Genomic DNA, 56,069 nt, shown 5'->3' on the forward strand with positions numbered 1-56,069 from the left:
CCTCGCGGATCGCCGGGGCCGCGTCGGTGGCCGTACGCGCCGAGGCGACGCCCGAGACGGTCGTGGCCGTCGTCGGCGGCCTGCTCGCCGGGGTGCCCGTGGTGCCGCTGCCGCCGGACGCGGGGCCCGCCGAGCGCGACCACATCCTGCGCGACTCCGGCGCCGAGCTGGTCCTGGGCGAGGACGTGCCGGTGGACACGGCCGAGCGGGGCTCGTGGTCGGGCCCCGAGGCGGACCCGGAGGCGACCGCCTTCGTGCTCTACACCTCCGGCACGACCGGGGCGCCCAAGGGCGCGCTCATCCCGCGCGGCGCCGTCGCGGCGGGCCTGGACGGGCTCGCCGAGGCGTGGCGGTGGACGGCCGAGGACACCCTCGTGCACGGTCTGCCGCTCTTCCATGTCCACGGCCTGGTGCTGGGCGTGCTGGGCGCGCTGCGCACCGGCTGCCGCCTGGTGCACACCGGCCGGCCGACCCCCGAGGCGTACGCGGCGGCGGGCGGCAGCCTGTACTTCGGCGTGCCGACCGTGTGGTCGCGCGTCGTCCGGGACCACGCCGCCGCACGGGCGCTCGCCGGCGCCCGGCTGCTGGTGTCGGGCAGCGCCGCCCTGCCCGCGCCGGTCTTCCGGGACCTCGAGGCGCTCACCGGGCAGCGGCCCGTCGAGCGCTACGGCATGACCGAGACCCTGATCACCGTCTCGACGCGGGCGGACGGCGAGCGCCGCCAGGGCTCGGTCGGGGTGCCGATCCGGGGCGTACGGACCCGGGTGGTGGCCACGGGCGAGGAGGGCGGCATCGGGGAGCTGGAGGTGGCCGGGCCGACGCTGTTCTCCGGCTACCTCGGCCGGCCGGAGGCGACGGCGGCGTCGTACACCGCCGACGGCTTCTTCCGCACGGGCGACATCGCCGCCCTCGACGAGGACGGCTCCCACCGCATCGTGGGGCGCGCCTCCACCGACCTGATCAAGTCCGGCGGCTACCGCGTCGGCGCGGGCGAGGTCGAGAACGCCCTGCTGGACCACCCGGCGGTCAGCGAGGCGGCGGTCGTCGGGCTGCCGCACGAGGACCTGGGGCAGGAGATCGTGGCGTACGTGGTGGCCGACGGGGTGAGCGAGCGGGCGCTGATCGACTTCGTGGCGGGGCACCTCTCCGTCCACAAACGCCCGCGCCGCATCCGTTTCCTGGACGCGCTGCCGCGCAACGCGATGGGCAAGCCGCAGAAGAAGTTGCTGCCGCCCCTGTGAGCGGCGGACGGCCTCCCGTACCCTGCATACTTTCATGCAGGGTACGGGTGGATTGAATGGCCAAGGAGGGTCATGAGCGAGACCGGGAGCGAACCGGAAGCCATCGCACGGCTGCAGAAGCTCTTCGAGGGGCACCGGCTGACGCCCACCCAGCGCCGCATCGCCCACTGCATGGTGCGCCGCGCCGCCGACGCGCCGTTCCTCTCCAGCGTGGAGCTGGCCGACCTCGCCGGCGTCAGCCAGCCGTCCGTGACCCGCTTCGCGGTCGCCCTCGGCTTCGACGGCTACCCGGCGCTGCGCCGGCACCTGCGGGACGTGGTCCCCGCCGTCGAGGCGCCGGCCGACAGCTCGTTCAACGAGTACCAGCAGGCGGTCCACGCCGAGATCGACAACCTCCGCCACCTCGCCTCCCTGCTCGCCGACCCGGCCCCGGTCTCGCGCGCCGGCCGGCTGCTGGCCGCCTCCCGCCCGCTGCCCGTCCTCGGACTGCGCGCGGCCGGCGCCCAGGCGGCCGGCTTCGCCTACTTCGCCCGCAAGGTCCACCCCGACGTGCGGCTCCTCGACGAGGGCGGCACGCTGCTCGTCGACCGCGTCGACGCCGCCGTACGGGCGGGCGCCACCGCACTGCTGTGCTTCGCGCTGCCCCGCCACCCGCGCGAGGTCGTCGACGCCCTGGAGTACGCGCGAAGCGCCGGCCTGACCGTCGTCACGGTCGCCGACTCCACGTTCGCCCCCGTCGCCCGGCACAGCGACCTCCTGCTGCCGGCCGCCGTCGGCACCGGCCTCGCCTTCGACACCGCCTGCGCCCCCATGCTGCTGGGCAGGGTGCTGCTGGAGGCCATGTGCGACGCGCTGCCGGAGGCCCAGGCGCGCCTGGAGGAGTTCGACGCCAAGGCGGCGACCCGGGGGCTGTTCGTCGAGTGAGGGCCGCCCGGCCGCCTCAGCGGGCGTACCGCATCTCCGGGAAGCGGGCGGACGGCCCGTCCAGCAGGTGGTCGTCCGTGCCGCGCAGGAAGCGGTCCAGGAACGACGCCACATAGGCCCGCGTGGCGGCGGTCGCCCGCTCCGGAGGGACCGTCCCGATGTCCTTGCGCACCGTCTCCCACGGCACCGCCCCCTGCCGCGCGAGCCGCGGCAGCAGCGCCGAGGCATCGGTGTACGAGCCGTGCTGAGAGCCCGTCAGCGTGACGTCGCCGCGCCAGCCGCGCGCGTGCTGCCACAGCGCCTTCCACGAGGGCTGCCGGTCGTACTCGCCGGAGTCCTCGGCGTCCGTCCCCATGAGCAGGAACGGCCGGTCCACGCCGTCGCGCGCCGCGGCGCCCAGCCGGTCGGCGACGTCACCCTCCCCGGGGTACTCCATCGTGCCGTCCATGTTGACGGCGGCCGAGATGCGCCGATCGTCGTGGAGGGCCTCCAGGGCGGTGAAGCCGCCCGCCGAGTGACCCACCATGCCCACGTGACGCAGGTCCATCGCGTCCGCCAGACCGCGCGGCAGCACCGGCCGGTGCGCCCGGCCGTCCAGGGTGTCCAGCACGAAGCGGGTGTCGTCCACCCGCGCCTTCATCGCCGTGCGCAGCACCGCCGCGGCGTCGGTACCGGGCCGCTCCGCGAGCTCCGGCAGGACCGACGTCGCGAGCCGCCCGCCGGGCAGGGCCACCTCGGAGGAGTCGTGGGTGTGGTCCACCGTGACGACCACGTAGCCCCGCGAGGCCAGGTCCTCCACCAGGGAGGTGTTCCAGGTGCGCGGGTCGCCCAGGCCGGCCGAGTACAGCACGACCGGGTGCGACCCGCCGCCCCGCACGGCGGGAGCGTCCACGCGCGCGTGCGTGCGCGTTCCGGCCCAGTCGGCCGCCCCGGCCGGCACGCCGTACCCCCGGTGGCCCGCGCCGTCCGAGGAGCCGAAGTGGGTGGCCGCCCGTTCCTCCATGTGGGGTGCGGTGGGCCGTCCGGCGTGCGCTTCCGCACGGTCGGCCGGGTACCAGAAGCTCACCATCACCTCGCGGTGGCCGCGCTCCGGGCGCCAGGGGTCCTTGCGCGCGGTGTCGACCAGGTGCCGGGTCGTGGTGCCCACGGCGTACGGCCCGGTGGGGGCCGGCAGCCGGGCGAGGGCGCCCTCGGCGCCGGCGGCGTCGGCCCGGGGCACGAAGGCGCTCATCAGGCCCGTCAGCGCCAGCGCCCCCGCCGCCAGCAGCGCCCGTCGCCTCAGTCCCCGATCGTCGACCCGCATTCCGGCTCCTCCCGTCGCCCCGCCGATGGTGCGATGACCTTAGGGGCCACTCATGCGCGGATACGACATACGCAGGGGCCAACTCGCGCCTGATACCGGGGTATGACACCGAGGGCGGGTGACGGCCGGACGGTTCTCAGGCCGCACTCAGATTCGTTGGCTAGCGTGCCGGGCGAGACGCGAAACGAGGAGGTCCGACGTGGGGCGCGGAGCATATGCGGTGGCGCGGGTGGCCGTGATCGTACGAGCCCCCGCTCGCAGGCTGTGGGCGCTGGGCGTGCTGGGCGCGGGCGTGGGGGCGCTGGTGCCGGGGCTGACCGGACGCCGGATCGGCTTGACGGCGGGCGCGGTGCTGTTCGTCGCCGCGGCGGCCGCCGCCTTCCTGGCGCGGCGCGGGCGCTACGCCGAGCTGGCGGGCGGCGCGTCGCGGGCCGGCCGATCGGTCTTCCTGCAGGACCGCGCCGTGACCGTGCGCAACTGGAGCCGGGCCCGCCGCTGGTGGCTGGCGGCCGGCTTCCTCGCCGCCGTCGGCTCCTCCTTCGCGGTGCCCGCCGCGGCCGGCCTGGCGCTGGCGGGCGCGGGTACGGGCCTGTGGGCCAAGGCCCTGTGGCTGGGCGGCCTGGAGCGCCGGGCGGACGCCCTGCTGTGGGTGCGCACCGACTGGGTGCGGGGCGGTCCCGCGGGCAAGGGCGTGCCCGGCTACCTCACCACCGGCATCGGCGCGGGCGACGCCCTGCCGGGCGGCGCACGCCGCCGGGGCAGGGTGGCGCCGGGCGGGGCCGCGGTCAGCGCAGCGCGCTGAGGTCCCCGGCGTGGGCGGCGCCGCCCTCGGCCACGAGCTCGTCGAGGGTCTGGGGCGGCCGGACGGTCGCGAAGCGCACGCCCGGTGAGCCGTCCGCCTGTCGGTCGTCGACGCAGCCGTAAACCCCCGGGCGGGGGAGCGTGTTGTACGCGTAGTGGTTCGAGAAGTAGTACGCGCCGGTGTCGAGCAGCGCCACATGGTCCCCCGCCTCGACGCGGGGCAGCATCCGGTCCACGGCGACCAGGTCGCCCGCGAAGCAGCACGGCCCCGCCACGTCCTGCGGCACCGGCTCCGCGCTCTTCGGCAGCCCCCGCGCGTCGTACACCGCCACGCGCAGCGGCCAGGAAGCGGGCGCGAAGACGGTGCGCACGGCCACCTGGGCGCCGGCGTGCGCGATCGCGATCCGCCGGCCGCCGGCCGACTTGGTGTACTCCACCCGGGCCAGGATCAGCCCGCTCTTGGCCAGCAGCGACCGGCCGAACTCGGTCACCAGGCGGTAGCGGCCGTCGAACAGACCCGGCGCCCGGGCGGCCAGCAGCCGCGCGTAGTCGTGGTGGGTGGGTGTGACGTCGTCGGACGCGAAGTTCACCGGCAGGCCGCCGCCGATGTCGACCGTGCGGATCCGCCGGCGGCCCACGGCGCGGTTGACCTCCTCGGCCAGCTCGTAGGTGTCCCGCACGCCCGCCGCCATCAGCTCCAACGGGCAGCCCTGCGAGCCGACGTGGGCATGGATCCGGGTGAGCCACGGCCGCTCGGCGTAGGCACGCACGAGCCAGCGCCGTGCGCCCTCGTCGCGCAGCGGCACACCGAACTTCGACGTCTCGGTGGCGGTGCTGAGCGCCCCGATGCTGCCGCCGCCGACCTGCGGGTTGACGCGGATGCCGACGGCCGGGGCCTTCGGCGCCCCGGGGGCGGCGAGCAGGGCGTCCAGCCGTGCCAGCTCTTCGCGGCTGTCGGCGTTGACGGCGAGGCCGAGGGCGAGGGCCTCGCGCAGCTCGGCGGCGGTCTTGGCGGGGGAGTCCAGCACGATCCGCTCGGTCGGCACGCCCGCCGCCCGGGCCAGCGCCAGCTCGCCGGGGCTGGCGACCTCGGCGCCGAGCCCCTCGTCGGCCAGCAGCCGCAGCACCGGCACCAGCGGGGCGGCCTTCACGGCGAAGGCGTGCAGCACCTCGCCGCCGCCGAACGCCGCCCGCAGCCCGGCCGCCGCCGCGCGGACGCCGCGCACGTCCAGCAGCCCCGCGACGGGCCGTTCCGCCGTGACCAGGCCCTGCCGCACCGCCTCCCGCACCGCCGCGTCCCGCCAGGCACCGTTCGCGCTCTCACCGAGGCCCATGGGCCCACTCCACCACCGCGGGGCGGCCCGTGCCATGCCCCGGACGTGTCCGGTTCGCCTGTTGACTAGCGCTATTCAGAGACACACACTGTGCAGTGTTCTATTCAGAACGCGCCAGAGAGCCAGGGAGGCAGCGCCCATGTCAGGACCGCGACCCGTGCGAGCAGCGCGAGGCATCGAGCTCAGCACCCGGGGATGGCAGCAGGAAGCCGCACTGCGGATGCTGCAGAACAACCTCGACCCCGAGGTCGCCGAGCACCCCGACAAGCTCGTCGTCTACGGCGGCACGGGCAAGGCCGCCCGCGACTGGCGCTCGTACGACGCCATGGTGCGCACCCTGCAGACGCTCAAGCAGGACGAGACGATGCTCGTCCAGTCCGGCCGCCCCGTCGGCGTCATGCAGACCCACGAGTGGGCCCCGCGCGTCCTGATCGCCAACTCCAACCTCGTCGGCGACTGGGCCAACTGGGAGGAGTTCCGCCGCCTCGAGGCCCTCGGCCTGACCATGTACGGCCAGATGACGGCCGGCTCCTGGATCTACATCGGCACCCAGGGCATCCTCCAGGGCACCTACGAGACCTTCGCCGCCGTCGCCGCGAAGAAGTTCGGCGGCACCCTCGCCGGCACGATCACCCTGACCGCCGGCCTCGGCGGCATGGGTGGCGCCCAGCCGCTCGCCGTCACCATGAACGACGGCGTCGCCCTCTGCATCGACTGCGACCCCCGCGCCATCGACCGGCGCATCGAGCACCGCTACCTGGACGTGAAGGCCGACTCGCTCGACCACGCCCTGCAGCTGGCCGTCGAGGCGCGCGACGCCCGCCGCCCGCTGTCCATCGGCGTCCTCGGCAACGCCGCCGAGCTCGTGCCGCAGCTGCTCGCCATGAACGCGCCCATCGACATCGTGACGGACCAGACCTCCGCCCACGACCCCCTGGCCTACCTCCCGGTCGGCATCGACTTCGACGACATGGCCGCCTACGCCGCCGAGAAGCCCGCCGACTTCACCACCCGTGCCCGGGAGTCCATGGCCCGCCACGTCGAGGCCATGGTCGGCTTCCAGGACGCGGGCGCCGAGGTCTTCGACTACGGCAACTCCATCCGCGGCGAGGCCCAGCTCGCGGGCTACACCCGCGCCTTCGACTTCCCCGGCTTCGTGCCCGCCTACATCCGCCCCCTCTTCTGCGAGGGCAAGGGCCCCTTCCGCTGGGCGGCCCTCTCCGGTGACCCCAAGGACATCGCGGCCACCGACAAGGCCATGCTCGACCTCTTCCCCGAGAACGAGTCGCTGGCCCGCTGGATCAAGATGGCCGGCGAGCGCGTCCACTTCCAGGGCCTGCCCGCGCGCATCTGCTGGCTCGGCTACGGCGAGCGGGACAAGGCCGGCGAGCGCTTCAACGAGATGGTCGCCGACGGCACCCTGCAGGCCCCGCTCGCCATCGGCCGCGACCACCTCGACTGCGGCTCCGTCGCCTCTCCGTACCGCGAGACCGAGGCCATGCTCGACGGCTCCGACGCGATCGCCGACTGGCCGCTGCTCAACGCCATGGTCAACGTCGCCTCCGGCGCCTCCTGGGTCTCCCTCCACCACGGCGGCGGCGTCGGCATGGGCCGCTCCATCCACGCCGGCCAGGTCACCGTCGCCGACGGCACCGCCCTGGCGGGCGAGAAGATCCGCCGCGTCCTGACCAACGACCCCGGCATGGGCGTCATCCGCCACGTCGACGCCGGCTACGACATCGCCGAGTCCGTAGCGGAGGACCGCGGGGTTCGCGTCCCGATGCGGGAGGACTCGTGAGCGAGGCCGCGGGCAATCGTCCCGCCCCGGCGGAACGACTGCCCTCGACCTCCTCGTTCCATGAAATGTGGGCCGACCTGAGGCCCATAGGCCGGAACTCCGAAAGCGGCGGATACCGCCGCTTCGCCTGGACCGGCGCCGACACCGACTGCCGTGAATGGTTCAAGGCACAGGCCGAGACCCGCGGGCTCACCTACGAGCTCGATCGCAACGGCAACCAGTGGGCCTGGCTCGGCGACCCCACCGCCGGTGACGCCGTCGTCACCGGCTCCCACCTGGACTCCGTCCCGGACGGCGGCGCCTTCGACGGGCCGCTCGGCGTCGTGTCGTCCTTCGCCGCGCTGGACGAGCTGCGCTCGCGCGGCGCGAAGCCGGGCCGCCCCCTCGCCATCGTCAACTTCGGCGACGAGGAAGGCGCCCGCTTCGGCCTTGCCTGCGTCGGCTCCCGGCTGACCGCCGGGCAGCTGACCGTGGACAAGGCCCACGCCCTCCGCGACGCCGAGGGGATCTCCCTCGCCCAGGCCATGGAGCGCGCCGGATACGACCCGGAGGCCATCGGGCCCGACCCCGAACGCCTGGCCCGCATCGGCGCCTTCGTGGAGCTCCACGTCGAGCAGGGCCGCGCCCTGGCGGAGACCCCGCACGCCGTCGGTGTGGCCTCCGCGATCTGGCCGCACGGCCGCTGGCGGTTCGACTTCCACGGCGAGGCCAACCACGCCGGCACCACCCGCATCGAGGACCGCCGCGACCCGATGCTGACCTACGCCAACACCGTGCTGGCCGCCCGCAAGAAGGCCCGCATGGCGGGGGCCCTGGCCACCTTCGGGAAGGTCGGCGTCGAGCCGAACGGCGTCAACGCCATCGCCTCCCTCGTGCGCGGCTGGCTGGACTCCCGCGCCGCCGACGAGGAGACCCTCGCCGACGTCGTGGCCGAGATCGAGCGGGCCGCCGTCGAGCGCGGCACCCGCGACGGGGTGGACGTCCGGGTGACCCGGGAGTCCTTCACCCCTGTCGTGGAGTTCGCCCACGACCTGCGCGACGAGCTCGCCAAGCTGCTGGGCGGCGTGCCCGTGCTGCCCACGGGCGCGGGGCACGACGCGGGTATTTTGTCCGGCGTGATCCCCACCGCCATGCTGTTCGTACGCAACCCCACCGGCGTCTCCCACTCCCCGGCCGAGACGGCGGCGGAGGACGACTGTGTGGCCGGCGTGACCGCACTCGCCGATGTTCTGGAGGGCCTCGCGTGCAGGTGACCTACTGGGCCGAGCACGCCTGGCTCGGCACCCATGTCGAGCCCGGCGTGGCCATCGAGACGACGGACGGCCGGATCACGGCCGTCCGCACCGAGGTCCCCTCCCCGCCGCCGGGGGCGGTGGCCCTGCGCGGGCTGACCCTGCCGGGAATGGCGAACAGCCACTCCCACGCGTTCCACCGTGCCCTGCGCGGCCGCACCCAGGTGGGCAGCGGCACGTTCTGGACCTGGCGCGACGTGATGTACGGCGTCGCCGACCGGCTCACCCCCGACAGCTACTTCGCGCTCGCCCGGGCCACGTACGCCGAGATGGCCCTCGCCGGCATCAGCTGCGTCGGGGAGTTCCACTACGTCCACCACGCCCCCGGCGGCACTCCTTACGCCGACCCCAACGCCATGGGCGAGGCCCTGATCGCGGCCGCCGCCGAGGCCGGCATCCGCATCACCCTCCTCGACACCGCCTACCTCTCCGCCGGCTTCGGCCAGGCCCCCAACCACCACCAGCTCCGCTTCTCCGACGGCACGGCCGACGCGTGGGCCGAGCGCGCGGCCGCCCTGAAGCCCGCCGGTCACGCCCGGATCGGCGCGGCCGTCCACTCCGTGCGCGCCGTGCCCGCCGACCAGCTGGCGACCGTCGCCGGCTGGGCGAAGGACCGCGAGGCCCCCCTCCACGTCCACCTCTCCGAGCAGACGGCCGAGAACGACGCCTGCCACGCGGCCCACGGCCGCACGCCCACGCAGCTGCTCGCCGACCACGGCGTGCTGGGGCCGCGCACCTCCGCCGTGCACGCCACGCACCTCACCGACGAGGACATCAGCCTCCTCGGCGGCGCGGGCTCGACCATCTGCATGTGCCCCACGACCGAACGCGACCTCGCCGACGGCATCGGCCCGGCCGTCAGCCTTCAGCGAGCCGGCAGCCCGCTGTCCCTGGGCAGCGACAGCCACGCCGTGATCGACCTGCTGGAGGAGGCGCGCGCCATGGAGCTCGACGAGCGGCTGCGCAGCCGCACGCGGGGCCACTGGACCGCCGCCGCGCTGCTGCGCGCGGCCACCGAGGACGGCCACGCCTCCCTCGGCTGGGGCGACGCGGGCCGTATCGAGCCGGGCGCCCTCGCCGACCTCACCACGGTCGCGCTGGACTCCGTCCGGACCGCGGGGCCGTCCCCCCGGCACGGGGCCGAGACGGCCGTATTCGCCGCGACGGGCGCGGACGTCCGCCATACGGTCGTGGGTGGCCGGCACGTCGTACGCGACGGGGTCCACCAGCTCGTACCGGACGTGCCGCGGGCACTGGCCGACTCCATCGCCGCCCTGAGCGGCTGACGCCGAGGACCGGAGCAAGCATGAGCACGGCAATCATCAACATCAGCAGTCTGGTCACCAACGACCCCTCCCTCGGCGAAGGCCCCCTCGGTCTGCTCCAGGACGCGGCCGTCGTCATCGACGGCGACCGCGTCGCCTGGATCGGTGAGACCAGCAAAGCACCCGCCACTGACAACGCCGTCGACGCCGCCGGACGGGCGGTCGTTCCCGGCTTCGTCGACTCCCACTCGCACCTGGTCTTCGCGGGCGACCGGACGGCCGAGTTCAACGCGCGGATGTCCGGCCGGAGTTACAGCGCGGGCGGCATCCGCACCACGGTGGCGGCGACCCGTGCGGCCACCGACGCCGAGCTCGAGGCCAACCTCACCCGCTATCTCGGCGAGGCCCTGCGCCAGGGCACCACGACCTTCGAGACCAAGTCCGGCTACGGCCTGACCACGCACGACGAGGCCCGCGCCCTGCGCATCGCCGCCGCCCACACCGACGAGGTCACCTACCTCGGCGCGCACGTGGTCGCCCCGGAGTTCGCCGACGACCCCGCGGCCTACGTCGAGCTCGTCACCGGCGAGATGCTCGAGGCCTGTGCCCCGCACGCCCGCTGGGTCGACGTGTTCTGCGAGCGGGGCGCCTTCGACGGCGACCAGGCGCGGGCGGTCCTCGAGGCCGGCATGCGGCACGGCCTGGTCCCCCGCGTGCACGCCAACCAGCTGGGCCACGGGCCCGGAGTCCAGCTGGCCGTCGAGGTCGGCGCCGCCTCGGCCGACCACTGCACCCACCTGAGCGACGCGGACGTGGCCGCCCTGGCCGACGGCGACACCGTCGCCACGCTGCTGCCCGGCGCCGAGTTCTCCACCCGGGCCCAGTGGCCCGACGCCCGCCGGCTGCTGGACGCCGGCGTCACCGTCGCGCTGTCCACGGACTGCAACCCCGGTTCGTCCTTCACCAGTTCGATGCCGTTCTGCGTCGCCCTGGCCGTCCGCGACATGGGGATGACCCCCGACGAGGCCCTCTGGGCCGCCACGGCGGGCGGCGCGGCCGCCCTGCGCCGCACCGACGTCGGCCGTCTGACCCCGGGCGCCCGGGCGGACCTCGCCCTGCTGGACGCGCCCAGCCACGTCCACCTCGCCTACCGCCCCGGCGTCCCGCTCGTCTCGGCGGTCTGGCGGCGCGGGGTGCGCGAGGTCTGAGACCCGGCGGACATGCCGCGCGCGCCGTACGGGATTCCGTGCGGCGCGCGCGGCATAGGCATAGGGGGAGGGGCCACCCGGCCCGGGCCCGCTACTCCTCGCTCAGCAGGCCCCTGCGCAGCCGCACGAGGGTGCGGGAGAGCAGGCGGGAGACGTGCATCTGGGAGATGCCCAGCTCGTCGCCGATCTCGGACTGGGTCATGTTGGCGACGAAGCGCAGCGAGAGGATGCGGCGGTCGCGCGGCCCCAGTTCGGCGATCAGCGGCTTGAGGGACTCGACGTACTCGACGCCCTCGAGGCTGTGGTCCTCGTAGCCGATCCGGTCCGACAGCGCGCCCTCGGTCTCGTCCTCCTCCGCCTGGGCGTCCAGCGAGCTCGCGGTGTACGCGTTGCTCGCGGCCATGCCCTCCAGGACCTCGTCCTCCGTCAGCCCCAGGGCTTCGGCGAGTTCGCCGACGGTGGGGGAGCGGTCCAGGCGCTGGGAGAGCTCGTCGCCGGCCTTGGCCAGGTCGAGCCGCAGCTCCTGCAGGCGGCGCGGCACGCGCACGGACCAGCTGGTGTCGCGGAAGAAGCGCTTGATCTCGCCGATGATCGTCGGCATGGCGAAGGTGGGGAACTCGACCCCGCGGCTCAGCTCGAAGCGGTCGATGGCCTTGATCAGGCCGATCGTGCCCACCTGGATGATGTCCTCCATCGGCTCGCTGCGGGAGCGGAACCGCGAGGCGGCGAACTTCACCAGTGCCAGGTTCAGTTCGACCAGGGTGTTGCGGACGTAGGCGTACTCGTGGGTGCCCTCCTCGAGCGACGTGAGGCGCGCGAAGAGAGTCTTGGACAGAGCACGCGCGTCGACCGCTCCCACCTCGTCGTACGGGGGGATCTCCGGAAGGCCGGGCAGGCCGGGATCGGTGTGCTCGGGCGGGATTGCCGACGAGGCGGTCTCGTGGGCCTCGAGAGAGGTGCGGGAACGCTTTTCGTCGAGCCGGGGTGACATGGTCTCCTCCATCATTCTCGGCGCATGGCCGCCGATGCCGTGACCCTTTGCTGCGGTTTGCGGCGCCTCCAAAGCCGTCCGTGGCGGATGTGTCCCTACTAGCCCTACCCGGCTTTGCCGTATCAAGGCAAGTCCAATTTGTCCCTATACATCCTTGATTGGCGGAGGTTCGGCTTCCAGGCGGCCGTAAGGAAGGCGTAGGGTTTCGCGTGCGCCACGTGGGCACAACTACGAAGGGCACGAAGGGAAGCGCATGGATCGCGGGATGGTCGGCAACGCGAGTACGGGCCGGCTGCAGGTGGAGGTCCGGCGCCACGGTGTGAGTTCCGTCGTATCGCCGGCGGGTGAGCTCGATCACCACACGGCGGAATTGCTGCGCGAGCCGCTCGAAGGATGTGTCCGGGAGGGCGACGCGCGCGTGGTCGTCGACTGCTCCAGGCTGGAGTTCTGCGACTCCACGGGCCTGAACGTCCTCCTCGGTGCCCGGCTGAAGGCGGACGCGGCGGGTGGCGCGATTCACCTCGCCGCGATGACCCCCGTCGTCGCCCGTGTCTTCGAGATCACAGGGGCGGGAGCGGTCTTCACCGTGCACGACACCCTCGAATCGGCCCTGGCCGACTGACCTGTCCGAACGGCCTCCGTTGCCCGTGTCACAGGACTCGGGGTGAATCCGTGGGTGTTCTCACGATTTCGCCGGGCAGGAGTCTGCTTAATCCGTGGAAGATGTTCGTGTACGAATCGGTGAATCGGTGAGGTGAAGCGCTGATGAGCACCACCCGGGCGTTCCCTCCGCCGGACGGCCCCGGTCCGGAGGCGGAGGGCGCCGCCTCGGCCGGCTCACCGCCGCCGGGCGCCCAGAGTCGCCGGCTGCGTCTGGTGGGGGTCAGCGGCGCCGTGCCGCTCTCCCGCGACTTCACCCGCCAGGCGCTCCACGACTGGGGCTGGCTGCCCGCCGCGACGGCCGATCACCGCGCCGCCGCCGAGGACGTCCTGCTGGTCGTCTCCGAGCTGGTCACCAACGCCTGCCTGCACGCCGACGGCCCCGAGGAGCTGCGCGTCAGCCGTGCGGGCAAGGTGCTGCGCCTGGAGGTCGCCGACCTGGGCGCCGGTACGCCCGCACCCCGCACCCCGCACCGCGCCGGGCGGCCCGGGGGTCACGGCATGTTCATCGTGCAGCGGCTCTGCCTCGACTGGGGGGTCCAGCGGAGCGAGGCCGGGATCGGCAAGACGGTCTGGGCGGAGCTGGCCGGACCGTCGTAAAGCCGGTCCGCCCGCCTGATCGGGCCGGTTCACCGTCTTCCCTCTCCACGGTCCCGGGCGTACCTTCGGCGTCCGATCTGATGTGTCGTCAGTTTTCTTCGGTGGCGGCACCGGATGCGAAGGGAGCCCCAGGTGTCCCCCATGTCACGCCGTTCCGCGCGGCGCGCCGGCGCGCTCACGGTCTCGGCGACCCTGGCCGCGGGCGCGGTCCTGCTGGTCGCGCCGGTCGCGCACGCCGAGGTCGTCGACGTCAACTACGCCTGCAAGACCCCGATCGGTGACAAGAGCGCCGTCTCGCCCATCGACATCAAGGCCGTGGCGAGCGGCGACACGTACAAACTCACCATGTCCTTCCAGAAGGGCGTCTCCTCCAGCCCCGTCGAGCTCGGCAAGGGCGCGATGCGGCCAAGTGCCGTGATCAAGCTCGGCGGCGCGGACTCCGGCACGGTGGCGGTCTCCGGGCCCGCCAACGACGCGCCGATTCCGGCCAACACGCCCATCAAGATCAGTGACCTCTCGGGGACCTACACCCCCAAGAAGGCCGGTCAGGTCACCTTCACCGCGGGCACCCTCACCATCCTCGCCCTGGGCACCACGACCACCTGCAACCCCAGCAACAACCCCAAGCCCTCCCTGACCCTCGAGGTCAAGGCGCCGGGAGGCACGACGGGTGGATCCACCAGCGGATCCACAGGAGGTTCGACGGCCGGCTCCACCGGCGGCTCGACCGAGGGTTCGACCGGCGGCACCACGGGCGGCGGAACCACGACCGGCGGCGGCACCACGGCCGGCTCGACCGGCGGCTCGGCCACCGGCGGCTCCTCGGCCACCGGCGGCGGCCAGCTCCCGCAGACCGGGCCATCCGACTCCGCCATCGCGCTGGGAACCCTCGGCGGCACCGTGCTCCTCGCGGGCGTCGCCGGCACCCTCTGGCTCACCCGGAGGCGGCGCACCGCCGGCTGACCGCCGTACGCCCACGCCACCGCACAGGGAGCCGCCGATGACGCCCCGCACCCGTGCCGCCGCCCCGCTCCTCGCCGCCCTCGCCGTCCTCGCCGCGCCGCCGGTCCCGGCCGCCGCGGACGCGGCGCCGTGGACGGCGGCGCCCGTACCCGGCGCCAAGGGCGGCGGCGGGGGCGGACGCGGCCCGCAGGAGAGCCGTTCGGCCTTCTACCTCGAGGGCACGCCGGGCACGGTCCTCGAGGACAAGCTGTCGGTCCGCAACCCCGGCGACCGGCCGCACACCGTCGAGCTGCGCGGCACGGGCCCGTGGATCTCCCTGGCCGCCCGCCGGGTGGACGTACCGCCCCGCACCCGCGCGGACGTCCCCCTCACCGTGACCGTCCCGGCGGGCACCCCGCCCGGTGACCACTCCGCGGCCGTGGTCGTCTCCGGGGGCGGCCGGTGGGTCCGGGTGCCGATGGCCGTACGGGTCGGCGGCCCGGCGCTGTCCGCGCTGTCGGTCGAGCACGTGCGGGTCAGCGGTACGGGCCGGAGCGCGGTGATCCGCTACGCCCTGGTCAACCGCGGCAACACCGCGCTCGCCCCGCGCCTGACCATCCGCGCCGAGGGCCTGTTCGGGGAGTTGCTGAGCCGGCCGGCGAGCGGGGTGCCCGACCGGCTGCCACCGGGCCGGAGCGTACGGCTGGAGGAACGCTGGCCCGGGGCCCCGCGCCTGGACCGGGCGGCGGTCCGCGTCACGGCCACGGCCCCGGACGGCACCCGGGCCGCCGCCTCGGGCTCGTACGCCCCGCTGCCGTGGCTCGGCCCGGCCCTGGCCGGGCTCGGCGCCCTGGCAGCCGCGGCCGTGGCCCGTCGGCTCCTGCGGCGCCGCGGGAGCTCCACGTGAGCGGCGGCGTCCGGGCGTGGCCCGCGGCCGTCCTGGCGGCGCTGCTGCCGGCCCTGCCCACGGCGGCACCGGTGGCGGCCGCGCCGCCGCCCCGAGCGCCCACGGTCGCCGTGGACCGCGGTGAGGCACCCCGGGGCGGCACCGTCACCGTGACGGGTGCCGGCTGGCGTCCGGGGGCCCTGCTCACGCTCCTGCTGTGCGGGCAGAACATGATCGGAGGAACGAACGCCTGCGCGAACGCCGACGGCCGGGCCGTGACGACCGCCCCCGACGGCACCTTCCGCCGGGACCTTCCGGTCGTGGCCCCGCCCATGCCGTGCCCGTGCGTCGTGCACGTGGCGACCGTCACGGGCGACGCGGCGGCGGCGGACGCGCCGCTGGCCGTCACGGGCCACCCGGTGGCCGCGCTGCCCGAGCAGCCGGGCGGTGAGCGGCTGAGCGTGCTGGACGCGGGCCTGGAGGGCTCGAGCGGGCTGCTGACGTGGTTCGGCGCGCCGGCCGGGCGCCGCCTGGTCGTCACCGTCGCCAATCTGGGCCCCGCCCCCGCCAGGGATCCGGTCTTCCGGGTCGGGGTGGCGCGCGGCGTGCTCGCCCCCTCCTGGGAGGAGCGGCCCTGGCGCGGGACGGTGGCGGCCGGGAGCAGGGAGCGGGTGGCGCTGGAGGTGGAGCTGCCGGCGGGCGCGTACGGCGACTACACCGTCTCGCTGGCGTACGGCGGCAGGACGCTGGTCGAGCAGCCGTGGGCCGTCGGCCGCCCCTGGGGCGTGACGCTCTTCTGGATCCTGCTGGGCGTGGTGGTCCCGCTGGCCGTCTTCCGCGCCGGCATGGCGGTCGTGGACCGGGTCCGGCCGCGTACGCCCGGAGGAGCGCCGGAGGCGGAGAAGAGCACGGGAGCGGCCGCCCCCTCCCTGCCCTGGTTCACCCCGACGGCGGACCCGCGCGCCGGGCCGCCCGAGGGGCGCGAGGGCGCGGGGTAGGGGGTGCGAGAAAAGAGGGGAAAGAGGGGAAAACAGAAGTGCCCCCGGCGCGTCCTCGCGCCGGGGGCACTTCTCATGTACGGGCCGATCGGGTCGGCGTCAGTGCACGTCGCCCATCAGGGCCTCGATCTTCTTGCGGTACATCCACACCGCGACACCCGCGAGCGCGGCGAGCGCCGCCTGCAGCAGGATCATGCCGGTGCCGTTGAGGTCCACCTCCGCGATGGAGAGCAGACCCGTGGTGCAGTCACCGGCGGTGACGGCGAGGAACCACACGCCCATCATCTGGCTGGCGTACTTCTGCGGCGCCATCTTCGTGGTGAGCGAGAGGCCGACCGGGGAGAGGCACAGCTCGCCGATGGTCTGGATCATGTAGATCATCAGCAGCCAGGCCGGGCTGACCTTGGTGCCGTCGCCGGCCATCCCCATCGGGACGGCGAAGACGAAGAACGAGGCGCCGATGACGACCATGGCGATCGCGAACTTCACCGTGGTGCTCGGCTCGCGGTCGCGGCGGGACAGCCACAGCCACAGCCAGGCGAAGACCGGGGCCAGGGCCATGACCCACAGCGGGTTGACCGACTGGAACCAGGTGGAGGGGAAGCCGAAGCCGAAGACGTTGTCCGCGGTCTTCTTCTCGGCGAAGGTCGACATCGTCGAGCCCGCCTGGTCGAAGATCATCCAGAACACGGCGGCGGCGACGAAGAACCAGATGTAGCCGCTGACCCTGGTCTGCTCGGTCGCCGAGAGCTCCTTGTCCCGCTTGATGCGGAAGAGCACGGTGATCGGGATGATCAGACCGGCGAGCGTGATCGGGATCAGCGCCCAGTTCAGGGTGAAGTGGCCGGTGCCGCCCACGATGCCGTAGAAGACCGCCGCGATGGCGAGCCAGACCAGGCCCTTGGTGAGCGTCGACTTCTTCTCGGCGGCCGTCAGCGGCTTGGGAACGACGCTGCTCTTCGGGTTCAGGTGGCGGGTGCCCCACAGGAAGCACGCCAGGCCGATGGCCATACCGGCGGCGGCGATGCTGAAGCCGAGGTGCCAGTTGACCTCCTGGCCGATGGTGCCGATGACCAGCGGCGAGAAGAAGGCACCGAGGTTGATGCCGATGTAGAAGAGCGTGAAGCCGCCGTCCCGGCGCGGGTCCTGGGGACCGTCGTACAGGTGGCCGACCATCGTCGAGATGTTGGCCTTCAGCAGACCCGAGCCGATCGCCACGAGCGCCAGGCCCGCGAAGAAGGAGGGCTTGCCGGGGATGGCCAGCGCCAGGTGGCCCACCATGATCGTGCTGGCCGCGATGGTGACCGTCTTGCGCGGTCCCCAGACGCGGTCGCCGAACCAGCCGCCGGGCATGGCGAGCAGGTACACCATCGCCACATAGACGGAGTAGATCGCGACCGAGCTGGCCTCGGGCATCGCCAGACCGCCGCCCTGGCTGTCGGGCTTGGCGTCCGGGCCGCCGGCGATCAGGTACACGACGAGAAGGGCGCGCATGCCGTAGTAGCTGAAGCGCTCCCACATCTCCGTCAGGAAGAGGGGGGCCAGGCCGATGGGGTGGCCGAAGAACCTCGTGTCGGAGGCCGGAGAGGTCTTCTCCCGCTCCGCCTCGTCCTTCGTCAGGCTGGACGCCATGGTCAATCCTTGTGTCTCGGGACGCGCGGTGGAGCGAGTGTGCGCCCGGGTGGGGGTTGGCCGGCACCGGCTACGCGCCGTCCGCCCCCACGCCCGAGGGGTTCGGCCCCACGGATTGCGGAGAGCCGGCAGGACGGCCGTAGACCGGGATCCACGCCCCCGCGCACCTTCGCGCGACGGACCCGGCCGACAGGTCATTCACTGTGAAACAAGACTGGGGGTCCAGCCCTGCGCACAACAGAGACCTTCGGCGCGTCGGACAAGCCGAAGGTCCCTCGGTAGTGCTACAGACGTCGGGTCACCATACGTCACACCCTGCCCCGTAATGAAAGCCGTTGAGACATGGATCACACGGTTTTCCGGAACCGTTTATGCATATTCGAAGGTGATAGCACTTTCGGTGAAGTGTTGCCCTAGGTAGCCCTCCGCACACCTCTGACGTGCGCCCGAGCGGACTACCATCTCTGCATGACCCGAGTACTGCTCGCCGAGGATGACGCTTCCATCTCGGAGCCGCTCGCACGCGCTTTGCGTCGCGAAGGGTACGAGGTGGAGGTACGCGAAGACGGGCCCACGGCGCTGGACGCCGGCCTTCAGGGAGGCGTGGACCTGCTCGTCCTCGACCTCGGGCTGCCCGGTATGGACGGTCTGGAGGTCTGCCGCAGACTCCGCACGGAGGGTCACGGCTTCCCCGTACTGGTGCTCACGGCCCGCGCCGACGAGGTGGACACCGTGGTCGGCCTGGACGCCGGCGCCGACGACTACGTCACCAAGCCCTTCCGGCTCGCCGAACTCCTCGCCCGCGTACGGGCCCTGCTGCGGCGCGGCACCGCCGACAGTCACCAGCAGCCGCCGGCCACCCATGGCGTGCGCATTGACGTCGAGTCGCACCGCGCCTGGATGGGCGACGAGGAACTGCAGCTGACCGCGAAGGAATTCGACCTGCTGCGGGTGCTGGTGCGCGACGCCGGCCGGGTCGTCACCCGCGACCAGCTGATGCGCGAGGTCTGGGACACCACCTGGTGGTCCTCCACCAAGACCCTGGACATGCACATCTCCTGGCTGCGCAAGAAGCTCGGGGACGACGCCGCCAACCCGCGCTACATCGCCACCGTCCGGGGTGTCGGCTTCCGCTTCGAGAAGAGCTGAGGCTCTCTCAGGGCCTCGGAAAGAAGAGACAGGCACCGTGCGCCGCCGACTGATCAACTCCACGCTCGCCGTCGTCCTCGTCGTGATCGCCGTCTTCGGCATCTCGCTGGTCATCGTCGAGACCCGCACGATCGAGAGCAGCGCCCAGGAGAGCGTGCAGTCCGAGGCCGTGCGCCTGGTGAGCATCGTCGACAGCCGGCTGGCGGGCGGCGAGCGCGTGGAGTCGGAGGTGCTGCGCGAGCAGATCACCCCTGAGCGGTACGCGCGCATCGACATCCCCGGCCGGCAGTCGATCGAGATCGGCAGCCGGCCCGAGGGCGGGGTCATCACCGCGACCCAGAAGGGCGAGCAGGGCGAGACCGTCCGCGTCGAGGAGTCCCGCTCCACGGTCAGCCGCGAGGTCGGCCGCACCCTGCTGGTGATCCTCGCGGTGGCCCTGCTGGCCGTGGTCGCGGCCGTCTTCCTGGCGGTGCGCCAGGCCAACCGGCTCACCGCCCCGCTCACCGACCTCGCCGAGACCGCCGAGCGGCTCGGCTCCGGCGACCCCCGCCCCCGGCACCGCCGCTACGGCGTGCCGGAGCTGGACCGGGTGGCCGACGTCCTGGACGCCAGCGCCGAGCGCATCGCCCGGATGCTCACGGCGGAGCGGCGGCTGGCCGCCGACGCCTCGCACCAGCTGCGGACGCCGCTGACCGCGCTGTCGATGCGGCTGGAGGAGATCACGGTCACCGACGACCTCGACACGGTCAAGGAGGAGGCCGCGATCGCCCTCGCGCAGGTGGAGCGGCTCACCGACGTCGTCCAGCGGCTGCTGACCAACTCCCGAGACCCACAGACGGGCTCCGCGGTCACCTTCGACCTCGACGAGGTCGTCAAGCAGCAGATCGAGGAGTGGCGGCCCGCCACCCGCACGGCGGGCCGGGCCCTGGTGCGCTCCGGCAAGCAGGGGCTGCGGGCCGTGGGCACCCCCGGCGCGGTCTCGCAGGTGCTGGCGACGCTGATCGAGAACTCGCTGATGCACGGCGACGGCACGGTGGCGATCCGTACCCGCGTCACCGGCAACCAGGCGGTGGTCGAGGTCTCCGACGAGGGGCCGGGCGTGCCGGCCGACCTGGGGGCACGGGTCTTCGAGCGGACGGTCAGCGGCCGTAACTCCACGGGCCTGGGGCTGGCCCTCGCGCGCGACCTGGCGGAGGCGGACGGGGGCCGGCTGGAGCTGCTGCAGCAGCACCCGCCGGTGTTCGCGCTGTTCCTCAGCAGAGAAGCGGAAGCGGACTTCTAGGCCGGGCGGGCCGCCGCCCGAGGGGCGTACGACCCCTACTTACCCGCGTCCCCTACTTACCCGCGTCCACGCGCTGCGGCCTGGCGTCGGCCAGGAACGATTCGGCGGTCTGGACGGCCTCGTGGGCCGGCGGCGTCTGGAACACCCAGGTCCGGTAGGACCAGAAGCGGAAGACCGTGCCGATGCCGAGGCCGATCACGTTCTTGGCGATGTTGTCCGCGAGCGAGGAGGTCAGGCCCAGGCCGTAGTGGGAGAGGGCCAGGATGCCGTTCTCGATCACCAGGCCGATGCCGCTGAAGAGCAGGAACAGCGAGAGCTCACGGCTGCGCCCGCTCTTGTCGGTGTCGCGGTAGGTCCAGTAGCGGTTGCCGACGTAGTTGGTGGCGATGGCGACGGCCGTGGCGATGACGCCGGAGCGCACCACGGCGAGGCCGAAGCCGTGGACACAGATGTTGAAGACGATGAGGTTGACCACGAAGCCGATGGCGCCCACAGCGCCGAACTTCGCGATTTCGCGGGCCAGCCGCTCCAGCCGGGAACGCACTGTGCGCCGTTGAGTCATGACGTTCATGCTAACCAGCGGCCCGGGCGGCCGACCTGGAGAGTCGGTGAACGAACGGCGAAGGCGCGCTTTTCGGTCCTTATCGACACCCCTTCGTCGGCGAATCGTAGGGGGAGCGAAACCCTCCGGACTTGGAGGAACATCCATAGGCGGTAGGGATGGTTCGTGCGTACGGATACCCTGGGGGCGTGACGTTCCCGGTAGTCGGCATGGTCGGCGGCGGCCAGCTCGCCCGTATGACCCACGAGGCGGGCATCCCCCTCGGCATCAGGTTCAAGCTGCTCAGCGATACCCCACAGGACTCGGCGGCCCAGGTGGTCAGCGATGTCGTCATCGGCGACTACCGCGACCTGGACACCCTTCGTGCTTTCGCACGAGGCTGCGATGTGATCACCTTCGATCACGAGCATGTGCCCACCGAGCACCTGAGGGCCCTGGAGGCGGACGGCATCCCCGTCCGGCCCGGGCCCGACGCCCTCGTGCACGCCCAGGACAAGGGCGTGATGCGGGCGAAGCTCATGGAGATCGGGGTGCCCTGCCCCCGGCACCGCATCGTGGCGGACCCCGCCGACGTCGAACGCTTCGCGGCGGAAGGCGACGGTTTCCCCGTCGTCCTCAAGACCGTGCGCGGCGGCTACGACGGCAAGGGCGTCTGGGTCGTGCGCTCCGCGAAGGAGGCCGAGGAGCCCTTCCGGGCGGGCGTGCCCGTCCTCGCGGAGGAGAAGGTCGACTTCGTCCGCGAGCTCGCCGCCAACGTCGTGCGCTCCCCCCACGGCCAGGCAGTCTCGTACCCCGTCGTCGAGTCCGTCCAGGTCGACGGCGTCTGCGACACCGTCATCGCCCCCGCCCCCGGGCTCTCCGAGGAGCAGTCCGCGCACGCCCAGCAGCTCGCCCTCAGGGTGGCCAAGGAACTGGGCGTGGTCGGCCACCTGGCGGTGGAGCTGTTCGAGACCCGCGACGGCCGGGTGCTCGTCAACGAGCTGGCGATGCGCCCGCACAACTCCGGCCACTGGACCCAGGACGGCGCGATCACCTCGCAGTTCGCCAACCACGTCCGGGCCGTGCTGGACCTGCCGCTGGGCGACCCGCGGCCGCGCGCCAAGTGGACCGTGATGGCCAATGTTCTCGGCGGCGACTATCCGGACATGTATTACGCGTACCTCCATTGCATGGCACGCGACCCGGGCCTGAAGATCCATATGTACGGCAAGGACGTCAAGCCCGGCCGCAAGGTCGGACACGTCAACACCTACGGCGACGACCTGGCGGATGTGCGCGAGCGCGCGAGCCACGCCGCCGGATACCTGCGAGGAACGATCACGGAATGACCGCAGCTGCCGGGGCGACCCCCCTCATCGGCATCGTCATGGGCTCGGACTCCGACTGGCCCGTCATGGAAGCCGCCGCCAAGGCCCTGGACGAGTTCGAGATCCCCTACGAGGTCGACGTCGTCTCCGCGCACCGCATGCCGCGCGAGATGGTCGAGTACGGGGAGCGGGCCGCGGGCCGCGGCCTCAAGGCGATCATCGCCGGAGCGGGCGGCGCCGCCCACCTCCCCGGCATGCTCGCCTCCGTCACCCCGCTGCCGGTGATCGGCGTGCCCGTACCGCTGAAGTACCTCGACGGCATGGACTCCCTGCTGTCCATCGTGCAGATGCCGGCCGGGGTGCCCGTCGCCACCGTCTCCGTGGCGGGCGCGCGCAACGCCGGTCTGCTGGCCGTCCGCATGCTCGCCGCGCACGACGAGGACCTGCTCGCGCGCATGCGCACCTTCCAGGACGAGCTCAACGAACAGGCCACCGAGAAGGGCCGGCGGCTGCGCGCCAAGGTCCAGGGCGCCGCCGGCTTCGGCTTCGGGAAGTGAGCGCCGTGAGCCGGACGGACGCGACCCTGGCCCGCGCCCGCGAGCTCCTCGCCGACCACCCCGTCGTCGACGGCCACAACGACCTCCCCTGGGCGCTGCGCCAGAACGTCCGCTACGACCTCGACCGCTGCGACATCGCCGTCGACCAGAGCGCCGCGGGCCTGCACACCGACCTGCCCCGGCTGCGCGCCGGCGGCGTCGGCGCCCAGTTCTGGTCCGTCTTCGTACGCACCGACATGGCCGGCGACGACGCGGTCAGCGCCACCCTCGAGCAGATCGACGTGGTCCGGCGGCTGGCCGAGCGCCACCCCGCCGACCTGCGCCTGGCGTTCACCGCCGACGACATGGAGGCGGCCCGGGCCGAGGGCCGCATCGCCTCCCTCATGGGCGCCGAGGGCGGCCACAGCATCAACTGCTCGCTCGCCACGCTGCGCGCCCTGCACCGGCTGGGCGTCCGCTATATGACCCTCACCCACAACGACAACATCCCGTGGGCGGACTCGGCGACGGACGTACCGGCGGTGGGCGGGCTCACCCGCTTCGGCGAGGAGGTCGTCCGCGAGATGAACCGCGTCGGCATGCTCGTCGACCTCTCCCACGTCGCCGACGACACCATGCGGGACGCCCTGCGCGTCACCGAGGCACCGGTGATCTTCTCCCACTCCTCGGCGCGTGGCGTCTGCGACCACCCCCGCAACATCCCGGACGACGTGCTCGGCTCGCTCGCCGCGAACGGCGGCCTGGCCATGGCGACGTTCGTGCCCAAGTTCATCCTGCCGGAGGCCGGGGTCTGGATGCGGGCGGCCGACGAGAACATGCGCGCGCACGGCCTCCACGCCCTCGACACCACCCCCGAGGCGATGGCCGTCCACCACGCCTTCGAGGAGGCCAACCCGCGCCCGCGGGCCTCCACCGCCACCGTCGCCGACCACCTCGACCACATGCGCGAGGTCGCCGGCGTCGACCACATCGGCCTCGGCGGCGACTACGACGGCACGGCCTTCACCCCCGACGGCCTGCCGGACGTCTCCGGCTACCCCAACCTGATCGCCGAACTGCTGCGGCGCGGCTGGTCCGAGGCGGACCTGGCGAAGCTGACCTGGCAGAACGCGGTGCGCGTGCTGCGGGCCGCGGAGGACGTGGCACGGGAGCTGTCCGCGACGCGCGGCCCGTCCATCGCCACGATCGACCAGCTGGACGGCACCGACGCCTGACCGGCGCCCGACCTGGCGCCCGACCTGGCGCCTGACCTGGCGCCCGACCCGGCCCGGCACCCGTCGATCCACCCGGTGACGCCCGCCGCGACGGCCCGGCCGTCGCGGCGACGGCGGGGACTACGCCCGGGGCCGGCCCATCGCGCGGAAGACCCAGCCGGCCTCCCGCCAGGCGGCGGCGTCCAGGGCGTTACGGCCGTCCAGCACCCGGCGGGCCGCGACGACCTCGCCCAGCCGCTCCGGGTCCAGCTCCCGGAACTCCGACCACTCCGTCAGGTGCAGCACCACCTCCGCCCCGCGGCACGCCTCCAGGGCGCTCGGCGCGTAGGCCAGGGTGGGGAAGAGGCGGCGGGCGTTGTCCATGCCCTTGGGGTCGTACACCGTCACCTGGCCGCCCTGCAGGTGGATCTGACCGGCGACGTTGAGCGCGGGGGAGTCGCGGACGTCGTCCGAGTCCGGCTTGAACGTCGCGCCGAGCACGGCCACCCGCCGGCCGAGGAAGCTGCCGCCCACGCTCTCGCGGGCCAGCTCGATCATGTGGCTGCGGCGCCGCATGTTGATGGAGTCGACCTCGCGCAGGAACGTCAGCGCCTGGTCGGCCCCGAGCTCCCCGGCGCGGGCCATGAAGGCCCGGATGTCCTTCGGCAGGCAGCCACCGCCGAAGCCGATGCCGGCCCGCAGGAACTTCTTGCCGATGCGCTCGTCGTGCCCGATGGCCTCCGCCAGCTTCACCACGTCGCCGTCCGCGGCCTCGCAGACCTCGGCCATGGCGTTGATGAAGGAGATCTTCGTGGCGAGGAAGGAGTTGGCGGCGGTCTTGACCAGCTCGGCCGTCGGATAGTCGGCCACCACGAACGGGGAGCCCTCGCCGACCGGCGTGGCGTACACCTCGCGCAGCAGCTTCTCGGCGCGCTCGCCCGCCACGCCCACGACGATGCGGTCGGGGTGCAGCGTGTCCTGGACGGCGAAGCCCTCCCGCAGGAACTCCGGGTTCCAGGCCAGCTCGACGTCCGCGCCCGCGGGCGCCAGCCGCGTCAGCAGGTCCGCGAGGTGCGCCGCGCTGCCCACCGGGACGGTCGACTTGCCGACGACCAGCGCCGGGCGGCGCAGCTGCGGGGCCAGGGAGGCGAACGCGCTCTCGACGTACGACATGTCGCAGGCGTACTCGCCGTGCTTCTGCGGGGTGTTCACACAGACGAAGTGCACATCGCCGAACTCGCCGACCTCCTCCCAGGAGGTGGTGAAGCGCAGCCGTCCGGTGGAGCCCTCGATGCCGGCGACGTGCTTGCGCAGCAGCTCCTCCAGCCCCGGCTCGTACATCGGGACCTCGCCGCGCGAGAGCGTCTCGATCTTCTCGGGCACCACGTCCAGGCCCAGCACCTCGAACCCGAGCTCGGCCATGGCCGCGGCGTGGGTGGCGCCGAGGTAACCGGTGCCGATCACGGTGATCTTGAGGGCCATGCGGTGCTCCAGGTGCTGACGGGGTGGCCGGCGGTCCTCGAGGACCTTCTGCCTTTATAAGGCCGCCGGGCCGGATTGCGTTGCCCGAGCATAGTCGGGGCCCGGCCGGGAAGAATCCCGGGTGATCACCCGTTGTCGGCAAGCTCACGTATCCCCGGCCGGGGCCGCGACCCTAGAATCGTGGTTACTAAACAGTAGTTAACTCTCTGGGGAGTACGCCTTGGCGGGAAACAAGGACTTCGACCTGTACCGGCCGTCCGAGGAGCACGACGAGCTCCGAAAGGTCGTGCGCTCGCTCGCCGAGGCGAAGATCGCACCGTTCGCCGCCGAGGTGGACGAGGAGGGCCGCTTCCCGCAGGAGGCGCTCGACGCGCTCGTCGCGGCCGACCTGCACGCGGTGCACGTACCGGAGGCCTTCGGCGGCGCCGGTGCGGACGCCCTCGCCACGGTCATCGTGATCGAGGAGGTCGCCCGCGTGTGCGCCTCCTCCTCGCTGATCCCGGCGGTCAACAAGCTCGGCTCGCTGCCGGTCGCGCTCTCCGGCTCCGAGGAGCTGAAGAAGAAGTACCTGAGCCCGCTCGCCAAGGGCGACTCGATGTTCTCGTACTGCCTCAGCGAGCCCGACGCGGGCTCCGACGCGGCCGGCATGAAGACCAAGGCCGTCCGCGACGGCGACTTCTGGGTCCTCAACGGCGTCAAGCGCTGGATCACCAACGCCGGCGTCAGCGACTTCTACACGGTCATGGCCGTCACCGACCCGGAGAAGCGCTCCAAGGGCATCTCCGCCTTCGTCGTCGAGAAGGCCGACGAGGGCGTCTCCTTCGGCGCCCCGGAGAAGAAGCTCGGCATCAAGGGCTCGCCGACCCGCGAGGTCTACCTCGACAACGTCCGCATCCCCGCCGACCGCATGATCGGCGCGGAGGGCACGGGCTTCGCCACCGCGATGAAGACCCTGGACCACACCCGCATCACCATCGCCGCCCAGGCGCTGGGCATCGCCCAGGGCGCCCTGGACTACGCCAAGGGCTACGTCCAGGAGCGCAAGCAGTTCGGCAAGCCGATCGGCGACTTCCAGGGCGTCCAGTTCATGCTCGCCGACATGGCCATGAAGATCTCCGCGGCCCGCGCCCTGACCTACCAGGCCGCCGCCGCCTCGGAGCGCCTCGACGCCGACCTCACCTACCTGGGCGCCGCCGCGAAGTGCTTCGCGTCGGACGTCGCGATGGAGGTCACCACGGACGCCGTCCAGCTCCTCGGCGGCTACGGCTACACCCGTGACTACCCGGTGGAGCGCATGATGCGCGACGCCAAGATCACGCAGATCTACGAAGGCACGAACCAGGTCCAGCGGATCGTCATGGCCCGCAACCTCCCGTAAGTCGTTCTCGCAGGTCAGAGGAGACAGCCCCCGGCGTGGCGCCGGGGGCTGTGTCACTGGACGCTCACGCGAGGCCGATTCCGGCTTGGGTCTTGATGGTGTCGACAGCCTCCTCGGTGAGCCAGCGGAGGGGGACCACGGTCCACCTCTCGCCCTTGCGCATGACCACGGCGTTACCGTCCCCGGTGCGTCCGACGTGAACGAAGCCGTGATCGCGCCGCAGGTCCTTCGCCAGGTGCTCGCCGTGGATCACGGGCGTTACTTCCCTTCGCGGTCCTCGTCGCCAGAGCACAGAGAGCCGTCCCTGTGCCGTCGTGCAGCCCGCCCCGGCGACTCGGCCTGTCCAGGGGTCCACCATCAGGGCGAGGGTCTCTACTCGGCGCGAACCACCATCGCGAACGACGTACGGATGCGCCGAAAACCAGCGTGACCGGCCCTGCCCGTGTGGCTCATGCACTCCACATCGACGGCCGCCGAGTCCTCGGCAGGCGTCGCTTTCCACTTGCAGTGCAGGCACTCGGCCTCAAAGGTCACGTCCGTATCGGGGTGCTCGGTGATCCGGTGCACCACGTACCGCATGGTTGCCTTGACGCTCACAGCCCACCCCTGCGGCTTCGCCGGTTGGCTTCTGCGACCTTGGCGGTCAGCTCCTCGGTCGGCCGCACCGCTGGGGCTTTGCCGTCCGGGCACCGCGGACTGCCGCATTCACATCTAGGCCACTCCAGGCCATCGCTCGGGGCGAGGCTGCCACCCTCGGGACCGCCCGCATCGGCCTTACTCACCAGCAACACCCCGCCGACGCCGAAGGCCCCGGAGAGCTGCGACAGGAAGTGCCTCGCTTCCCCGCTGCTCATGTGGTCAGCCGGTCCGATGTCGTGCGCCTCGCTGCCACCCACCATGGCTGCCCTCCTGATCGATTCCACGTCGATGCGACGACCGTAGGAACCGGGGAGCGTCGGGCTCCACAAACTTGCATGAGCTTGCACGCGAATTGGCGTGACTCATGGCGGTATTGACGCCATCTCTCCAGGTCGAAGAAGCTGATGCAAGCCCGAGCAAGTACCTAGACCGGGGAGCCCGCCATGGCCGTTGAGTTCGTTGGGATCGACCCCAACACCGACCGGGACCACTGCCCCACCGTGTGGGCGGACGCGGAAGCTCAGGAGATCTTGCTGCAGGGGTGGCGGCCGACCCTGGAGACTCAGGCGGAGTGCGAAGGAACCAGCCCTGCAAACGGTCCGGTGCCTGACAACGAGGCCATCGTCAGGATCCCGGCCCGCATGATTCCGATGATCAGGGAGGCGTGTGATGCCGTCGAGCGTGCCCAGCTTCGCTGAGCTGCTTGGCCAGTGTCGGCGATCCGCCGTCCACCTGGAACTTCGTGACTCATACGCTGCCACGGACCGGTTCGAGGCGTGGAAGCGTGGCGAGCGGATCGATTGGGAGGATCGCGAGTCCTGGTGGCATCCCTATGACCAGCTGATCGCGGACACCGTGTCCAGGGGCGTGGTGATCCGCAGGGCTCGGGTGATCTCCGAGCCGGTATCGGACTACATCCGGTGGGAGCACTACGTCACTCATGCCAACGTCACGGCCGGTGAGGAGGTCCGCTGGCTGCCACGGCGGCTGGCCACGGCCATCGCCCTGCCGGGGAATGACTTCTGGCTGTTCGACGATGCGCTGCTCCGGGTGCACCACTTCTCAGGTGACGGCGCGGTGGTGGAGGACGAGATCACGGGGGACGCGGAAGCCGTGAAGCTGTGCTCCACCGCCTTCGAAGCGGTTTGGGAGCGAGCGATCCCGCACCACCGGTACCAGGTCTGAGGAAAGCCGGCTCCATGCCCCCGCACCCCTCTTCACGCGTCCAGAAGGCACGCGAGGATCTTGCAGGGCGTCTGCGCGAGATTCGGAAGGACGCGGGGATCAGCGGACGGGAGCTGGCCGTCAGGTGTGGTTGGTCGGAGTCGAAGTCGTCCCGGATCGAGAACGCCAAGACGCCTCCCTCCGATACGGACATCCGAGCGTGGTGCCGGGCCTGCGCCTCCGGCGATCAGGCGCCTGACTTGATCGCGGCAAACAGGCAGTCCGCAGATGCTCATGTGCAGTGGAAGCGCCTCCAGCGGACCGGTCTCCGGCGCCTGCAGGAGTCCACCGGGGACCTGTACCGACGAACCAAGACCTTCCGGGTCTATGTCTCCGACGTGATCCCCGGTTTTCTCCAGAGCTCCGGATACGCCGCTGCTCTACTGTCGTCCATCGCGGGTTTCCGGGGCACTCCGGATGATGTGAGCGATGCCGTGGAGGCCCGCATGAGACGTAACGCGGTGCTGACCAGTGGTGCACACCGGTTCTCATTCGTGCTGGAGGAGTCGGTCTTGCGGTACCGGCCGTGCAGCGCTGAAACCATGGCGGCACAGCTCGGCCACTTGCTCGGGGCCATGGACCTTCAGAACGTCGCCGTGGGCATCGTCCCGTTCTCGACACAACGGACCGTGTGGCCCATGCCGACCTTCACGATCTTCGATGAAGGCAGGGTGCACGCGGACACGCTGGATGCCGCTTCCACGCTCACACAGCCCAGCCAGGTCGAGCTGTACGCCCGTGCCTTCGAAGGTCTCTCGCAGCAGGCCGTAAGGGGAGCGGCGGCCCGCGCCCTCATCGCGGAAGCGGTGGCATCCCTGGGCTGACCAGCGATGGCGGCGCCTCTGCCGCAGGTGATCACGGCGACGAAACGGCCCCCGGGGGCCGTTCGTCGTCTCCCGGTGGCGGGCCGCCGCACGGCGGGTGAAGGTGGTCGGGGGTAAGTCCGTACTGCCAGGGAGGCCCGCGTCATGCCCGAGGTAACCAAGCCCTACACCCCCGGCACGCCCTGCTGGGTGGATCTGGTGGTTCCCGACCAGCGGGAGGCGCTCGACTTCTACCGGGACCTCTTCGGCTGGCAGGGCGAGCCCGGGCCGCCGGAGACCGGCGGGTACGCGGTCTGCAGTCTCAACGGCAAGGCCGTCGCCGGGATCATGACCTCGATGGCCCAGGAGGGCGGCTCCAAGCCGCCGCCCGCGTGGACCACCTACCTCGCCGTCGGCGACGCCGACGGCGCCGTCGACAAGATCACGAGCAGCGGCGGCACGTCGCTGGCGGGCCCGATGGACGTGCTCGCGCTCGGGCGGATGGCCGTCGTGGCCGATTCCACGGGCGCGGTGTTCGGGATCTGGCAGGCCGGGGAGTTCATCGGCTCGCAGGTCGTCAACGAGCCGGGCTCGGTGGTGTGGAACGAGCTGAACACCGCCGACCCCAACACGGCCGCCGCCTTCTACTCGGAGGCCCTGGACGTGACGACCGAGCCCATGGAGGAGGCCCCCGGCTACTTCGCCCTCAAGGCCAAGGGCCGGGTGGTCGGCGGCATGCAGGACCTGGAGAAGTCCCCGCCCGGGTCGCCGTCGCACTGGCTGACGTACTTCTCCGTCGACGACACCGACAGCACCGTCGACGCGCTGGTCAAGGCCGGCGGCAACGTCCTCAAGCCGCCGTTCGACATGGTGGCGGGCCGCATGGCGGTCGTGCAGGACCCGCAGGGAGCGGTGTTCGCCCTCATCAACGCGACGGGGCCGTCGCCCGAGGCCGGCTGACGGCCGGCCCCGCGCGGCGTCATCGGCGGGTCACTGCGACCCGCCGGTGACGGTGACCTTCTTGTCGTCGCGCAGCTGGCCGAAGAGCTGCTTCGCCTTGGTCATGTCCCACTTCACGGCCACCCCGTCGGTGCGGGTGGGGAGGTTGGGGTTGGCGATCGGCACGGTCGTCTGCTGTCCGTCCCCGCCGGTGACGCCCTTCATCGCCCAGAACATGTCCATCAGGTCCCACAGGCCCATGTCCTTGTCGACGATGAGGGTGTCGAGCCCGGAGCCGATGACGGGGTAGAGGCGGAAGGGGTTGAGGACCGTGGTGGGCGAGGCGGCCTGCTTGGCGAGGGTGTTCAGGAACTTCTGCTGGTTGCGCATCCGGCCCAGGTCCTGGTCGGCCTCCTGGTGGCGCTGGCGGACGAACGCCAGCGACTGGGCGCCGTTGAGCTCCTGGCAGCCCGCCTTGAAGTCCGCGCCCGAGTCCCGGTCCTTCAGCGGCTTGTCCAGGCACATCTCCACCCCGCCGAGCGCGTCGACGAGGTTGCGGAAGCCGCCGAAGCCGATCTCGGCGTAGTGGTCGATGCGCAGGCCGGTGTTGTACTCGACGGTCTGCGTCAGCAGCTCGGCGCCGCCGTCCGCGTAGGCCTGGTTGAGCTTGTGGGTGGCGGCCGGGAAGTGTTTGCCGGACTCCTTGCCGGTGAAGGCGGGGATCGTCACATAGGAGTCGCGCGGCAGGCTGAGCATCGTGGTGCCGTTGTCGCCGGTGTGCAGGATCATCATCGAGTCGGTGCGCTTGCCCTCGGCCGACCCGGTGTGGAGGTCCTTCTTGTCCTGGTCCGACAGGCCTTCGCGGCTGTCGGAGCCGACGATCAGGTAGTTCGTGCCCTCGCCGGCCTGCGGGCGGTCCTTGACCTGACCCAGGTCGACCTCGCGGCGCATCTTTCCGTCGGCCCAGAAGTACGTGCCGCCGCCGACGGCCAGCAGCGTGGCGACGAGGGCGATCGCCCCGATCTTGGCGCGCTTGCGCCAGTCCGGTGCGCCCGCGCGCGGCGCCCGGCCGCGTCCGGCGGGCCCGCCGGTGCCGCCGGAGGCGCCGCCTCCGTGCCCGTAGACCTGTCCGGTGTTGTATCCGTCACCGCCCGCGTCGTTCCGCAGGGCGCCGGGGGAGTCGTAGCCCTGGGGCGGCCGGTACTGCGGCGGGGGGCCGTCGCGCCGGACGTGCGGCAGGGGACGGGCGCTCTCCGGCTCGGCACTGGTGCTGCCGGCCCCGTACCGGTCGCGGCGGCCGGGGGTCCGCCCTTCGGGCCAATCGTTCATGTCATCGAGTGTGCCTTGTGGGGGCAGCCGACCCGCAGGGTGAGGACGGGACCGTGGCGGTGCTGTTGCAGAGCTGATGCAAACCCGGCCGCCGCCCCGGGCCCCGCATACAGTGGTGGGCATGACCAATCAGGACCGGAGCCCGGAGGCGGACATATCCGGCAAGCCCACCTCGGCTTCCCGTACGACGCTCTCCCACATCATGACCGCCCATGACACCAATCTGCTGGGGACCGTGCACGGCGGTGTGATCATGAAGCTGGTGGACGACGTCGCGGGCGCCGTGGCCGGGCGGCACTCCGGCGGCCCCGCGGTCACCGCCTCGATGGACGAGATGGCCTTCCTCGAGCCGGTCCGCGTCGGTGACCTCGTCCATGTGAAGGCGCAGGTCAACTGGACCGGGCGGTCCTCGATGGAGATCGGCGTGCGGGTGCTCGCCGAACGCTGGAACGAGTCCACGCCCGCCGTCCAGGTCGGCAGCGCCTACCTTGTCTTCGCCGCCGTCGACGGGGAGGGCAAGCCCCGGCGCGTCCCCGAGGTGCTGCCCGAGACCGAGCGCGACCGCCGGCGCTACCAGGAGGCGCAGATCCGGCGTACGCACCGGCTCGCCCGGCGGCGCGCGATCGTGGAGCTGCGCGAGCGGCGGGCCGCCGAGGGCATCGAGGACTGAGGCCGCCCTCCGCCACCCGCTACCCCTGCTCCGGGCAGACCACCTGGTCCCCGGTGACCACCGGGATGCCCCCGGCCTGCTGCGGCGGGGTCTCGGCGCGCACCGGGCGCACCTCGGTGAAGTCCTTCCCCAGGATCACCTTCATCACCGGCCCCTGCCCGGGGACGGGCCGCAGCTCGGCGTTCGGCAGCGCGGCCGCCACCGAGCGGACCGAGCGGTCCCAGCGCGGGTCGTAGGTGATCACGGTGTGCCGCACCACGCGCGGGGCGTCGACGGGCGAGCCGGTGGTGACGAAGCCGGTGGCGCGCAACGCCAGGTCGGTCGAGCGGGCGAGGCCGTCACGGCCGCTGCCGTTGAGGACCTGCACCTTGACCTGCTCGGGCGCCACGTCCACCGTCCTCGCCCGCGGGCCGGGGCCGCCGGGCGGCTTGGCGTCCTGCGCCCGGTGCGGGGCGTGCGGGGCGGTGTTGACCGGGCGGTCCTCGCGCAGGGCCTGGAAGAGCTTGCCGGCGGCCGGCTCGTCCCACTTCACGGTCGAGCCGATGCCGGGGACGGGGAAGTTCGCGGTGGCGATCGGTACGGAGGTGAACTCGGCGGACGCCGGGGTCAGGTTCCGCAGCGCCCGGCCGAGCTCGACGAGGTCGTCGCTGCCGAAGCCCCGGTCGGCGCGGACCGAGCCGACCACGGCCGAGGACACCTCCTGGAACTTCACCGGGTTGAGCAGCACCCCGCCGTCGGCCACCTTGTGGATGAGCGAGGCGAGGAACCGTTGCTGCCGCTGCATCCGGCCCAGGTCGGCGGCGCCGTCCAGGTGCCGGGAGCGGACGTACTGCAGGGCCTTGCCGCCGTCGAGGGTGCTGGTGCCGGCCGGGAGGTTCAGGCCGGTGTAGGCGTCCCTGAGCGGCCGCACGGTGCACACCTGCACCCCGCCCACCGCGTCGACGGTCTCCATGAAGCTGCTGAAGTCGACCTCCATGTAGTGGTCGACGTGCACGCCGGTCAGGCGTTCGACGGAGCGTACGGTCAGGCTGGGCCCGCCCTCGGCGTAGGCGGCGTTGAGCTTGAGGGGGTGCGCGGGGCGGGTGCGGCCCGTGCCGTCGGGGTGCTCGGGGATCTCGGTGTAGGTGTCGCGGGGCAGGCCGACCACGGTGGCCCGGTCGCGGTCGGCGGACAGGTGCACCAGCATCATCGTGTCGGTGCAGTGACAGGGGGCGCCGCCGAGGTGGTAGCGGTCGCGGTCCCGCTTAGTGATCTTGTCGCGGCCGTCCGTGCCGACGAGCAGGACGTTCATGCCCCGCCCGCTGCCGGGCCGGTTCGACAGGCCCTCGAAGGGGTCCACCCGGCCGATGTTGCCCTCGATGCCATGGACCACCGCGTGCCCGATGCCGCCCGCGCCCAGCACCGCCACGGCGGCGCCCGTGGCCAGTCGCATGCCCCAGCGGGGGCGGCCGGCGGGGGAGGGGCGCGGGTTCGGGCGCGGCCGGGGGGAGCGGGTCGGTGCGGTCACTGCGAGACCTCCGCGACGATCGGGTCCCTGACGGGGGAGAGACCGGGAACACGGTAGGCCAATACGATGATCTGTCTGCGGCCCCACGCCGTCGCCGGCGGCCCCGCCACCCGGCCGGGGCGGAAGCGTGTCCCCCATTGGCGGTAACGTGGCCGGGGAGACCGACGAACCAGCCGTCCGCCGCGGGGTGACCCCGACCCCCGTACCCCCGAGGAACCATGCACGATCAGCAGCCGCCAGCCGTTTCCGTGATCATGCCGGTGCTCAATGAAGAGCGGCATCTGCGCACCTCCGTGCGGCACATCCTGGAGCAGGAGTATGCCGGTGAACTGGAGGTGGTCATCGCCCTCGGTCCGTCCACGGACCGTACGGACGAGATCGCCGCGGAGCTCGTCCGGGAGGACTCCAGGGTCCATACCGTGCCGAATCCCACCGGTCGCACCCCTGCCGCGCTCAATGCCGCGATCAAGGCATCACGTCACCCGATCGTGGTACGCGTCGACGGCCACGGGATGCTCTCGCCGAACTACATCGCGACGGCGGTGCGGCTGCTGGAGGAGACCGGCGCCCAGAACGTGGGCGGCATCATGCACGCCGAGGGCGAGAACTCCTGGGAGCGGGCCGTGGCCGCCGCCATGACGTCCAAGGTCGGCGTGGGCAACGCGGCCTTCCACACCGGCGGCGCGGCCGGCCCGGCCGAGACCGTCTATCTGGGCGTCTTCCGCCGTGAGGCGCTGGAGACGCAGGGCGGCTACAACGAGGAGTTCATCCGCGCCCAGGACTGGGAGCTGAACTTCCGTATCCGGGAGGCCGGCGGGCTGATCTGGTTCTCGCCCGAGCTGCTGGTCTCCTACCGGCCGCGCCCGAACGTCAAGGCGCTCGCCAAGCAGTACAAGGACTACGGCCGCTGGCGGCACGTCGTCGCCCGCTACCACCAGGGCTCGATCAACCTGCGCTACCTCGCCGCCCCCACCGCCGTGGTCGCGATCGCGGCCGGCCTGGTGGCCGGCGCCACGGTCACCCCGTGGGGCCTGATCGTTCCGGCCGGCTACCTGGCGGCCATCACGGCCGGCTCGGTGCCCGCGGGCAAGGGCCTGCCCCTCGCGGCCCGGGCGCGCATCCCGGTGGCGCTGGCCACGATGCACATGTCGTGGGGCTTCGGCTTCCTGACCAGCCCCCGCTCGCTGGCGAAGAAGGTCATCGCCAGCCGCCGCCCGGCGGTCCGGACGAGCTGACGGGCGTACGACGCCCATCGGGGCCCGTGGCCGTACCGGCCGCGGGCCCCGACGCGTTCACGGGCGCCGCTCGGAAGCGGAAGCGGCCCCGCTCGGAAGCGGCCCCGCTCGGAAGCGGCCCCGCTCAGAAGCGGTTGAGCGGGTTGACCTTCATGCAGGCCGTCTTGTCGTCGCCGTTGAGCGGGTCCGAGCTCTCGGGGGCCTTGTTGTCGTCGGGCTTCTTCGTGCCCTTGCCGTCGTCCTTCTGCCCGTCCTTGCCGGCCTTGCCGTCCTGTCCGGTCTTCTCGTCCCCGGCGCCCTTGCCGTCCTTGCCGTCCTTCGCGGAGGGCGTGGAGGAGGGGTCCGTGCTCTCGTCCTCGCCGCCGTCCTTGGGATAGGACGTGCCGCCCTTCCAGTCGCCGCCGATGACCAGGGTGATCTGCTGGACCTCGGGGGAGTGCCGTACCGCCGTCTCCGGCAGGCCCAGGGCCTTGGCCACGGCGAGGGCGTCGCCGCGCTGGGTCGCCCGCGGGTAGGTGAGCGTGGTGTCGGCCTGGGCGCGCGGCGTGGAGTCGGAGGTGACCTTGGCGAAGCCCTGCTTGACCAGGAACGAGGCGATGTCCGAGCCACGGCCGGTGACCGGCGGCTCCACGACGGTGCCCGTGCCGTTGAACACGGTGACCGCGATGTCCTTCTTCGGTGCGGCCGGGGGCGCGGAGGGCAGGGACTTCGGGTCCTTCTTCTTGTCCTTGCCGTCCAGCGCGATGTCGTTGCGGACCAGGGAGAAGAGCTTGTCGGCGTCGCCGGGCTTGGGGATCACATGCGCGTCCGGGTTCTGCGGGTCGGAGACCCAGGGCATGGTCGTCATGGTGATCCGGCCGGAGGGCACGCGCTTGATGTCGTCGGCGAGGTTGTAGAGCTTCTTGACCGAGCCGAGGTCCTTGTCGACCGTGAGCGCCTTGGTGGCGGCTTCGGCGAGGTCGGTGAGCTGGCCGGGGTCGGAGAGCTTGGTGCCGGACTTCAGCTGACGGACCATCGCGTTCATGTACATGTGCTGGGCGTGGGTACGGCCGATGTCGCTGCCGTCCTCGAAGCCGTGCCGGGTGCGCAGCCACTGCAGGGCCTGCTCGCCCTTGACCGTGCGGCTGCCCTTGAGCAGGCGCAGGCCGGACTTGTCGTCGTAGATGTTGCTGTCGACGCAGACGGGCACGCCGCCGACGGCGTCGGCCATGCTCACCACGCCCGCGAAGTCGATCATCATGAAGTGGTCGACGGGGATGCCGGTGAGCTCTTCCCAGGTGGCCACGGTGCAGCCGGGGCCGCCGTTGCCCAGGCTGGTGTTGATGATCTGGCCGTTGGTCCCGCGGTAGACCTTGCCGTTCTCGGGGTCGGTGCACTTGGGGATCGTCACCCGGGTGTCGCGGGGGACGCTGATGACCGACATGTTGCTGCGGTCGGCCGAGACGTGCACCAGCATCTGCACATCGGCCAGCGGGGGCCGGTCGGCGTCGTCGCGGGCGCCGCCGAGGTCCTGGTTCGCCTTGCTGTTGCGGCTGTCGGAGCCCAGCAGCAGGATGTTGAGGGGACGCTGGCCGTCGGCGTTGGCGGCGCTGCGGTCGAGCTGCTTGTCGCCGAGGTTGAGCTTGTTCTTCCTGATGTTCCCGTTGAGGTGCTCGTAGTAGAAGTACCCAGCGGCGGAGACGCCGAGGACGAGCACGGCCAGGCCGAGCGCCGCCCAGCGGGCTATGCGCCCGATGCGGCGGCGCCGGCCGCCGGCTATGGATCCGTCGGCGTCCTTCGTGTCCTCGGACTCCTCGGCCTTGGGCGTGTCGCCCTTGGCCTTGCCGTCCTTGGACTGCGCGGCCTGCTCTTCCTGCACGCCGCTGCTCTGCCGCATCGGGCCTCCCCTGAATGGTGCGTCCGGCCCGATGGGCAGGCATGTCGTACCTGATGAGTATTACTGCGTAATGAGATGCGAAAGCCCGGCAGGGGGGTTCACTTGGCGCAGATGTTCTTGTCGTCCGCTTCGACCTTCTGAATGCCCTCCGGGGCCTTCTTGGGGGCGGAGACCGGGGTTCCGGCGCCCTTGAAGTCCTCGCCGAGGATCAGCGTCATCTCCGCGGTGGGCGCCGCGTTGCTCGAGCCCTGCTTCAGGGCGTCGACGGGCAGGCCCATCTCGTCGGCCAGCCGGCGGGCCTGGTCGGCCTGGTTGGGGGCGAACTCCAGGACCGTCTTGTCCTTCTTGCCGCCGGAGGCGTTGCCGCCGTTGCTGGTGCGGCGCATGCCCTTGGAGTTCTGCATCCAGGCGACGGTCTCCCCGGCGGCGCCCATCCGCCCGCTGCCGTTGAGCACCTTGACGCGTACGGTCGCGGGCGCGGCGCGCGTCCCCTTGAGCAGGGCCGCCTGCTTGGCGTCCGCCTCCTCCTGGGCCTTCTCCTCCTTCTCCTTCACCTCGGTGAGGGAGACGTCCTGGCGGACCATGGCGAAGAGCGGCTCGGCCTTCGACTTGTCCAGAACGACCGTCTTGTGGTCCTTGCCCTCGGCCGGGTTGTCGAGGACGGGCACGGTGGCGAAGGTGATGTTCTTGGTGTTGACCTTGCTGAGCTCCTTGGCCAGCGAGGTCAGCTTGGTGATGGAGCCTATGCCGGTGTCGACGGTGAGGGAGTTCGTCGCGGCGTCGCTGAGCTCGTAGAGCTTCTTGGGGTTGGTGAGGGTGTCACCGGACTTCATCTTCCGGATCATGGAGCTGAGGAACTGCTGCTGCAGCTCGATCCGGCTGAGGTCGCCGCCGAAGCCCACCGAGTGCCGCGTGCGCACGAACGCCAGCGCGTCCTCGCCCTCGACGGTGTGCCGGCCCTTGCTCATCTTCAGGTGCGAGTCGGCGTCGTTGATGTCCTTGGCCACACAGACCTCAACACCGCCGACGGCCGAGGACAGCTCCTTGACGGCGTTGAAGTCGGCCATCATGAAGTGAGTGACCTTCAGCTTCGTCAGCTGCTCCACGGTCCGCCAGGTGCAGCCGGGGTCACGGTCCTCCTGGCCCAGGCTCTCGTTGAAGCGGACGCCCTTGGAGCCGGGGATGGTCTTGGTGGAGCCGTTCTTCTGCTTGGTGGGGCAGTCCGGGATGTCCGTGATCATGTCGCGCGGGATCGACAGCGCGGTGGCGTTCGTACGGTCCTCAGAGACATGGAAGAGCAGGGTGGTGTCGGCGTGTCCGACGCTGCCGGCGTCGCCGTAGCCGGTGTTGCCCTTGCCGGAGCGCTTGTCGGTGCCGATGACCAGGATGTTCACCGGGCCCTTGGTGACGGCTCCGTTGTTGATGCCGACGTCGACCTTGTCGATGTTGTTGTTCAGGTGCTGGTAGAGCAGGTAGCCGCCCACCGTGGCCACGACCAGCACCACGCCGACCGTGCCGCCGGTCCACATCAGGGCCTTCTTCTTGCCCGACTTCTTCGGCTTGGGTTTACGGCGTCCCGTCGCCGCGGCCTTGGCCGCGGCCCGGCGGCCGCCGGTGCTCCGCTGTCCGGGCACGGCCCGGCCGCCACCCCCGCCGGCGCCCGGCTTGGGCTTCGGCTTGGGCCGGGGCGCGGCCGACGCGGCGGCCCGCTTCCCGGGCCCGGGCGACGGTGTCGCGGCAGGGGTGTGTCCGGCCGGTGTCACCGGCTCCCCGGCATGGTCCAGGCGCAGCTCGTAGCTGCCGGTTTTGGGGTCGAACACCCACTGGTCGGCGGGGTCGATATCGCCCGCTCGCCCACGGCCTTGCGCGTCCACGGTCGCTTGAATCCTCCGTCGGTGCCACGCGGCGCCTACCCCCCCGAGGCGCTCGATCATGTCAACTTGCAGTGCGCGGTCAGCCCGGCCGTGCGCACCGGATCGCTCACACTATCCGCCCAGTTCAGCGTCAAGCGACGCCCGTGACAAATTGCACTCCCCTACAACTGGGCAATCTGCCCAATCCCTTCGCGGAGAAGGGCGTCGGAGCGAACATCGGTACGGAATGATGATCGTACCGTTTGATGGGGTTCCAGCGGGTTTCCGGCGAGTTCCCGGCCGTTTCTCGACCGCTTGCCGGCGAGTGCTTGCCGGCGAGCCGGTGGTGTCAGCCGCAGACGCCCCGCGCGGCGGTGGTGCCCTCGTAGGTCGGCGGCGTCGTGGGCAGCGGCGACGGCGACACGGACGGCGACACAGATGATGGCACGGACGGCGGCGGCACGGATTCCGGCACACCGGGCACAACGGACGGATCCGGCCCCTCCGTGCCGTCGAACTCCTCCGGCCCCGGCCCCGGCTCCCACCGCGAGCGCGGCTTGTCGTCCGCCGGGCGCACATGGGCGCTCACGGCCACCGGCCGGTCCAGGCGCAGCTGCTGGAAGAGCTGGTCCGCGTCCGGCTGGACGAGCTCGTCGCGGGCGCTGTTGTACGGGTACGGCCGGCGCGGCACCGTCAGGAACTGGACCCGGTCGGTGGGGATGCCCCGCACGGTGCGCACCAGGTCGTACATCTTCCTGATCGAGTCCAGCCCGGAGTCCGTGGTGAGCGACCGCGTGGCGGCGTCCAGGACGGGGTAGAGCCGCGTCGGGTTGAGCATCACCCCGTCGCTCTGCATCTCGCGCACCAGGGCGCCCAGGAACTGCTGCTGACGCCCCATCCGCTCGGTGTCGCTGCCGTCCCCGATGCTGTAGCGGGCCCGGACGTAGCCCAGCGCCTGCTCCCCGTGCAGCACCTGACGGCCCGCGGGGAGCTTCAGCCGCGCCTCGCGGTCGTCCACCGGCCGCTTCAGGCACACCTCCACGCCGTCGATCGCGTCCACCAGGCCCTTGAACCCGTTGAAGTCCAGCACGATGTGATGGTCGATCCGGATCCGGGTGATGCTCTCGACGGTGCGGATGGTGCAGGCGGTGCCCGCGAGCTCGTACGCCCAGTTGAACTGCGCGAAGCGCTCACGGGTGTACGTGCCGTCCGGCCGGCGGCAGCTGGGGATCGTCGCCATCAGGTCGCGCGGCAGGCTCACGGCCGTCGCGCGGCTGCGGTCGGCGGCCACGTGCAGCAGGATCGTGGTGTCCGAGCGCTGGCTGCCGCTGTCCCCGCCGTACCGGCCGTTGCCCGAGCCGCTGCGCGTGTCCGAGCCGATGACCAGGATGTTCTGGGCGCCCGCCACCAGCGCGCTGGGGCGCTCCTTCTCCCAGCGGCGCAGCTCCTCCTCCGTCTCGGTGTCGGTGGTGATGTTGTCGTTGAGCCGCTCGTAGAGCACCCAGCCGACCCCGGCCACCACCAGCACCAGCAGCGCCATGACCAGCGCCAGCCGGCGCGCCCAGCGGCGCCGCCGGGGCGCGGGTGGCGGGCCGGGCGGCTCCGGGGCGAAGAAGTCGTCCGGCCACGGGGGCGGGCCAGGGCTGTGGGTCACGGCTGCGCTGCGTCCCTCCTCGGCGGTTGCCGGCGTACTCGCCGATCATCGCCCGGGACGCGCGCGGCGGCAGCGTCAGTGGGCCGTCACGGTGACGCGCTCACTCTCGCGCCGCTTCTCCAGGCCGCCGCCGGAGAGCCGGTCGAGGTGGCGGCACAGCACCACCGAGCCGCCCGCGGCCAGCGGCGCGAAGAGCCCGGCCGACAGGCCCTCCCAGTGGTCGTACGGCAGCCCCGACAGCAGCCGGGAGCCCGGGCCCAGGCCGTGCTGGCGGGCGTCCGTGCGCGCCTGCTCGACCACCTGCGCGCCCGTCAGCTCCCGGCCTCCCACGACCAGCGCCGGGGCGTTCGGGTCCACGGGGGCGAACGGGGCGAACCGGTCGCCCTGCGAGGGCACCTCGACGGCGTAGTCGGCGAAGCCGGCCGGAGGCTGGGGGAAGCGGCCGCCCAGGGGGCGCAGCGCCAGCGCCATCCGCTCGCCGGAGCAGGCGGCGGCCTCCTCGAGGGTGTCCGGACCGCTGACGACCAGGTCGGCCGCGGCCGGGTCGCCGCCCACCTCGGCGACGACGCCGACGGAGGAGCACGCGATCAGCCAGACGGCGGTCTGCCAGTGCGCGGGCAGCAGCAGCGCGAGACGGTCGCCGGGGCCGGCGGCGAGATCGCCCTGGAGCAGATTGGCGGTCTTCGCCACCCAATTGGCGAAGGTCGCCACGGACAGTTCCACGCGTTCGCCGGTGGCGTCGTCGTAGAAGGTCACGAGCGGGCGGGCCGGGTCCGCGGCGAGCGCGGAACGCAGCAGGTCGGCGGGGGTGCGATCGGTGGCGTTCATCGCCGCCAGCGTACGCGGGGAAGGGCCTGACGGGCAGTCGGCCCAGGGCCTGGGAGGGCCCCGTCGGGACCGACTCGCCGTCAGCTCGCGAATGGACAGATATGGCTAAATATGCCCAGGATTTCAGGTATGCGTGGAATCATCGTCTCCTCGGCCGTCGTCGCCTGCGCCGCCGCCCTGACCCTGCCCTTCCTCGCCACCCCCTCCGGAGCCCTCGCTCCCGTCCCCGCGCCGACCGCCGCCCCGACCACCGTCCCGGGCTCCACCCACTCGCTGCCGCTCGTGCCGATCGCCCCCCGAAGCCGCGCCGGCGGCCGGCCCGAGCGGGGCCTGCCGCCCCGGAACGTGGATCCCTTCTCCCTCGTCGGCATCGTCTGGGACGACGCCGGCAAGGAGCTGCGGGCCCGGGCCCAGGTGCGCACCCGCCCGGTGGGCGGCAAGGAGTGGTCGGGCTGGCAGGACGTCGAGACCCACGACGACGACCGCCCCGACCTGCGCTCGCCCGAGGCCCGCGGCGGCACCCTGCGAGGATCCACCGCCCCCCTGTGGGTCGGCGCCTGCGACGCCGTCGAGGTCAGGGTCCGTCAGGAGGCGGCCACCGGACGGGCGCCCGCGGCGCCGCCGCTGCCCGCGGGCCTGCGCGTGGAACTCGTCGACCCCGGCAAGGACCAGGCCCCGCCCCGCCCCGCCCGGCGCGCCGCCCCGCTCCCCGCCGAGGAGGACAACGCCGCCTCCGCGGCCAACCTCCCGCTCGCCCCGCTGGGCGCCACGGAGATCCCGGCCCTGGCCCGGCCGGAGTCGGCCCGCGACGTCCTGGCCACCCGGGTGGACCCCGACCGCACGAGCACGGTCGTCACGGACGCCAAGCACACGGACCCCGACGGCCACGGGGAGACCGACCCCGAGGGCGAAGGGCAGTCCGAGGCGCCGTCCGCGCCCCCGGGCCCGCCCGGACCGCCCGCGCCCCCCGACCCGTCCGACCCGCCCGAGGACATCGACGACGAGGCCGGCGTCCCCGGCTACTACGTCGGGCCGCGCCCACGCATCGTCACCCGGGCCGGCTGGGGCGCCGACGAGTCGATCCGCGAGAAGGGCTTCCCGTACGACAAGACCGTGCGGGCCGCGTTCGTGCACCACACCGCCTCCGGCAACGGCGCCACCTGCGCACAGTCGGCCTCCGTCATCCGGGGGATCTACCGCTACCACGTGGTGAGCAGCGGCTGGCGGGACATCGGCTACAACTTCCTCGTCGACAAATGCGGCACGGTGTACGAAGGCCGGGCAGGCGGTGTGGCGAAACCCGTCAGAGGCGCCCATACTCTCGGTTTCAACACCAACAGCATGGGGATCGCCGTGCTCGGATCCTTCGGGAAGGCCAACCCGTCCGGGGCCGCGGTGGACGCCGTGGCCGCCATCACCGCATGGAAGCTCGGCCTCTACGACATCAACCCCGCCGGCAGCACCACCCTGGTCTCCGGCGGCGGCAACCTCTTCAAGAAGGGGACCTCCGTCAGGCTCAAGGTGATCTCCGGGCACCGCGACGGCTACTCCACCGAATGCCCCGGAGACCGCCTCTACAAGCGGCTCGGCGCCGCCCGCTCCGAAGCGGCCCGGCTCCAGGGCCGCTGACCGGGCGCGGCCGGAGCCGCACGTTCTGCATACACTGGCCGCCGATCACGGCCCGGCCCCAGCAGGAAGCAGAGACGACAAGGTGACAGAAGCGATCCTCCTGGTCGGTGGCAAGGGCACCCGGCTGCGCCCGCTGACGATGCACACGCCCAAGCCGATGGTCCCGGCGGCGGGCGTGCCGTTCCTGACCCACCAGCTGGCCCGGGCCCGGGCGGCGGGCGTCGAGCACATCGTGCTCGCCACCTCCTACCTGGCCGAGGTCTTCGAGCCGTACTTCGGCGACGGCTCGTCCCTGGGCCTGCACCTGGAGTACGTGACCGAGGTGGAGCCCCTGGGCACCGGCGGCGCCATCCGCAACGTGGCCTCGCGCCTGCACTCGGCCCCCGACGAGCCGGTGCTGATCTTCAACGGCGACATCCTCACGGGCCTGGACATCGAGGCCCTGGTCGGCACCCACCGCACCACCGGCGCCGACGTCTCCCTCCACCTCACCCGGGTGGCGGACCCCCGGGCCTTCGGCCTGGTCCCCACGGACGCCACCGGCAGGGTGCAGGCCTTCCTCGAGAAGCCGCAGACGCCCGAGGAGATCGTCACCGACCAGATCAACGCGGGCGCCTACGTCTTCAACCGCTCGGTCATCGACGAGATCCCCGCCGGCCGCCCGGTCTCCGTGGAGCGCGAGACGTTCCCCGGCCTCCTCGCCGCCGGCGCCCACCTGCAGGGCATGGTCGACTCCACCTACTGGCTCGACCTGGGCACCCCGCAGGCCTTCGTGCGCGGCTCCGCCGACCTGGTCCTGGGCCGGGCCCCGTCCCCGGCCGTCCCCGGCCGCTGCGGCGACCGGCTCGTCCTCGACGGCGCCGAGGTGGCCCCGGACGCCAAGCTCACGGGCGGCACCGTCGTCGGCAGGGGCGCCCGCGTCGAGCCGGGCGCGATGGTGGACGGCAGCACCGTCCTGGACGGCGCGGTGATCGAGGCGGGCGCGGTCGTCCGCGACTCCCTCGTCGGCGCCGGGGCCCGCATCGGCGTCCGTACGGTCCTGGACGGCGCGGTCATCGGCGACCGGGCGCAGGTCGGCCCGGACAACGAGCTGCGCGCCGGGGCCCGGATCTGGTGCGACGCGCGGATCCCCCAGGGCGCGATCCGCTTCTCCTCCGACCAGTAGGGCGACGTACGGCCGGCAGGACGACGTACCCTGGCCCGATGGCCACCCGCACGTGGGCCCCGCCCGGTGGCGGCCCGTACGACCTGGAACGCACCCTGTGCGTCCTGGCGCGCGGCCCCGGCGACCCCGCCTACCGGGTGGCCCCGGACGGCTCCCTCTGGCGGGCGAGCCGCACCCCGCAAGGCCCCGGCACGCTGCGGCTGACGTACGACGGCACGGTCCACGGCGAGGCGTGGGGCCCGGGCGCGGACTGGCTCCTGGACCGCCTGCCCACCCTCCTCGGCGCGAGCGACGACCCGGCGGGGTTCACCCCCCGCCACCGCCTCGTCCACGCCTCCCACCGCCGCAACCCCGGCCTCAGGCTGGCCCGCACCGGCCTGGTCCTGGAGTCGCTGATCCCCTCGATCCTCGAGCAGAAGGTCACCAGCGACGAGGCGTACCGCGCGTGGCGCCTGCTGCTCCAGCGCCACGGGGAGCCCGCACCGGGCCCCGGCCCCGGCCTACGGGTGATGCCGGACCCCCGGGCGTGGGCCCTGATCCCCTCCTGGGAGTGGCACCGGGCCGGCGTGGACGGCAAACGGTCGGCGACCATCGTGCGGGCGGCCCGCGCCGCCGCGCGCCTGGAGGAGGCCGCGTCGATGGACGAGGCCGACGCCTCGGCCCGCCTCCAGGCGGTCCCCGGCATCGGCCCCTGGACGGCGGCCGAGACGCTGCAGCGCACCAACGGCGCCGCCGACGCGGTCACGACGGGCGACCTGCACCTGCCGAAGATCGTCGGCTACGCCCTGACGGGCCTGCGCGGCACGGACGACGACGGCATGCTCGACCTGCTGGCCCCCTACGCCGGCCAGCGCCACCGGGCGTGCCGCCTCATCCTGCTGAGCGGCGTGGTGCCCCCACGGCGCGCCCCGCGCTTCTCGGCGCGGGACTTCTCCCGGATCTGACCGGATCCGGGGGCACCCATCGGACACGCCCTACCGCACCACCACGAACGCGTCGGCGTCCCGCGCGCCCCGGGCCCGCGGCGCGGCCGCCGGCCGTCCCACGGCCACGGCGCCCATCGGGTGCCAGTCCTCCGGCAGCTCCAGCACCTCGCGCACCACGTCCGGGCAGAACATCGTCGAGGACACCCACGCCGACCCCAGCCGCTCACTGGCCAGCGTCACCAGGAAGTTCTGCACCGCGGCCCCCATCGCGACCACGAACATCTCCCGCTCCGCCGCCGAGCGCCGGGCGTCGGGGTAGTCGTGCGAGCCGTCCATGACCAGGCACGGCACCACCAGGTAGGGCGCGTTCCGCAGCACGTCCCCGCGCCGCACCCGCTTGGCGATGCTCGCCTCGGAGCGCCCGTCCGCCCGCAGGTCCGCGACCCACGCGTCCCGCATGGCGTCCAGCAGCCGGGTCCGCGACTCCGCCGACTCCAGCAGCACGAACCGCCAGGGCGTCGTGTGGTGCGGCGCCGGCGCCGTCACGGCCGCGGCCACGGCCCGCCGCACCGCGCCCGGGTCCACGGGATCGTCCGTGAACTCCCGGACGGTGCGCCGCAGCGACACCGCCTCCCGTACGGCCTCCGAGGTACCCAGCCGGAACATGTCGTCCTCGGCCGGCCGCACCAGCCACCGGGCGCCCTCGTGCTCCGGCGCGTCCGTCACGACGTGCGCCAGCCCGCGCACCACGGCGACGGGCAGCCCGCCGGCCTTCCCCTTGACCAGGTCGCCGGCCGCGGCCAGCTCGTCGACGGTCGCCACGACGGTGGCGACCAGCGGATTGCCGTACGCGTCCACACCGCCGCGCAGGTCGTCCGCGACCCGCACTCCGGCCGCGCCGATCGCGAAGTCCGTGACGCCCTTGCGCCAGGGCCGCCCGGCCGTGTCGGTCACCACGACGCCCACGTCGACCCGCAGCGCGTCCCGCAGCCCCTCGCGGATGCGCCGCGCGGAGGCGTCCGGGTCCTCGGGCAGCAGCAGCACCGTGCCCGCCTCCGTGTTGGAGGCGTCGACGCCGGCCGCGGCCATGACCAGGCCCAGCCGGTTCTCGACGACGCGCAGCGTGCCGCGCCGGGCCACGAGCCGTACCGTCTCCGCGTCGATCGCGGCCTCACGGTCCGCGGCCGCCTGGATCCGTCCCTCGGCCTTGCTGACGATCTTGGAGGTGACGACGAGGACGTCCCCGTCGGCGAGCCCCGGCTGTCCCTCGGCCGTCACGGCGGCGGCGATGAGCTTGACGAGGTCGTCCCCGGGGCGCACCTCGGGAATCCCGGGCACGGCCCAGACACGGAAGCCGGTGGCCGGCGTCTCGGCGGCGCTCATCCGCGCACCTCCTCGGCCAGGGCCAGCGCCTCACGGGCCATGGCGGCCGTGGCGTCGAGGTCGGTCATCATCAGCGGTACGGCCCGGCAGCGGATGCCCGCGGCCTCGACCTCGGCCACGGCGTCCGTGTCCACGGAGTCCACCAGCCACCCGTCGATCAGCCCGGAGCCGTAGTGCCGCGCGACGGCCGCCGCGGTGGCCTCGACGCCGACGGCCTCGAGCACCTTGTCGGCCATGCCCCGCACGGGCGCGCCGCCGACGATGGGGGAGAGGCCGACCACGGGAGCGGAGGACGCGGCGACGGCCTCCCGGATCCCGGGCACTCCCAGGATCGTCCCGACGCTCACCACGGGGTTGGACGGCGGGAAGAGTATGACGTCCGCCCCCGAGACGGCCTCCAGCACGCCCGGCGCCGGCTTGGCCGTCTCCGCACCCACCGGAACGATGGCGTGGGCGGCCACCGAGGCGTGCAGCCGCACCCAGTACTCCTGGAAGTGCACGGCCTTACGGGCGCCCTCGCCACCCTCGGGGTCGTCGATCATGACGTGCGTCTCGACGCGGTCGTCGCTCATCGGCAGCAGCCGCACCCCCGGCCGCCACCGCGCGCACAGCGCCTCGGTGACGGCGCTGAGCGGGTACCCGGCGCCGAGCATCTGCGTCCGCACGATGTGCGTGGCGAAGTCGCGGTCGCCGAGCCCGAACCACTCGGGCCCGACGCCGTAGGCGGCCAGTTCCTCCTTCACCGCGAAGGTCTCGCCGGCCCGGCCCCACCCCTGCTCCTCGTGGATGCCGCCGCCGAGCGTGTACATCACCGTGTCGAGGTCCGGACAGACCTTCAGTCCGAACAAATGAATGTCGTCGCCCGTGTTCCCGATGACGGTGATCTCGGCTTCGGGGACTGCTGACTTGAGGCCACGGAGGAAGCGGGCGCCCCCGATCCCGCCGGCCAGAACCACAATGCGCATGGTGGCAGTCTGTCAGCAGAGGAACACGCGCTCGCAGAAGGGCGGCCCTACGACGCCGCGACCGGGGAGGCGGAGGCGGCCCGCGCGCCGCAGTGCGCCTGCCGCGCCGGGTGCATCGGCATCTCCGTGAGCCCCGGGAAGTACACGTGCAGGCTCACCGCCGGCTCGAGCGAGTCGTTGACGACCTCGTGGACGTAGCCGGGGGCGAAGACCCGCTGCGCCCCGGCCTCCAGCACGCGGTGCGCGTCCCCGGAGCGCTCCGACAGCTCGCCCTGGAGCACGGTCATCACTCCGGAGGAGGGGCCGTGGTCGTGCGACCCGCTGCCCTGGCCGGGCACCCAGCTCAGCAGCCAGACCTCGTATCCGGGGCCGGTGCGCAGCCGGTGGTACCAGCGGCTGGCGGCGTCGTAGCGCACCAGCGGGGCCCAGGAGGCGGCGTCGGCGGCGATGGCGCGGGCGAGGCCGGCGAACTCGGCGACGGTGGCCGGGTGGGCGGCGGGCGCGGGCATCAGGTGGGGGAGGGCGAGCGGGTCGCCGGCGATCTGGACGTCGCTGTTCATTGCGGGATTCCTCGACGGAGGTGCTGTGCGGCGGCACGAGTCGGACGATCGGACGATCGGACGATCAGACGGGTGGCGTCGACGGCCGGCGACATGCACCCGAAGGGGCGCGGGCCGAAGGCGTGACGACGACGGCGAGCCGGTGAAGGGATCACCGGAAGGCCGGAGCGATCAGAAAGAGCCCGAAAGGCTCGGAAAGATCAGCTGGAGCGAAGGCGAGAAGGCATCAACAGCTGGAACAGCGACAGCGCGCGTGCACAGCACAGCGGGACCCGTAGGCACGGGTCAGGCTGAGGGTCCCCGGGACGGTGGCCACGGGAGCGTAGGTCGCTGGCATGCCAACAAGGAGACCGGCTCGACCGCCCGCCTGTCAACCGCATGTCCCTTTTGGTGGTCTCTTTCACTCCTCCGGTTACAGAGTGAGGTCAAAGGTTTGTGTTGCGGTGTGTGCGGACAGTCGGGCGGCAGGGGGAGTCGTAAACATCGTTCCGTGCCCCGTTGGGACGGTCCTGCAACGGCTTCGCCGCGTGCCGCGTCCTCTTCATATAAGTGGGGAGAGCGGGGCGCTTGTGACGACTGAGGGAAGTGTCCACTCTTGTGGTGGTTTGGCAACTTTCCGCTCAGCCTTGGTTCCGCAGAGTGAATAAGGGGCCCAATAGCAGATCCCGGCTTGACTGGCCCGGATCGGCGCACTTGTAATTTCACTCGTGTCGTTCTGCCGCACCTGACGCGCGGCAGCACACGGGGACGCAATCAGACGAGGGGCGCACATGACCGAGCTGTTCCAGCAACTGCTGGTCGAGGAGGCGGACGAGGAGCTCGGCTGGCAGGAGCGCGCGTTGTGCGCTCAGACCGACCCCGAGTCCTTCTTCCCCGAAAAGGGCGGTTCCACCCGCGAGGCCAAGAAGGTCTGCCTGGCGTGCGAAGTCCGCTCGGAATGCCTTGAATACGCGCTGGCGAACGACGAACGCTTCGGCATCTGGGGCGGTCTGTCGGAGCGTGAGCGCCGCCGCCTCAAGAAGGCCGCGGTCTGACGTCCGCGGTCCGACGGCCGGCGTCGCGACCTGACGAGATGTCTTGTCCAAGGCAGCACACGGGGACTGAGGGCCTGTCCGCTCCACCCTCCACCACCACCCGCCTCATACCGCACGGTCCGCCTCTCGCGCCCCGCACGCGAGAGGCGGACCGCTGTGTTGACGGGCACGGCCGCCGCCGCGAGCACCGCCGGGCGTACCACCACCAGGGTGAGGCCCCTCCGGAGTCGCACCACCGCCCTCTCCGGGGCCGATACCCTCCCGGGGCCCGACGTCACCGCACTCCGAACCGGGGCCCGCAGCTGCCATGTTCGACCCCACCATCCCCGCGTCGTTCGACCCCGCCATCCCGCCCGCGTTCCCCCGCCATGTCGTCACCGCCGTACTCGTCGCCCACGACGGCGCCCGCTGGCTCCCCGACGCCCTCTCCGGCCTGCTCGGCCAGGAACGGCCGGTGCAGCACACCGTGGCCGCCGACACCGGGAGCACCGACGACTCCCGCCGCCTGCTCGCCGACGCCCTGGGCGCCGACCGCGTCCTGCACCTCGCCCGCCGCTCCGGCTTCGGAACGGCCGTCGAGGAGGCCGTCCGCACCGCCCCCGAACACACCGCGGACGACCTGCCCTACCTCAGACGCTCCAGCGGCTGGGACCCCGTCAGCCGCGGCTGGACCGAGGACGCCCCCGGCACCGACCGCGCCGACCTCGAACCCGTCCAGTGGCTGTGGCTGCTCCACGACGACTGCGCCCCCGAACCCACCGCCCTGCACGAACTGCTGCGTGTGGCCGAGGCCGAGCCCGAAGCGGCCGTCATCGGCCCCAAGATCCGCGGCTGGTACGACCGCCGGCAGCTGCTCGAGGCCGGCGTCTCCATCGCCCGCAGCGGCCGCCGCTGGACCGGCCTGGAGCGCCGCGAACAGGACCAGGGCCAGCACGACCGGGTACGGCCCGTCCTGTCGGTCTCCACGGCGGGCATGCTCGTCCGCCGCGACGTCTTCCAGGCGCTCGGCGGCTTCGACCCCCGCCTGCCGCTGATGCGCGACGACGTCGACCTGTGCTGGCGCGCCCACGCCGCCGGCCACCGGGTGCTCGTCGCCCCCGACGCCGTGCTGCGGCACGCCGAGGCCGCCGCCCGCGAGCGCCGCCCCGTCGACTGCGTCGGCCGCGGCAGGGTCGACCCCCACCGCGTCGACAAGGCGGGCTCCGCCTACACCCTCCTCGCCAACACCCGCGGCCCGCTCCTGCCGTACGTCCTGCTCCGGCTCGTCCTCGGCACCCTGCTGCGCGCCCTCGGCTACCTCGTCGGCAAGGCCCCCGGACAGGCGCTCGCCGAAGCCGCGGGGCTCGTCGGCGTGCTGATGCGCCCCGGGCGCATCAGCGCGGCCCGCAAGCGGCGCGCCCCCGCGAAGGCCGCCCCGGACGCGCTGCGGCCGCTCTTCCCGCCGCCCGGCGCCACCGTCCGCGCGGCCGTCGAACAGCTCCTGAGCGACGTCGGCGGCAGGGCGGACGACCGGTACTCCGCCACCGGTCGCCACGGCGCCGTCGAGTCGGGCCCCACCGGCGACGAGGCGGACTACCTCGAGGCCGAGCAGTTCGCCCGGCTCAAGCGCCTCGTACGCAGGCCCGCACCCGCCCTCTTCGCCCTCCTGCTGCTCGTCTCCGCCGTCGCCTGCCGCCACCTGATCGGCGGCGGCGCCCTGTCCGGCGGCGCCCTGCTGCCCGCCCCCGCCCACGCCGCCGGCCTGTGGGCCGCCTACACCGGAGACTGGCACCCGGTCGGCGTGGGCACCACCGCGAGCGCACCGCCCTACCTCGCGATCCTGGCCCTCCTCGCGGCGCTCCTCCCGGGCTCCGCCGACCTCGCCCTCACCCTCCTGCTGATCTGCTCGGTCCCGCTCGCCGGCCTCGCCGCCTACCTCGCCGCCCGCCCGCTGACCGCCTCCAGGCCGCTGCGCGCCTGGGCCGCCGTGACGTACGCCCTCCTGCCCGCCATCACCGGCGCGCTCGCCACGGGCAGGCTGGGCACCGCCGTGCTGGCCGTGCTGCTGCCGCCGACGGCCCGCGCGGCCGTCACGGCGTGGGGACGGCCGCCGGCCGACGCTCCCCGGGCGACCGGCGCCGCCCGGCGCGCGTGCTGGACGTACGCCCTGCTGCTGACCGTCACCACCGCCTTCACGCCCGTGGTGTGGCCGGTGGCCCTCGTGCTGGGCCTGGGCGCGCTGGCGTGGTGCCTGACGCGCGGCGGGACGGCGCGGGTCCGGGCGCTCTGGCCGCGCGTCCTGGCGGTGACCGCCACTCCGGTCGTGGTGCTCGCCCCCTGGTCGCTGGAGCTGTTCGCCCACCCCGGGCGCTTCCTGGCCGAGGCCGGGGCGAACGGCCACGGGCAGGGCGCGGCCTCGCCGCTGGGACTGCTGGCGGGCGACCCCGGCGGGCCCGGCACCTTCGGCGCGGTGCTGTCCGGCGGCCTCGTTCTGGCCGCGCTCGCCGCGCTGCTGCGCGAGGACCGGCGGCTCGCGATCCGTACCGCCTGGGTCGTGGCCCCGGCCGCGCTGCTGTGCGCGGCGCTGACCGGCGGCCGGGCCTGGCCGGGCCCCGCCACGCTCGTCTACGGCCTGGCACTGATCGCGGCCGCCGTCGTCGGCGCCGAGGGGGCTCGCGAGCGCGTCGCCGCGCACGGCTTCGGCTGGCGGCAGCCGCTCGCCGTCCTGATCGCCCTCGGCGCGGTGGCGGCGCCCGCGGCCGCCGCCCTGACGTGGATGGCCGCCGGGGCCGACGGGCCGCTGCAGCGGCGCGATCCGGTGCAGGTGCCGGCGTTCGTCGCCGAGGAGGCCGGCACCCGCGACCAGGCCCGCACGCTCGTGCTCGGCGGGCACGGCGACCGCGTCGCCTACACGCTCGTCCGCGGCTCGGGCGCCCGGACGGGCGACGCCGAACCGGCGGCCGCGGCGGGCCGCGACGCCCGCCTCGACTCCGTCGTCGCCCACCTCGTGGCGGGCTCCGGCGCCGACCAGGCGGACCGCCTCGGCGACTACGCCGTGGGCTATGTGCTCGTCCACGACGACGCGCCCGCCCTCGCGTCCCCCGGCGGCGGCCGCCGCCCCACGGCCCGCGTGCTGGACGCCACCCCCGGCCTGACCCGCCTCAGCCGGCAGGACCACCGCGCGCTGTGGCGGGTCGACCGGCAGGTCGCCCGCGTCACCGTCGTCGGCGGCGCCCGGCGGCAGCAGACCACGGAGAGGGGCGCCCCGGTGCCGGTCGCGGCGGGCCCCGTCGAGGCCCGCGCCACCGTCCCGGCCGGACCCACCGGCCGGGTGCTGCGCGTCGCGGACCGGGCCGCCCCCGGCTGGCGGGCCACCCTCGACGGCCGGCCGCTCGTACGCCGCACGGCCGACGGCTGGGCCCAGGGCTTCGCCCTGCCGGCCGGAGGCGGGCGGCTCGCCCTGGCCTACGAGCCGTCGGCCGCCCGCACCGCGTGGCTGTGGGCGCAGGGGCTGCTCGCGGCCGTCCTGGTCGTCCTCGCGCTGCCGGGACGCCGCCGCCAGGTCGACGACGACCTGCCCGAGCGGGCGTCGGCGGCCGTGCCGGCGCAGGCCGGGGCGGGCGAGGGCCGCCGGGCGCGCAGGCTGCGGGCCGCGGCGGGGGCGGCGTCCGGCTCCGCCACGACCGCCGCGGTCGCGAAGCGGACCGAACCTGCCCCCGCCGCCGATCCGTACGCCGCCGTGCCGCACCCGCAGTACCCCGCGTGGGACGCCGACGCGGGCTACGAGCAGCCGTACGGCGACGACGGCTACGGCCTGGCCACGGGCGCCTGGCCCGAGCGCCACGAGGGGCCCGGGCACGACGAGCACGAGCCGCCGGACGCGGTCCAGGGGCGGTATCCGGCGGACCCCTACGCGGGCGGTGCCTACGACCCGTACGGCCATGACGGGAGCGAGCAGCGGTGAAGCGCACCACCTTGTCCTTGTTCGCCGCCACGGCCTCGCTCGCCGTCGTCACCGGAGTGGCCGCACTCGACCCCGCGTCCGACGGCGCCGGCACGGGCGCCCGCACGAGCTCCGCGCGCCTGCCCGTGCAGCGGTCGACGCTGCTGTGCCCGGCACCGGTGAGCTCCGACGCGAGCGAGACGACGTACGCCGCGTTCACGCCACCGGGCACGGACGGGCCGCGGACGGCCTCGGCGGACCTGCTGCCGGCGGCGGGCCCGGCGCGGACCGAGGCCGCGAAGGACGCGCGCAAGGCCGCGAGGCGCGAGGCAAAGGGGGCACGGGGCGCGAGCCCCGTGCTGTCCGTGAGGGAACCCGGCCGGCCCGTCACCGTGACCACGGACCGCGCCGACGCCCCGGCCCTCCTCGGCACGGCCGACGGGCCGCTCGCCCCCGGCTGGAGCGCCCAGCAGACCACGACCGTCGCGTCGGGCACCGGGCGCGGACTGCACGGGGTGGCCTGCGCGGCGCCCGACACCTCCTTCTGGTTTCCCGGCGCGAGCACCGCCAAGGGCCGCCAGGACTATGTGCACCTCACCAATCCGGACGGCGCGGCGGCCGTCGTCGACGTCGAGCTCCACGGCAAGGACGGCCGGGTCGGCACCCCCGCCGAGGACGGCGTCAACGTCCCGCCGCGGTCGACCGTCGCGGTGCTGCTGTCGTCGCTGACGGACGCCGCCCACGAGGACCTCACCGTGCACGTCGCCGCCCGCTCCGGGCGGGTCGGCGCGGCGGTGCAGACGACGGACGACGCGCTGGGCGGCGACTGGCTGCCGCCGTCCGCCGACGCGTCACCGGCCGTGGTGCTGCCCGGCATTCCGGCCGACGCCACGTCCGTACGGCTCGTCGCGTTCGCACCGGGCGCGCGGGACGCCGACCTGGTGCTGCGGCTGGCCGGCCCGGACGGCTCGATCAGCCCGGCGGGGCACGAGTCGCTGCACCTCAGGAGCGGCCTGACCGAGGCCGTGGATCTGGGCGACGTCACCCGGGGTGAGGCGGGCTCCCTGCTGCTGACCGCCGAGCGCGGCAGCGGCCCGGTCGTCGCCGCGCTGCGCGTCACGCGCGGCACGGGCGGCGCGCGGGAGACGGCGTTCATCCCGGCCACGCCCGCCGTCGAGGCGCGCGGCACCGTCGCCGACAACCGTGGCAAGGGCGGCGTCCTGTCGCTCACCGCCCCGGGGGAGGAGGCCCGGGTGCGGGTGACGGCGTCGGCGGGCAGTGGGGGAGGCGCCCCGATGGCCCGGACCTACACCGTCCGGGCGGGCAGCACGCTGGCGGTGGAGCCGCCGCGGCCGCGCGGCGGCAAGGGCGTGTACGCGCTGACCGTGGAGAAGCTCTCCGGCGGACCGGTGCACGCCTCGCGGATGCTGACGCTGGTGCGGGACGGTGTGCCGATGTTCACGATCCAGCCGATCGCGGACGACCGCTCCACGGTGGTGGTGCCGGAGGTGGAGCAGGACCTGTCGGTGCTGAACGACTGACCGGACGGCTGACCGGACGACTGGCCGGACGACTGACCGCCGCGAGGGAAGGGGGCGTCAGTCCTGCCCGTAGCGCGGGTCCACCGACTCGGGGGCGAGCCCCAGGAGTTCGGCGACCTGTTCGACCACGACCTCGTGCACGAGCAGCGCACGCTCGTCCCGCGCCTTGGCGCGGATCTCCACCGGACGGCGGTAGACGATGATCCGGTCGGGTACGTCGCCGCGTGCGGCGACGTACCGGCCGAGCGGGACGGAGTCGCCCTCGAGGAGGTCCAGGACGCCGGGCCCGTCCGGGCCGCCTCCGGTGGTGACCGGCACCTCGAGGACCAGGAACTCCACCGCCGACAGCTGCGGCCAGCGCCTTTCCAGCCGTTCGGCGGAATCCTGGACGAGATCCACGAACGCCTCGGCCCGGCTGGCCGACAACGGCACCTGTGGGGGCGCGATGGGTCCGCGCATGCCACGTCCATGGCGGTCGCGGTGGCGTGGTCGCGGTCCGTGCGGTCGGGGGGATACGGGGTTGTCCATCACTTCCGAGGGTATCCGCCGGGCGGCGGTACGCACGCGGGAGTCGTCCATCTCCTGGCATGTCGCCCGATGAGCGTTCCGGCCATCTATGCGATCAATTAAGGCCACCTCCGGTATAGGCGCTCGCATGCCGAATGACACTATGTGTGCCTGGTGGTGACAGATTTCTTGTCGCCGGACGCCCCCGAGTTCCGCCTGTCGTACGGGCCAACCAGGCCGTTCGGCAACGGTGTCCACGGGACGAACCGGGACGACACGGAGGGGTGAGCCGGGGGTGAGTCGTCGCGGCCCGCTCAAGAGTGCGGTACCGTCCCACCTCGTGAGCCCTGTACGTCGCTGTTCGCGCACCGCGTGCGGCCGCCCGGCCGTCGCGACGCTGACGTACGTCTACGCCGATTCGACCGCCGTCCTCGGCCCGCTCGCCACCTACGCCGAACCCCACTGCTACGACCTGTGCGCCGTGCACTCCGAGCGGCTGACCGCCCCGCGGGGCTGGGAAGTCGTCCGTCTCGCCGTGGACACCGGCCCGAGCCGTCCCAGCGGTGACGACCTCGAGGCCCTGGCCAACGCCGTGCGCGAGGCCGCCCGCCCCCAGGAACGTCGCCCCACCCCGCCCCCGTCGCCGGGCGCCGTAGGGCCCAGCGGCCGCGGGGCCGATCCCATGGAGGTCGCCCGCCGAGGCCACCTCAGGGTCCTGCGTTCCCCCGACTCCTGACGAGGCGTACGTCCGTGCGGTGCTCCGCACGGTCGGCGGCACCGGTGACGGCAGGTAGGTTTGTTGTCCCGTATTGGCACTCCAGGAGGGGATGGCTGTGGCTGATCTGTCGCAGATCGTGAAGGCGTACGACGTGCGCGGCGTCGTGCCCGACCAGTGGGACGAGTCGCTGGCCGAGCTGTTCGGTGCCGCCTTCGCCCAGGTCACCGACGCGAGCGCGATCGTGGTCGGTCACGACATGCGCCCCTCCTCGCCCGGCCTGACCCGCGCCTTCGCGCGCGGAGCCGCGGCCCTCGGCGTGGACGTCACCGAGATCGGCCTCTGCTCCACCGACCAGCTCTACTTCGCCAGCGGCCAAC

General features: G+C 73.0%; 51 protein-coding genes (2 of these 51 running past the window's edge). 32 read left to right on the forward strand and 19 right to left on the reverse strand.

The features are described from left to right. On the forward strand, positions 1-1,241 hold the 3' portion of the coding sequence (locus tag AB4K12_RS28765; RefSeq protein ID WP_242705469.1) for an acyl-CoA synthetase. The gene continues 121 nt to the left of window position 1, outside the view; only the last 1,241 of its 1,362 coding nucleotides appear in the window; its start codon lies beyond the left edge, outside the window; it ends in the stop codon at positions 1,239-1,241. 72 nt (positions 1,242-1,313) lie between these two features. Next, positions 1,314-2,165, forward strand: a complete 852-nt coding sequence (locus AB4K12_RS28770; RefSeq protein WP_368437458.1) for a MurR/RpiR family transcriptional regulator — start codon at positions 1,314-1,316, stop codon at positions 2,163-2,165. 16 nt (positions 2,166-2,181) lie between these two features. Here AB4K12_RS28770 and AB4K12_RS28775 read toward each other — a convergent pair whose 3' ends face one another. Beyond that, entirely contained in the window at positions 2,182-3,468 is a 1,287-nt protein-coding gene (locus tag AB4K12_RS28775) for an alpha/beta hydrolase family protein (RefSeq protein ID WP_368437461.1), read from the reverse strand. Positions 3,469-3,667: 199 nt separating this feature from the next. On the opposite strand from AB4K12_RS28775, the gene AB4K12_RS28780 reads away from it, so the two are divergent. Further along, positions 3,668-4,270, forward strand: a complete 603-nt coding sequence (locus AB4K12_RS28780; protein ID WP_368437463.1) for a hypothetical protein — start codon at positions 3,668-3,670, stop codon at positions 4,268-4,270. On the opposite strand, the gene AB4K12_RS28785 is transcribed toward AB4K12_RS28780, so the two are convergent. Continuing rightward, complete coding sequence (locus AB4K12_RS28785; protein ID WP_368437465.1) at positions 4,254-5,603, reverse strand: diaminopimelate decarboxylase; 1,350 nt, start codon at positions 5,601-5,603, stop codon at positions 4,254-4,256. The two genes, AB4K12_RS28780 and AB4K12_RS28785, sit on opposite strands and share 17 nt — an antisense overlap. A 139-nt stretch (positions 5,604-5,742) precedes the next feature. On the opposite strand from AB4K12_RS28785, the gene hutU reads away from it, so the two are divergent. The 4 genes from hutU to hutI all read left to right on the forward strand — a co-directional run bounded on the left by hutU (position 5,743) and on the right by hutI (position 11,166). Further along, a complete protein-coding gene (gene hutU / locus AB4K12_RS28790; protein WP_368437467.1) occupies positions 5,743-7,401 on the forward strand; it encodes a urocanate hydratase in 1,659 nt (552 codons plus the stop codon). 65 nt (positions 7,402-7,466) lie between these two features. After that, a complete protein-coding gene (locus tag AB4K12_RS28795; RefSeq protein WP_368437549.1) occupies positions 7,467-8,654 on the forward strand; it encodes an allantoate amidohydrolase in 1,188 nt (395 codons plus the stop codon). Continuing rightward, on the forward strand, positions 8,645-9,979 hold the full coding sequence (locus AB4K12_RS28800) for a formimidoylglutamate deiminase (protein ID WP_368437469.1): 1,335 nt from the start codon (positions 8,645-8,647) through the stop codon (positions 9,977-9,979). Before AB4K12_RS28795 ends, AB4K12_RS28800 begins: the two co-directional genes overlap by 10 nt. Before the next feature lie 20 nt (positions 9,980-9,999). Continuing rightward, entirely contained in the window at positions 10,000-11,166 is a 1,167-nt protein-coding gene (hutI, locus tag AB4K12_RS28805; protein ID WP_362259397.1) for an imidazolonepropionase, read from the forward strand. A gap of 91 nt (positions 11,167-11,257) precedes the next feature. Here the strand turns inward: hutI and AB4K12_RS28810 are convergent, their stop codons facing one another. Next, complete coding sequence (locus tag AB4K12_RS28810; RefSeq protein ID WP_368437551.1) at positions 11,258-12,169, reverse strand: RNA polymerase sigma factor SigF; 912 nt, start codon at positions 12,167-12,169, stop codon at positions 11,258-11,260. A 241-nt stretch (positions 12,170-12,410) separates the two neighbouring features. On the opposite strand from AB4K12_RS28810, the gene AB4K12_RS28815 reads away from it, so the two are divergent. The 5 genes from AB4K12_RS28815 (at position 12,411) to AB4K12_RS28835 (ending at position 16,243) form a co-directional block, all read left to right on the forward strand. After that, a complete protein-coding gene (locus AB4K12_RS28815) occupies positions 12,411-12,779 on the forward strand; it encodes an STAS domain-containing protein (RefSeq protein ID WP_362259391.1) in 369 nt (122 codons plus the stop codon). 143 nt (positions 12,780-12,922) lie between these two features. Further along, positions 12,923-13,417 (forward strand): ATP-binding protein, encoded by a 495-nt coding sequence (locus tag AB4K12_RS28820; RefSeq protein WP_362259389.1) that lies wholly within the window; start codon positions 12,923-12,925, stop codon positions 13,415-13,417. 141 nt (positions 13,418-13,558) lie between these two features. Next, the gene (locus AB4K12_RS28825) at positions 13,559-14,380 is read left to right on the forward strand and encodes an LPXTG cell wall anchor domain-containing protein (protein ID WP_368437472.1); all 822 of its coding nucleotides are present in this window, start codon (positions 13,559-13,561) and stop codon (positions 14,378-14,380) included. A gap of 37 nt (positions 14,381-14,417) precedes the next feature. Beyond that, entirely contained in the window at positions 14,418-15,266 is an 849-nt protein-coding gene (locus AB4K12_RS28830; RefSeq protein ID WP_368437474.1) for a hypothetical protein, read from the forward strand. 41 nt (positions 15,267-15,307) lie between these two features. After that, complete coding sequence (locus AB4K12_RS28835) at positions 15,308-16,243, forward strand: hypothetical protein (protein WP_368437553.1); 936 nt, start codon at positions 15,308-15,310, stop codon at positions 16,241-16,243. A 99-nt stretch (positions 16,244-16,342) separates the two neighbouring features. Here the strand turns inward: AB4K12_RS28835 and AB4K12_RS28840 are convergent, their stop codons facing one another. After that, positions 16,343-17,875, reverse strand: a complete 1,533-nt coding sequence (locus AB4K12_RS28840) for a peptide MFS transporter (protein WP_368437476.1) — start codon at positions 17,873-17,875, stop codon at positions 16,343-16,345. A gap of 468 nt (positions 17,876-18,343) precedes the next feature. On the opposite strand from AB4K12_RS28840, the gene AB4K12_RS28845 reads away from it, so the two are divergent. Together AB4K12_RS28845 and AB4K12_RS28850 are read left to right on the forward strand one after the other, a co-directional pair. Then, positions 18,344-19,024 carry a response regulator transcription factor gene (locus AB4K12_RS28845; protein ID WP_086568235.1) on the forward strand — a complete coding sequence of 227 codons (681 nt, stop codon included), beginning with the start codon at positions 18,344-18,346 and terminating at the stop codon, positions 19,022-19,024. A gap of 37 nt (positions 19,025-19,061) precedes the next feature. After that, complete coding sequence (locus AB4K12_RS28850; protein ID WP_368437478.1) at positions 19,062-20,306, forward strand: ATP-binding protein; 1,245 nt, start codon at positions 19,062-19,064, stop codon at positions 20,304-20,306. 52 nt (positions 20,307-20,358) lie between these two features. Here AB4K12_RS28850 and AB4K12_RS28855 read toward each other — a convergent pair whose 3' ends face one another. Then, positions 20,359-20,868 carry a GtrA family protein gene (locus tag AB4K12_RS28855; protein ID WP_368437479.1) on the reverse strand — a complete coding sequence of 170 codons (510 nt, stop codon included), beginning with the start codon at positions 20,866-20,868 and terminating at the stop codon, positions 20,359-20,361. A gap of 209 nt (positions 20,869-21,077) precedes the next feature. Between AB4K12_RS28855 and AB4K12_RS28860 the strand changes: the two genes are divergently transcribed. The 3 genes from AB4K12_RS28860 to AB4K12_RS28870 are packed head-to-tail and all read left to right on the forward strand — an operon-like array spanning position 21,078 to position 23,946. After that, positions 21,078-22,196 (forward strand): 5-(carboxyamino)imidazole ribonucleotide synthase, encoded by a 1,119-nt coding sequence (locus AB4K12_RS28860; protein WP_362259559.1) that lies wholly within the window; start codon positions 21,078-21,080, stop codon positions 22,194-22,196. Next, complete coding sequence (gene purE, locus AB4K12_RS28865; RefSeq protein WP_368437481.1) at positions 22,193-22,732, forward strand: 5-(carboxyamino)imidazole ribonucleotide mutase; 540 nt, start codon at positions 22,193-22,195, stop codon at positions 22,730-22,732. Before AB4K12_RS28860 ends, purE begins: the two co-directional genes overlap by 4 nt. 5 nt (positions 22,733-22,737) lie before the next feature. After that, positions 22,738-23,946: a dipeptidase gene (locus AB4K12_RS28870; RefSeq protein ID WP_368437482.1), complete on the forward strand. Its 1,209-nt coding sequence runs from the start codon at positions 22,738-22,740 to the stop codon at positions 23,944-23,946. A gap of 120 nt (positions 23,947-24,066) precedes the next feature. Here the strand turns inward: AB4K12_RS28870 and AB4K12_RS28875 are convergent, their stop codons facing one another. Further along, positions 24,067-25,407, reverse strand: coding sequence for a UDP-glucose/GDP-mannose dehydrogenase family protein (locus AB4K12_RS28875; protein ID WP_368437484.1), 1,341 nt, complete (start codon positions 25,405-25,407; stop codon positions 24,067-24,069). 220 nt (positions 25,408-25,627) lie between these two features. Between AB4K12_RS28875 and AB4K12_RS28880 the strand changes: the two genes are divergently transcribed. Then, positions 25,628-26,785 carry an acyl-CoA dehydrogenase family protein gene (locus AB4K12_RS28880; RefSeq protein ID WP_368437486.1) on the forward strand — a complete coding sequence of 386 codons (1,158 nt, stop codon included), beginning with the start codon at positions 25,628-25,630 and terminating at the stop codon, positions 26,783-26,785. Positions 26,786-26,849: 64 nt separating this feature from the next. On the opposite strand, the gene AB4K12_RS28885 is transcribed toward AB4K12_RS28880, so the two are convergent. The 3 genes from AB4K12_RS28885 to AB4K12_RS28895 all read right to left on the reverse strand — a co-directional run bounded on the left by AB4K12_RS28885 (position 26,850) and on the right by AB4K12_RS28895 (position 27,684). Further along, positions 26,850-27,038, reverse strand: a complete 189-nt coding sequence (locus tag AB4K12_RS28885; RefSeq protein WP_368437488.1) for a hypothetical protein — start codon at positions 27,036-27,038, stop codon at positions 26,850-26,852. Between the two features lie 119 nt (positions 27,039-27,157). Next, positions 27,158-27,382, reverse strand: coding sequence for a hypothetical protein (locus AB4K12_RS28890; protein WP_368437490.1), 225 nt, complete (start codon positions 27,380-27,382; stop codon positions 27,158-27,160). Further along, positions 27,379-27,684: a hypothetical protein gene (locus tag AB4K12_RS28895; protein WP_368437492.1), complete on the reverse strand. Its 306-nt coding sequence runs from the start codon at positions 27,682-27,684 to the stop codon at positions 27,379-27,381. Before AB4K12_RS28895 ends, AB4K12_RS28890 begins: the two co-directional genes overlap by 4 nt. A gap of 183 nt (positions 27,685-27,867) precedes the next feature. On the opposite strand from AB4K12_RS28895, the gene AB4K12_RS28900 reads away from it, so the two are divergent. The 4 genes from AB4K12_RS28900 to AB4K12_RS28915 all read left to right on the forward strand — a co-directional run bounded on the left by AB4K12_RS28900 (position 27,868) and on the right by AB4K12_RS28915 (position 30,411). Continuing rightward, positions 27,868-28,122 (forward strand): hypothetical protein, encoded by a 255-nt coding sequence (locus AB4K12_RS28900; RefSeq protein WP_368437494.1) that lies wholly within the window; start codon positions 27,868-27,870, stop codon positions 28,120-28,122. Next, positions 28,094-28,609, forward strand: coding sequence for a DUF6879 family protein (locus tag AB4K12_RS28905; RefSeq protein ID WP_368437496.1), 516 nt, complete (start codon positions 28,094-28,096; stop codon positions 28,607-28,609). Before AB4K12_RS28900 ends, AB4K12_RS28905 begins: the two co-directional genes overlap by 29 nt. A gap of 14 nt (positions 28,610-28,623) precedes the next feature. After that, positions 28,624-29,472, forward strand: coding sequence for a helix-turn-helix domain-containing protein (locus tag AB4K12_RS28910; RefSeq protein ID WP_368437498.1), 849 nt, complete (start codon positions 28,624-28,626; stop codon positions 29,470-29,472). Between the two features lie 144 nt (positions 29,473-29,616). After that, positions 29,617-30,411, forward strand: a complete 795-nt coding sequence (locus AB4K12_RS28915; protein ID WP_368437500.1) for a VOC family protein — start codon at positions 29,617-29,619, stop codon at positions 30,409-30,411. 30 nt (positions 30,412-30,441) lie between these two features. Here AB4K12_RS28915 and AB4K12_RS28920 read toward each other — a convergent pair whose 3' ends face one another. Continuing rightward, on the reverse strand, positions 30,442-31,719 hold the full coding sequence (locus AB4K12_RS28920; RefSeq protein WP_368437502.1) for an LCP family protein: 1,278 nt from the start codon (positions 31,717-31,719) through the stop codon (positions 30,442-30,444). A gap of 121 nt (positions 31,720-31,840) precedes the next feature. Between AB4K12_RS28920 and AB4K12_RS28925 the strand changes: the two genes are divergently transcribed. Next, the gene (locus AB4K12_RS28925; RefSeq protein WP_368437504.1) at positions 31,841-32,389 is read left to right on the forward strand and encodes an acyl-CoA thioesterase; all 549 of its coding nucleotides are present in this window, start codon (positions 31,841-31,843) and stop codon (positions 32,387-32,389) included. A 19-nt stretch (positions 32,390-32,408) separates the two neighbouring features. On the opposite strand, the gene AB4K12_RS28930 is transcribed toward AB4K12_RS28925, so the two are convergent. Beyond that, positions 32,409-33,821, reverse strand: coding sequence for an LCP family protein (locus AB4K12_RS28930; RefSeq protein WP_368437555.1), 1,413 nt, complete (start codon positions 33,819-33,821; stop codon positions 32,409-32,411). Between the two features lie 293 nt (positions 33,822-34,114). Between AB4K12_RS28930 and AB4K12_RS28935 the strand changes: the two genes are divergently transcribed. Next, complete coding sequence (locus AB4K12_RS28935) at positions 34,115-35,131, forward strand: glycosyltransferase family 2 protein (RefSeq protein ID WP_086573393.1); 1,017 nt, start codon at positions 34,115-34,117, stop codon at positions 35,129-35,131. Between the two features lie 124 nt (positions 35,132-35,255). Here AB4K12_RS28935 and AB4K12_RS28940 read toward each other — a convergent pair whose 3' ends face one another. From AB4K12_RS28940 to AB4K12_RS28955, 4 genes are all read right to left on the reverse strand, one after another. Further along, positions 35,256-37,007, reverse strand: a complete 1,752-nt coding sequence (locus AB4K12_RS28940) for an LCP family protein (protein WP_368437506.1) — start codon at positions 37,005-37,007, stop codon at positions 35,256-35,258. A 98-nt stretch (positions 37,008-37,105) separates the two neighbouring features. Beyond that, entirely contained in the window at positions 37,106-38,881 is a 1,776-nt protein-coding gene (locus AB4K12_RS28945; protein WP_368437508.1) for an LCP family protein, read from the reverse strand. A 328-nt stretch (positions 38,882-39,209) separates the two neighbouring features. Then, positions 39,210-40,514: an LCP family protein gene (locus AB4K12_RS28950; RefSeq protein WP_368437510.1), complete on the reverse strand. Its 1,305-nt coding sequence runs from the start codon at positions 40,512-40,514 to the stop codon at positions 39,210-39,212. Positions 40,515-40,589: 75 nt separating this feature from the next. Next, on the reverse strand, positions 40,590-41,342 hold the full coding sequence (locus AB4K12_RS28955; RefSeq protein WP_368437512.1) for a TIGR03089 family protein: 753 nt from the start codon (positions 41,340-41,342) through the stop codon (positions 40,590-40,592). Positions 41,343-41,471: 129 nt separating this feature from the next. Between AB4K12_RS28955 and AB4K12_RS28960 the strand changes: the two genes are divergently transcribed. The 3 genes from AB4K12_RS28960 to AB4K12_RS28970 all read left to right on the forward strand — a co-directional run bounded on the left by AB4K12_RS28960 (position 41,472) and on the right by AB4K12_RS28970 (position 45,080). After that, positions 41,472-42,971 (forward strand): peptidoglycan recognition protein, encoded by a 1,500-nt coding sequence (locus tag AB4K12_RS28960; protein WP_368437513.1) that lies wholly within the window; start codon positions 41,472-41,474, stop codon positions 42,969-42,971. Between the two features lie 82 nt (positions 42,972-43,053). Continuing rightward, positions 43,054-44,136 carry a sugar phosphate nucleotidyltransferase gene (locus tag AB4K12_RS28965; RefSeq protein ID WP_368437515.1) on the forward strand — a complete coding sequence of 361 codons (1,083 nt, stop codon included), beginning with the start codon at positions 43,054-43,056 and terminating at the stop codon, positions 44,134-44,136. A gap of 38 nt (positions 44,137-44,174) precedes the next feature. Beyond that, positions 44,175-45,080, forward strand: coding sequence for a DNA-3-methyladenine glycosylase (locus AB4K12_RS28970; RefSeq protein WP_368437517.1), 906 nt, complete (start codon positions 44,175-44,177; stop codon positions 45,078-45,080). 30 nt (positions 45,081-45,110) lie between these two features. Here the strand turns inward: AB4K12_RS28970 and AB4K12_RS28975 are convergent, their stop codons facing one another. The 3 genes from AB4K12_RS28975 to AB4K12_RS28985 are packed head-to-tail and all read right to left on the reverse strand — an operon-like array spanning position 45,111 to position 47,970. After that, complete coding sequence (locus AB4K12_RS28975; protein WP_368437519.1) at positions 45,111-46,445, reverse strand: coenzyme F420-0:L-glutamate ligase; 1,335 nt, start codon at positions 46,443-46,445, stop codon at positions 45,111-45,113. Further along, positions 46,442-47,410 carry a 2-phospho-L-lactate transferase gene (gene cofD, locus AB4K12_RS28980; protein ID WP_368437521.1) on the reverse strand — a complete coding sequence of 323 codons (969 nt, stop codon included), beginning with the start codon at positions 47,408-47,410 and terminating at the stop codon, positions 46,442-46,444. The genes AB4K12_RS28975 and cofD overlap by 4 nt, the downstream gene beginning before the upstream one ends. A 47-nt stretch (positions 47,411-47,457) precedes the next feature. Further along, positions 47,458-47,970 (reverse strand): cysteine dioxygenase family protein, encoded by a 513-nt coding sequence (locus tag AB4K12_RS28985; protein WP_368437523.1) that lies wholly within the window; start codon positions 47,968-47,970, stop codon positions 47,458-47,460. 770 nt (positions 47,971-48,740) lie between these two features. Here AB4K12_RS28985 and AB4K12_RS28990 point away from each other — a divergent pair. The 3 genes from AB4K12_RS28990 to AB4K12_RS29000 all read left to right on the forward strand — a co-directional run bounded on the left by AB4K12_RS28990 (position 48,741) and on the right by AB4K12_RS29000 (position 54,467). Next, complete coding sequence (locus AB4K12_RS28990; RefSeq protein ID WP_004952403.1) at positions 48,741-49,004, forward strand: WhiB family transcriptional regulator; 264 nt, start codon at positions 48,741-48,743, stop codon at positions 49,002-49,004. Positions 49,005-49,311: 307 nt separating this feature from the next. Next, positions 49,312-52,947, forward strand: coding sequence for a glycosyltransferase (locus AB4K12_RS28995; protein ID WP_368437527.1), 3,636 nt, complete (start codon positions 49,312-49,314; stop codon positions 52,945-52,947). Further along, complete coding sequence (locus AB4K12_RS29000; RefSeq protein WP_368437529.1) at positions 52,944-54,467, forward strand: DUF5719 family protein; 1,524 nt, start codon at positions 52,944-52,946, stop codon at positions 54,465-54,467. The genes AB4K12_RS28995 and AB4K12_RS29000 overlap by 4 nt, the downstream gene beginning before the upstream one ends. A 57-nt stretch (positions 54,468-54,524) precedes the next feature. Here AB4K12_RS29000 and AB4K12_RS29005 read toward each other — a convergent pair whose 3' ends face one another. Beyond that, positions 54,525-54,926, reverse strand: a complete 402-nt coding sequence (locus AB4K12_RS29005; protein ID WP_368437531.1) for a metallopeptidase family protein — start codon at positions 54,924-54,926, stop codon at positions 54,525-54,527. Between the two features lie 343 nt (positions 54,927-55,269). On the opposite strand from AB4K12_RS29005, the gene AB4K12_RS29010 reads away from it, so the two are divergent. Both AB4K12_RS29010 and AB4K12_RS29015 read left to right on the forward strand, forming a co-directional pair. Next, complete coding sequence (locus AB4K12_RS29010) at positions 55,270-55,710, forward strand: DUF3499 domain-containing protein (RefSeq protein ID WP_362259303.1); 441 nt, start codon at positions 55,270-55,272, stop codon at positions 55,708-55,710. A gap of 91 nt (positions 55,711-55,801) precedes the next feature. After that, positions 55,802-56,069 carry the beginning of a phosphomannomutase/phosphoglucomutase gene (locus AB4K12_RS29015; RefSeq protein ID WP_368437533.1) on the forward strand. The gene runs 1,097 nt beyond the window's last position, so 268 of the gene's 1,365 nt are visible here — the first part of the coding sequence; the start codon lies at positions 55,802-55,804; the stop codon falls past the right edge of the window.

The organism is Streptomyces sp. C36, from assembly GCF_040932295.1.
Classification (GTDB): Bacteria; Actinomycetota; Actinomycetes; order Streptomycetales; family Streptomycetaceae; genus Streptomyces; species Streptomyces triculaminicus.

Excerpts from the sequence above, each read along its gene's own strand:
- cofD (WP_368437521.1), bottom strand. The coding sequence starts at position 47,410 with ATGCGCATTGTGGTTCTGGCCGGCGGGATCGGGGGCGCCCGCTTCCTC.
- AB4K12_RS28855 (WP_368437479.1), bottom strand. The coding sequence starts at position 20,868 with ATGACTCAACGGCGCACAGTGCGTTCCCGGCTGGAGCGGCTGGCCCGC.
- AB4K12_RS28840 (WP_368437476.1), bottom strand. The coding sequence starts at position 17,875 with ATGGCGTCCAGCCTGACGAAGGACGAGGCGGAGCGGGAGAAGACCTCT.
- AB4K12_RS28920 (WP_368437502.1), bottom strand. The coding sequence starts at position 31,719 with ATGAACGATTGGCCCGAAGGGCGGACCCCCGGCCGCCGCGACCGGTAC.
- hutU (WP_368437467.1), top strand. The coding sequence starts at position 5,743 with ATGTCAGGACCGCGACCCGTGCGAGCAGCGCGAGGCATCGAGCTCAGC.
- AB4K12_RS28815 (WP_362259391.1), top strand. The coding sequence starts at position 12,411 with ATGGATCGCGGGATGGTCGGCAACGCGAGTACGGGCCGGCTGCAGGTG.
- AB4K12_RS28770 (WP_368437458.1), top strand. The coding sequence starts at position 1,314 with ATGAGCGAGACCGGGAGCGAACCGGAAGCCATCGCACGGCTGCAGAAG.
- AB4K12_RS28795 (WP_368437549.1), top strand. The coding sequence starts at position 7,467 with ATGTGGGCCGACCTGAGGCCCATAGGCCGGAACTCCGAAAGCGGCGGA.
- AB4K12_RS28960 (WP_368437513.1), top strand. The coding sequence starts at position 41,472 with ATGCGTGGAATCATCGTCTCCTCGGCCGTCGTCGCCTGCGCCGCCGCC.
- AB4K12_RS28900 (WP_368437494.1), top strand. The coding sequence starts at position 27,868 with ATGGCCGTTGAGTTCGTTGGGATCGACCCCAACACCGACCGGGACCAC.
- AB4K12_RS28970 (WP_368437517.1), top strand. The coding sequence starts at position 44,175 with ATGGCCACCCGCACGTGGGCCCCGCCCGGTGGCGGCCCGTACGACCTG.
- AB4K12_RS28985 (WP_368437523.1), bottom strand. The coding sequence starts at position 47,970 with ATGAACAGCGACGTCCAGATCGCCGGCGACCCGCTCGCCCTCCCCCAC.
- AB4K12_RS28845 (WP_086568235.1), top strand. The coding sequence starts at position 18,344 with ATGACCCGAGTACTGCTCGCCGAGGATGACGCTTCCATCTCGGAGCCG.
- AB4K12_RS28775 (WP_368437461.1), bottom strand. The coding sequence starts at position 3,468 with ATGCGGGTCGACGATCGGGGACTGAGGCGACGGGCGCTGCTGGCGGCG.
- AB4K12_RS28825 (WP_368437472.1), top strand. The coding sequence starts at position 13,559 with ATGTCACGCCGTTCCGCGCGGCGCGCCGGCGCGCTCACGGTCTCGGCG.
- AB4K12_RS28875 (WP_368437484.1), bottom strand. The coding sequence starts at position 25,407 with ATGGCCCTCAAGATCACCGTGATCGGCACCGGTTACCTCGGCGCCACC.
- AB4K12_RS28955 (WP_368437512.1), bottom strand. The coding sequence starts at position 41,342 with ATGAACGCCACCGATCGCACCCCCGCCGACCTGCTGCGTTCCGCGCTC.
- AB4K12_RS28820 (WP_362259389.1), top strand. The coding sequence starts at position 12,923 with ATGAGCACCACCCGGGCGTTCCCTCCGCCGGACGGCCCCGGTCCGGAG.
- AB4K12_RS28925 (WP_368437504.1), top strand. The coding sequence starts at position 31,841 with ATGACCAATCAGGACCGGAGCCCGGAGGCGGACATATCCGGCAAGCCC.
- AB4K12_RS28860 (WP_362259559.1), top strand. The coding sequence starts at position 21,078 with ATGGTCGGCGGCGGCCAGCTCGCCCGTATGACCCACGAGGCGGGCATC.
- AB4K12_RS28785 (WP_368437465.1), bottom strand. The coding sequence starts at position 5,603 with ATGGGCCTCGGTGAGAGCGCGAACGGTGCCTGGCGGGACGCGGCGGTG.
- AB4K12_RS28910 (WP_368437498.1), top strand. The coding sequence starts at position 28,624 with ATGCCCCCGCACCCCTCTTCACGCGTCCAGAAGGCACGCGAGGATCTT.
- hutI (WP_362259397.1), top strand. The coding sequence starts at position 10,000 with ATGAGCACGGCAATCATCAACATCAGCAGTCTGGTCACCAACGACCCC.
- AB4K12_RS28915 (WP_368437500.1), top strand. The coding sequence starts at position 29,617 with ATGCCCGAGGTAACCAAGCCCTACACCCCCGGCACGCCCTGCTGGGTG.
- purE (WP_368437481.1), top strand. The coding sequence starts at position 22,193 with ATGACCGCAGCTGCCGGGGCGACCCCCCTCATCGGCATCGTCATGGGC.
- AB4K12_RS28895 (WP_368437492.1), bottom strand. The coding sequence starts at position 27,684 with ATGGTGGGTGGCAGCGAGGCGCACGACATCGGACCGGCTGACCACATG.
- AB4K12_RS28935 (WP_086573393.1), top strand. The coding sequence starts at position 34,115 with ATGCACGATCAGCAGCCGCCAGCCGTTTCCGTGATCATGCCGGTGCTC.
- AB4K12_RS28940 (WP_368437506.1), bottom strand. The coding sequence starts at position 37,007 with ATGCGGCAGAGCAGCGGCGTGCAGGAAGAGCAGGCCGCGCAGTCCAAG.
- AB4K12_RS28990 (WP_004952403.1), top strand. The coding sequence starts at position 48,741 with ATGACCGAGCTGTTCCAGCAACTGCTGGTCGAGGAGGCGGACGAGGAG.
- AB4K12_RS28810 (WP_368437551.1), bottom strand. The coding sequence starts at position 12,169 with ATGGAGGAGACCATGTCACCCCGGCTCGACGAAAAGCGTTCCCGCACC.
- AB4K12_RS28830 (WP_368437474.1), top strand. The coding sequence starts at position 14,418 with ATGACGCCCCGCACCCGTGCCGCCGCCCCGCTCCTCGCCGCCCTCGCC.
- AB4K12_RS28975 (WP_368437519.1), bottom strand. The coding sequence starts at position 46,445 with ATGAGCGCCGCCGAGACGCCGGCCACCGGCTTCCGTGTCTGGGCCGTG.
- AB4K12_RS29005 (WP_368437531.1), bottom strand. The coding sequence starts at position 54,926 with ATGCGCGGACCCATCGCGCCCCCACAGGTGCCGTTGTCGGCCAGCCGG.
- AB4K12_RS28930 (WP_368437555.1), bottom strand. The coding sequence starts at position 33,821 with ATGCGACTGGCCACGGGCGCCGCCGTGGCGGTGCTGGGCGCGGGCGGC.
- AB4K12_RS28995 (WP_368437527.1), top strand. The coding sequence starts at position 49,312 with ATGTTCGACCCCACCATCCCCGCGTCGTTCGACCCCGCCATCCCGCCC.
- AB4K12_RS28905 (WP_368437496.1), top strand. The coding sequence starts at position 28,094 with ATGCCGTCGAGCGTGCCCAGCTTCGCTGAGCTGCTTGGCCAGTGTCGG.